This is a genomic window from Aeromonas sp. FDAARGOS 1417, from assembly GCF_019046985.1.
Lineage (GTDB): Bacteria > Pseudomonadota > Gammaproteobacteria > Enterobacterales > Aeromonadaceae > Aeromonas > Aeromonas veronii.
In genome coordinates, this window is sequence record NZ_CP077221.1 from 3,291,118 (window position 1) to 3,346,887 (window position 55,770).

At 59.7% G+C, this 55,770-nt stretch carries 52 protein-coding genes and 3 tRNA genes (2 of these 55 cut by a window edge); 43 read left to right on the forward strand and 12 right to left on the reverse strand.

The features are described 5' to 3' along the window. From pntB to I6L47_RS15185, 6 genes are all read left to right on the forward strand, one after another. A protein-coding gene (gene pntB, locus I6L47_RS15160) for a Re/Si-specific NAD(P)(+) transhydrogenase subunit beta (protein WP_005339759.1) crosses the window boundary here: on the forward strand, positions 1 to 180 show its 3' end. Its footprint begins 1,305 nt before the window's first position; 180 of the gene's 1,485 nt are visible here — the last part of the coding sequence; the start codon falls outside the window, past its left edge; its stop codon occupies positions 178 to 180. 98 nt (positions 181 to 278) lie between these two features. Beyond that, a complete protein-coding gene (locus I6L47_RS15165) occupies positions 279 to 1,058 on the forward strand; it encodes an ABC transporter substrate-binding protein (protein WP_216947742.1) in 780 nt (259 codons plus the stop codon). Between the two features lie 147 nt (positions 1,059 to 1,205). Further along, a complete protein-coding gene (locus I6L47_RS15170; protein WP_005357564.1) occupies positions 1,206 to 1,874 on the forward strand; it encodes a transcriptional regulator in 669 nt (222 codons plus the stop codon). Between the two features lie 21 nt (positions 1,875 to 1,895). After that, positions 1,896 to 3,197, forward strand: coding sequence for a serine dehydratase subunit alpha family protein (locus I6L47_RS15175; protein WP_216947744.1), 1,302 nt, complete (start codon positions 1,896 to 1,898; stop codon positions 3,195 to 3,197). Between the two features lie 133 nt (positions 3,198 to 3,330). After that, positions 3,331 to 4,731: an L-cystine transporter gene (locus I6L47_RS15180; RefSeq protein ID WP_005339766.1), complete on the forward strand. Its 1,401-nt coding sequence runs from the start codon at positions 3,331 to 3,333 to the stop codon at positions 4,729 to 4,731. Between the two features lie 97 nt (positions 4,732 to 4,828). Continuing rightward, entirely contained in the window at positions 4,829 to 6,157 is a 1,329-nt protein-coding gene (locus I6L47_RS15185; RefSeq protein ID WP_216947746.1) for a CoA-disulfide reductase, read from the forward strand. A gap of 150 nt (positions 6,158 to 6,307) precedes the next feature. On the opposite strand, the gene I6L47_RS15190 is transcribed toward I6L47_RS15185, so the two are convergent. Next, positions 6,308 to 7,063, reverse strand: coding sequence for an outer membrane protein assembly factor BamD (locus I6L47_RS15190; RefSeq protein WP_005339769.1), 756 nt, complete (start codon positions 7,061 to 7,063; stop codon positions 6,308 to 6,310). A gap of 117 nt (positions 7,064 to 7,180) precedes the next feature. On the opposite strand from I6L47_RS15190, the gene rluD reads away from it, so the two are divergent. The 3 genes from rluD to clpB all read left to right on the forward strand — a co-directional run bounded on the left by rluD (position 7,181) and on the right by clpB (position 11,787). Continuing rightward, positions 7,181 to 8,161: a 23S rRNA pseudouridine(1911/1915/1917) synthase RluD gene (gene rluD / locus I6L47_RS15195; RefSeq protein WP_216947749.1), complete on the forward strand. Its 981-nt coding sequence runs from the start codon at positions 7,181 to 7,183 to the stop codon at positions 8,159 to 8,161. Positions 8,162 to 8,273: 112 nt separating this feature from the next. Next, positions 8,274 to 9,011: a peptidoglycan editing factor PgeF gene (pgeF, locus tag I6L47_RS15200; RefSeq protein ID WP_216947756.1), complete on the forward strand. Its 738-nt coding sequence runs from the start codon at positions 8,274 to 8,276 to the stop codon at positions 9,009 to 9,011. Between the two features lie 202 nt (positions 9,012 to 9,213). Continuing rightward, positions 9,214 to 11,787, forward strand: a complete 2,574-nt coding sequence (gene clpB / locus I6L47_RS15205) for an ATP-dependent chaperone ClpB (protein WP_216947758.1) — start codon at positions 9,214 to 9,216, stop codon at positions 11,785 to 11,787. 288 nt (positions 11,788 to 12,075) lie between these two features. On the opposite strand, the gene asnA is transcribed toward clpB, so the two are convergent. Beyond that, positions 12,076 to 13,068, reverse strand: coding sequence for an aspartate--ammonia ligase (gene asnA, locus I6L47_RS15210; protein WP_058056217.1), 993 nt, complete (start codon positions 13,066 to 13,068; stop codon positions 12,076 to 12,078). Between the two features lie 154 nt (positions 13,069 to 13,222). Between asnA and asnC the strand changes: the two genes are divergently transcribed. Then, complete coding sequence (gene asnC, locus I6L47_RS15215; RefSeq protein ID WP_005339783.1) at positions 13,223 to 13,684, forward strand: transcriptional regulator AsnC; 462 nt, start codon at positions 13,223 to 13,225, stop codon at positions 13,682 to 13,684. A 63-nt stretch (positions 13,685 to 13,747) separates the two neighbouring features. Here the strand turns inward: asnC and I6L47_RS15220 are convergent, their stop codons facing one another. Further along, a complete protein-coding gene (locus tag I6L47_RS15220; protein ID WP_216947760.1) occupies positions 13,748 to 14,512 on the reverse strand; it encodes an ABC transporter substrate-binding protein in 765 nt (254 codons plus the stop codon). An 87-nt stretch (positions 14,513 to 14,599) separates the two neighbouring features. Here I6L47_RS15220 and I6L47_RS15225 point away from each other — a divergent pair, with 87 nt between their 5' ends. Further along, the gene (locus I6L47_RS15225) at positions 14,600 to 15,136 is read left to right on the forward strand and encodes a DUF2301 domain-containing membrane protein (protein WP_005357578.1); all 537 of its coding nucleotides are present in this window, start codon (positions 14,600 to 14,602) and stop codon (positions 15,134 to 15,136) included. On the opposite strand, the gene I6L47_RS15230 is transcribed toward I6L47_RS15225, so the two are convergent. Beyond that, positions 15,133 to 15,537, reverse strand: coding sequence for a CBS domain-containing protein (locus I6L47_RS15230; protein WP_005356342.1), 405 nt, complete (start codon positions 15,535 to 15,537; stop codon positions 15,133 to 15,135). The genes I6L47_RS15225 and I6L47_RS15230 overlap by 4 nt on opposite strands. Before the next feature lie 161 nt (positions 15,538 to 15,698). Between I6L47_RS15230 and I6L47_RS15235 the strand changes: the two genes are divergently transcribed. Next, entirely contained in the window at positions 15,699 to 16,403 is a 705-nt protein-coding gene (locus I6L47_RS15235) for an SDR family oxidoreductase (RefSeq protein WP_216947762.1), read from the forward strand. On the opposite strand, the gene I6L47_RS15240 is transcribed toward I6L47_RS15235, so the two are convergent. Continuing rightward, positions 16,329 to 16,904 carry a 2-amino-4-hydroxy-6-hydroxymethyldihydropteridine diphosphokinase gene (locus I6L47_RS15240; protein WP_216947764.1) on the reverse strand — a complete coding sequence of 192 codons (576 nt, stop codon included), beginning with the start codon at positions 16,902 to 16,904 and terminating at the stop codon, positions 16,329 to 16,331. The two genes, I6L47_RS15235 and I6L47_RS15240, sit on opposite strands and share 75 nt — an antisense overlap. A gap of 124 nt (positions 16,905 to 17,028) precedes the next feature. Here I6L47_RS15240 and I6L47_RS15245 point away from each other — a divergent pair, with 124 nt between their 5' ends. From I6L47_RS15245 to I6L47_RS15260, 4 genes are all read left to right on the forward strand, one after another. Next, positions 17,029 to 17,121 carry a YnhF family membrane protein gene (locus I6L47_RS15245; protein ID WP_005339800.1) on the forward strand — a complete coding sequence of 31 codons (93 nt, stop codon included), beginning with the start codon at positions 17,029 to 17,031 and terminating at the stop codon, positions 17,119 to 17,121. A 103-nt stretch (positions 17,122 to 17,224) separates the two neighbouring features. Beyond that, positions 17,225 to 18,625 (forward strand): HAMP domain-containing sensor histidine kinase, encoded by a 1,401-nt coding sequence (locus I6L47_RS15250; protein ID WP_047440386.1) that lies wholly within the window; start codon positions 17,225 to 17,227, stop codon positions 18,623 to 18,625. 5 nt (positions 18,626 to 18,630) lie between these two features. Continuing rightward, positions 18,631 to 19,149 (forward strand): hypothetical protein, encoded by a 519-nt coding sequence (locus tag I6L47_RS15255; RefSeq protein ID WP_040070048.1) that lies wholly within the window; start codon positions 18,631 to 18,633, stop codon positions 19,147 to 19,149. Continuing rightward, positions 19,146 to 20,426: a sigma 54-interacting transcriptional regulator gene (locus I6L47_RS15260; RefSeq protein ID WP_005339807.1), complete on the forward strand. Its 1,281-nt coding sequence runs from the start codon at positions 19,146 to 19,148 to the stop codon at positions 20,424 to 20,426. Before I6L47_RS15255 ends, I6L47_RS15260 begins: the two co-directional genes overlap by 4 nt. A 1-nt stretch (position 20,427) precedes the next feature. On the opposite strand, the gene I6L47_RS15265 is transcribed toward I6L47_RS15260, so the two are convergent. After that, positions 20,428 to 20,910 (reverse strand): DUF1097 domain-containing protein, encoded by a 483-nt coding sequence (locus I6L47_RS15265; protein ID WP_216947766.1) that lies wholly within the window; start codon positions 20,908 to 20,910, stop codon positions 20,428 to 20,430. 368 nt (positions 20,911 to 21,278) lie between these two features. Between I6L47_RS15265 and msrP the strand changes: the two genes are divergently transcribed. Together msrP and msrQ are read left to right on the forward strand one after the other, a co-directional pair. Beyond that, positions 21,279 to 22,280, forward strand: coding sequence for a protein-methionine-sulfoxide reductase catalytic subunit MsrP (gene msrP, locus I6L47_RS15270; protein WP_139733394.1), 1,002 nt, complete (start codon positions 21,279 to 21,281; stop codon positions 22,278 to 22,280). Continuing rightward, positions 22,271 to 22,897 carry a protein-methionine-sulfoxide reductase heme-binding subunit MsrQ gene (msrQ, locus tag I6L47_RS15275; RefSeq protein ID WP_113740344.1) on the forward strand — a complete coding sequence of 209 codons (627 nt, stop codon included), beginning with the start codon at positions 22,271 to 22,273 and terminating at the stop codon, positions 22,895 to 22,897. Before msrP ends, msrQ begins: the two co-directional genes overlap by 10 nt. Here the strand turns inward: msrQ and I6L47_RS15280 are convergent. Next, complete coding sequence (locus I6L47_RS15280; protein WP_041202391.1) at positions 22,894 to 23,142, reverse strand: PepSY domain-containing protein; 249 nt, start codon at positions 23,140 to 23,142, stop codon at positions 22,894 to 22,896. The genes msrQ and I6L47_RS15280 overlap by 4 nt on opposite strands. A gap of 63 nt (positions 23,143 to 23,205) precedes the next feature. Here I6L47_RS15280 and I6L47_RS15285 point away from each other — a divergent pair, with 63 nt between their 5' ends. From I6L47_RS15285 to I6L47_RS15300, 4 genes are read left to right on the forward strand one after another with little or no spacing between them, the layout of a single operon-like run. Beyond that, positions 23,206 to 23,544, forward strand: coding sequence for a PepSY domain-containing protein (locus I6L47_RS15285; RefSeq protein WP_005339825.1), 339 nt, complete (start codon positions 23,206 to 23,208; stop codon positions 23,542 to 23,544). 21 nt (positions 23,545 to 23,565) lie between these two features. Next, positions 23,566 to 24,222 carry a response regulator transcription factor gene (locus I6L47_RS15290; RefSeq protein WP_005339826.1) on the forward strand — a complete coding sequence of 219 codons (657 nt, stop codon included), beginning with the start codon at positions 23,566 to 23,568 and terminating at the stop codon, positions 24,220 to 24,222. Continuing rightward, a complete protein-coding gene (locus tag I6L47_RS15295; protein ID WP_216947768.1) occupies positions 24,219 to 25,568 on the forward strand; it encodes a sensor histidine kinase in 1,350 nt (449 codons plus the stop codon). The genes I6L47_RS15290 and I6L47_RS15295 overlap by 4 nt, the downstream gene beginning before the upstream one ends. A gap of 41 nt (positions 25,569 to 25,609) precedes the next feature. Continuing rightward, positions 25,610 to 26,071, forward strand: coding sequence for a hypothetical protein (locus tag I6L47_RS15300; protein ID WP_005339830.1), 462 nt, complete (start codon positions 25,610 to 25,612; stop codon positions 26,069 to 26,071). A gap of 82 nt (positions 26,072 to 26,153) precedes the next feature. On the opposite strand, the gene torA is transcribed toward I6L47_RS15300, so the two are convergent. Both torA and I6L47_RS15310 read right to left on the reverse strand, forming a co-directional pair. After that, entirely contained in the window at positions 26,154 to 28,634 is a 2,481-nt protein-coding gene (torA, locus tag I6L47_RS15305; protein ID WP_216947771.1) for a trimethylamine-N-oxide reductase TorA, read from the reverse strand. Positions 28,635 to 28,657: 23 nt separating this feature from the next. Next, positions 28,658 to 29,788 carry a NapC/NirT family cytochrome c gene (locus I6L47_RS15310; protein ID WP_216947782.1) on the reverse strand — a complete coding sequence of 377 codons (1,131 nt, stop codon included), beginning with the start codon at positions 29,786 to 29,788 and terminating at the stop codon, positions 28,658 to 28,660. 276 nt (positions 29,789 to 30,064) lie between these two features. On the opposite strand from I6L47_RS15310, the gene I6L47_RS15315 reads away from it, so the two are divergent. The 3 genes from I6L47_RS15315 to I6L47_RS15325 all read left to right on the forward strand — a co-directional run bounded on the left by I6L47_RS15315 (position 30,065) and on the right by I6L47_RS15325 (position 34,623). Then, complete coding sequence (locus I6L47_RS15315; RefSeq protein WP_216947784.1) at positions 30,065 to 32,032, forward strand: ATP-binding protein; 1,968 nt, start codon at positions 30,065 to 30,067, stop codon at positions 32,030 to 32,032. Between the two features lie 55 nt (positions 32,033 to 32,087). Beyond that, a complete protein-coding gene (locus I6L47_RS15320; protein WP_013724182.1) occupies positions 32,088 to 32,585 on the forward strand; it encodes a response regulator in 498 nt (165 codons plus the stop codon). Between the two features lie 67 nt (positions 32,586 to 32,652). Beyond that, positions 32,653 to 34,623: a DNA topoisomerase III gene (locus tag I6L47_RS15325; RefSeq protein ID WP_216947786.1), complete on the forward strand. Its 1,971-nt coding sequence runs from the start codon at positions 32,653 to 32,655 to the stop codon at positions 34,621 to 34,623. A 107-nt stretch (positions 34,624 to 34,730) separates the two neighbouring features. Here the strand turns inward: I6L47_RS15325 and I6L47_RS15330 are convergent, their stop codons facing one another. Together I6L47_RS15330 and I6L47_RS15335 are read right to left on the reverse strand one after the other, a co-directional pair. Beyond that, positions 34,731 to 36,086: a TrkH family potassium uptake protein gene (locus I6L47_RS15330; RefSeq protein ID WP_216947788.1), complete on the reverse strand. Its 1,356-nt coding sequence runs from the start codon at positions 36,084 to 36,086 to the stop codon at positions 34,731 to 34,733. Further along, complete coding sequence (locus I6L47_RS15335; RefSeq protein ID WP_005339863.1) at positions 36,083 to 36,736, reverse strand: TrkA family potassium uptake protein; 654 nt, start codon at positions 36,734 to 36,736, stop codon at positions 36,083 to 36,085. Before I6L47_RS15335 ends, I6L47_RS15330 begins: the two co-directional genes overlap by 4 nt. Positions 36,737 to 36,863: 127 nt before the next feature. On the opposite strand from I6L47_RS15335, the gene murB reads away from it, so the two are divergent. Next, positions 36,864 to 37,901, forward strand: coding sequence for a UDP-N-acetylmuramate dehydrogenase (murB, locus tag I6L47_RS15340; RefSeq protein ID WP_216947790.1), 1,038 nt, complete (start codon positions 36,864 to 36,866; stop codon positions 37,899 to 37,901). Further along, complete coding sequence (birA, locus tag I6L47_RS15345) at positions 37,898 to 38,863, forward strand: bifunctional biotin--[acetyl-CoA-carboxylase] ligase/biotin operon repressor BirA (RefSeq protein WP_021231448.1); 966 nt, start codon at positions 37,898 to 37,900, stop codon at positions 38,861 to 38,863. The genes murB and birA overlap by 4 nt, the downstream gene beginning before the upstream one ends. A gap of 81 nt (positions 38,864 to 38,944) precedes the next feature. Here the strand turns inward: birA and coaA are convergent, their stop codons facing one another. Beyond that, positions 38,945 to 39,883, reverse strand: a complete 939-nt coding sequence (coaA, locus tag I6L47_RS15350; RefSeq protein WP_005339877.1) for a type I pantothenate kinase — start codon at positions 39,881 to 39,883, stop codon at positions 38,945 to 38,947. A gap of 263 nt (positions 39,884 to 40,146) precedes the next feature. On the opposite strand from coaA, the gene I6L47_RS15355 reads away from it, so the two are divergent. The 16 genes from I6L47_RS15355 to tusC form a co-directional block, all read left to right on the forward strand. Then, positions 40,147 to 40,231 (forward strand) — tRNA-Tyr (locus I6L47_RS15355). A gap of 38 nt (positions 40,232 to 40,269) precedes the next feature. After that, a tRNA-Gly gene (locus tag I6L47_RS15360) sits at positions 40,270 to 40,344 on the forward strand. A 168-nt stretch (positions 40,345 to 40,512) separates the two neighbouring features. Next, positions 40,513 to 41,697 carry an elongation factor Tu gene (tuf, locus tag I6L47_RS15365; protein WP_005339879.1) on the forward strand — a complete coding sequence of 395 codons (1,185 nt, stop codon included), beginning with the start codon at positions 40,513 to 40,515 and terminating at the stop codon, positions 41,695 to 41,697. 53 nt (positions 41,698 to 41,750) lie between these two features. Further along, positions 41,751 to 41,827, forward strand: a tRNA-Trp gene (locus I6L47_RS15370). 60 nt (positions 41,828 to 41,887) lie between these two features. Beyond that, complete coding sequence (secE, locus tag I6L47_RS15375) at positions 41,888 to 42,259, forward strand: preprotein translocase subunit SecE (RefSeq protein ID WP_005306322.1); 372 nt, start codon at positions 41,888 to 41,890, stop codon at positions 42,257 to 42,259. A 9-nt stretch (positions 42,260 to 42,268) separates the two neighbouring features. Continuing rightward, positions 42,269 to 42,820, forward strand: coding sequence for a transcription termination/antitermination protein NusG (gene nusG, locus I6L47_RS15380; RefSeq protein WP_005306318.1), 552 nt, complete (start codon positions 42,269 to 42,271; stop codon positions 42,818 to 42,820). Positions 42,821 to 42,954: 134 nt separating this feature from the next. Then, positions 42,955 to 43,383, forward strand: coding sequence for a 50S ribosomal protein L11 (gene rplK / locus I6L47_RS15385; RefSeq protein WP_005339887.1), 429 nt, complete (start codon positions 42,955 to 42,957; stop codon positions 43,381 to 43,383). Between the two features lie 4 nt (positions 43,384 to 43,387). Next, entirely contained in the window at positions 43,388 to 44,089 is a 702-nt protein-coding gene (gene rplA, locus I6L47_RS15390) for a 50S ribosomal protein L1 (RefSeq protein ID WP_005339888.1), read from the forward strand. 256 nt (positions 44,090 to 44,345) lie between these two features. Next, entirely contained in the window at positions 44,346 to 44,846 is a 501-nt protein-coding gene (rplJ, locus tag I6L47_RS15395) for a 50S ribosomal protein L10 (protein ID WP_005339895.1), read from the forward strand. A 51-nt stretch (positions 44,847 to 44,897) separates the two neighbouring features. Next, positions 44,898 to 45,263, forward strand: a complete 366-nt coding sequence (rplL, locus tag I6L47_RS15400; protein ID WP_005306304.1) for a 50S ribosomal protein L7/L12 — start codon at positions 44,898 to 44,900, stop codon at positions 45,261 to 45,263. 224 nt (positions 45,264 to 45,487) lie between these two features. Then, complete coding sequence (gene rpoB, locus I6L47_RS15405; RefSeq protein WP_005339897.1) at positions 45,488 to 49,516, forward strand: DNA-directed RNA polymerase subunit beta; 4,029 nt, start codon at positions 45,488 to 45,490, stop codon at positions 49,514 to 49,516. Between the two features lie 91 nt (positions 49,517 to 49,607). Next, entirely contained in the window at positions 49,608 to 53,912 is a 4,305-nt protein-coding gene (gene rpoC / locus I6L47_RS15410) for a DNA-directed RNA polymerase subunit beta' (protein ID WP_216947792.1), read from the forward strand. 194 nt (positions 53,913 to 54,106) lie between these two features. Next, on the forward strand, positions 54,107 to 54,823 hold the full coding sequence (locus tag I6L47_RS15415; protein ID WP_005339902.1) for a transcriptional regulator: 717 nt from the start codon (positions 54,107 to 54,109) through the stop codon (positions 54,821 to 54,823). A 24-nt stretch (positions 54,824 to 54,847) separates the two neighbouring features. After that, positions 54,848 to 55,228 (forward strand): RidA family protein, encoded by a 381-nt coding sequence (locus I6L47_RS15420; RefSeq protein ID WP_005339904.1) that lies wholly within the window; start codon positions 54,848 to 54,850, stop codon positions 55,226 to 55,228. A gap of 84 nt (positions 55,229 to 55,312) precedes the next feature. Beyond that, entirely contained in the window at positions 55,313 to 55,705 is a 393-nt protein-coding gene (tusD, locus tag I6L47_RS15425; RefSeq protein ID WP_216947794.1) for a sulfurtransferase complex subunit TusD, read from the forward strand. Positions 55,706 to 55,713: 8 nt separating this feature from the next. Next, positions 55,714 to 55,770 carry the 5' portion of a sulfurtransferase complex subunit TusC gene (gene tusC / locus I6L47_RS15430; RefSeq protein WP_005341830.1) on the forward strand. It continues 303 nt past the right edge of the window, so the window shows 57 of its 360 coding nt (coding positions 1-57); it begins with the start codon at positions 55,714 to 55,716; its stop codon lies off the right edge, out of view.

A 55,770-nucleotide genomic window follows, 5' to 3' on the forward strand; every position in this document is an offset into this window, starting at 1 on the left:
AGCCCGATCGCCGGTATGCCGGTGCTGGAAGTGTGGAAAGCGCAGAATGTCATCGGCTTCAAACGCTCCATGAACACTGGTTATGCCGGTGTCCAGAACCCGCTGTTCTTCAAAGAGAATACCCAGATGCTGTTTGGCGATGCCAAGGCCAGCGTCGAGGCAATCCTGAAAGCACTGTAAGTGCAACTCAGAGAGTGGATATCAAGGAGGCTTCGGCCTCCTTTTTTATTGCTCATCCCTTGTATATCCTCAATCCATACGGACCATGAGGGATCTCCATGATGTGGTGTCAGGGTTGGCGAAGGATCGGGTTATACGGCTGGCTGCTGGCCTCCCTGTTTGGTGCTGGTTCGGCCGTAGCGGCGGACGAGCCGCCGACTCTGACGCTGCTGACCGAGCTGTGGCCCCCATATGTGATGCGTGGTGACAATGGCGAGCTGGCCGGCGCCGATCTCGATCTGGCCTGTACCGTGTTGCGCCAGATGGGTTATCGCACCGAAATCAGGGTGCTGCCCTGGAAGCGGGTTCTGCAGCAAGCCCGTCTCAAGCAGGGGGATGCGGTAGTCGACGTCTTCTTTGAACCTTCCCGCCAGCATTGGCTCCACTACCCCGAAGAGCCGCTCTCTTACAGCGGCGAAGTGCTCTTCTATCCGACGGTTCGTCCGGTGGATTTCAGGCAGCTCTCCGACCTCAAGGGTCTGCGGATAGGTATTCAGGAAGATTATGCCTACAGCCCCGATTTTCTGACCGATCCCGGCGTTATCCGGATGCCGATGACGGGGGAGGGGAATGCCATCAAACAGCTGCATCTGATGATGGCCGGTCGGCTGGACGGGGTGGTGCTCAACGAGCGGGTCGGTCGCTATTTGCTGCATACCCAGGGGTTGCAGGATCAGGTGAGCCACGGCTCGCGTCTGCTGACCGACGACAACCGCAACTTCCTCGCGTTTACCCACAAGCCCGGCCACGACCAGCTGGCTATCCGCTTCTCCTCTGCCCTCAAGGCGTTCAAACAGACCCCCGCCTACAAGCAGTTGCTGGCTCGCTATCACCTCTGAGTTGCCGCCCTGCTGTGCGCCGCTTCACAATTTGTCGCACTTTGTTAAAAGGTGGGCATAATGGCGAGCAAAAAGGGGATACCGCTCAACATTAGTTGATCTTGTTGATAGTAGAATCAACTGCGGTTTACTCAAAGTTACTCATATATGTCCACTGCAGCCACCACTGACCAGATCAATTCGTTAACGGATGAAGAACGTCATCTGATCGCCAGTTTCGAGCCCGCGGTCGAGGCGCTGGCCGCGCTGTTTGGCGCAGGGTGCGAGGTGGTGCTGCATGCGTTCGATACGCTGGATGCATCGGTCATCAAGATTGCCAACGGCCATGTCACCGGTCGTCGGGAGGGGGCGCCGGTCACCGACTTTGCCCTCAACCGCTTGCAGGGGGAGGCGGGCAGCCAGTGGAGCAGCTACTTCAGCCGTACCCGCGACGGGACGCTGATGAAGTCCTCCTCCATCACCATCAGCAACCGGCAGGGCAAGCCCATCGGCATGCTCTGCGTGAACTTCAGTCTGGATACCTCCCTTGGCAGTCTGCTCGATACCTTTGCGCTGCCAGCGGCACCGGCGCCGCTCAACAACGAGACCTTTGCCAGCTCGGTGGACGATCTGGTGACTCAGGTGATTGAGAAGGTGGATCGGGACGATTCGCTCTCCTGCACGGTGCGCAACAAGGAGATAGTGACCCGGCTCTTCGACATGGGGATCTTCGAGATCAAGGAGGCGGCCCAGCTGGTTGCCCGGATGCTCGGCATCTCCCGTCATACTGTTTATCTGCATATCCGCAACCACAAGGCGGATCTGAACAAGCAATAACTGCCTGCGGGCACCCTGAACATGAGAAACACTGCGATGAAAGCACAATGGACCGACTTTATTACCCTGCTCAAGCGTGAAGTGGTGCCGGCCCTGGGCTGTACCGAGCCGATGTCGGTGGCGCTGGCGGCGGCCAACTGCCGCAAGTTGCTGGGGGAGACCCCGACCCGCATCAGCGTCTGGGTCAGTGGCAATCTGTTCAAGAACGGCATGGGGGTCGGAGTACCGGGCACCGGCATGATCGGTCTGCCGGTGGCCGCTGCGGTCGGTATCACCGGCGGCAACCCCGATGCCGGGCTGGAGGTGCTCAAGACCCTCACACCAGAACAGGTGGAAGCGGCCAAGACGTTGTTGCCGGTGATCAAGGTGGATGTGAAGGATGTGCCGGACGTGCTCTATGCCGAGGTGCTGGCCGAAGTTGAAGGGCACAGCGCCCGGGTGGTGATCTGCACCGACCACACCCGCATCATCCTGATGGAGAAGGATGGCGAGGTGCTGATGGAGCAGGCCAGTGCCCCCGGCGTGCAGATCCAGCCAGCCAAATCCGCCAAACCGGCCATGACCCTGCGGGAGAACGTCGATTTTGCATTGGAAGTGCCGCTGGCGGAGATCGACTTTATCCGCGAGGCCGCCACCATGAATCAGGCGCTGGCGGACGAAGGGTTGCAGGGTTACGGCCTGAAGATCGGCAAGATCCTCACCGAGCAGGTGGAGCGCAAGCTGCTCTCCGATGACCTGATGACCCTGGCGATGCGACTCTCCTCCGCAGCCTCCGATGCGCGGATGGATGGCGCCATGCTGCCCGCCATGTCCAACTCCGGTTCCGGCAATCAGGGCATTGCCGCCACCATGCCTGTGGTCGCGGCGGCCCGCTTCCTCAAGGCGAGCGACGAGCAGCTGACCCGAGCACTGGTGATGAGCCATCTGGTGGCCATCTACATCAAGACCTATCAGAACAAGCTGTCGGCCCTCTGCGCCGCCAGTACCGCCGCCATGGGGGCCGGTGCCGCCATCACCTGGCTGCTGGGCGGCCAGTATCAGCAGATCAGCCACTGCATCAACAACATGATTGGCGATGTCTCCGGCATCATCTGCGACGGCGCGGGCAGCGCCTGCTCCATGAAGGTCTCCACTTCCACCTCGGCGGCGGTTAAGTCTTCGCTGATGGCCATCAACAACCTGCATGTGCCCCAGAGCGAGGGGATCGTCTCCGACGATGTGGACCAGACCATCGCCAATCTGGGCCGCCTCTCCAAAGAGGGGATGCTGGATACCGACATCGAAATCATCAACATCATGCGAGCGAAACAGCAGAAGCAGTGAATCTGTGACAAGGGGGCGATAGACCCCCTTGTTCTTGTCACGACGGCGCAGACCGTCTGACACGGTTGCCAGGGCAAGCATGGCGCTTGCTCTTGTTTCTCGGGCCCAAGCCCGCTTTTTGGGGAGTCATACCATGACATTTAGCGTTATCGGCAATCTGGCCATCGCCGCCATCTTGCTGTTCTTTCTCTACCGGTTACAGGAAAAACATGTGAGCTTCACCCGCCGGGTATTTGCCGGCCTGGGGCTCGGTATTCTGTTCGGTGCCGCGTTGCAACTGCTTTACGGTGCTGGTTCGTCCGTCATTGTTCAGACCATCGACTATCTGGATATTGTGGGTAGCGGCTATGTGAAGCTGCTGCAGATGATCATCATCCCGCTGATCATGGTCTCCATCATCAGCGCCATTCTCAAGCTCAATGGCGGCACCGCGCTGGGCAAGATCAGCGCCATGACCATAGGCGTGCTGATCTTCACCACCGCCATCGCCGCCGGGGCGGGCATCCTGATGTCCAACCTGTTTGGCCTGACTGCTGAAGGGCTCACCTCCGGTGCCGCCGAGAGCGCTCGTGGCGCCGCGCTGCAGACCACCCTCGGCAGCGTCGAGAGCATGTCGTTCGCCAAGATGATGCTGGAGTTCATTCCCGCCAACCCCTTCCTCGACATGACCGGGGCCCGCAAGACCTCCACCATCGCCGTGGTGATCTTTTCCATCTTCATCGGCCTCTCCGCCACCGGCATCGCCCGCAAGAAGCCGGAGATCTTCGCCAGCTTCAGCCACTTCGTGGCCGTGGCTCATGCCATCGTGATGCGAATGGTGACTCTGGTGCTGCGCCTGACCCCGTTCGGCGTGCTGGCGCTGATGACCAAGGTGGTCTCCGGCTCCAACTATGCTGACATCCTCAACCTGCTCAGCTTTGTGATGGCCTCTTACGGCGCCATCGCCATCATGTTTGTCGTGCACCTGCTGCTGGTGAGCATGGTCGGCATCAACCCGCTGCGCTTCCTCAAGAAGATCACTCCGGTGCTGGCGTTTGCCTTCACCTCGCGCACCAGCGCGGGCTCCATCCCGATGAACGTGCAGACTCAGACCAAGTCGCTGGGTATTCCTGAGGGGATCGCCAACTTCGCTGCCTCCTTCGGTTCCACCATCGGCCAGAACGGCTGTGCCGGTATCTATCCGGCCATGCTGGCCGTGATGATTGCCCCGACCGTCGGGGTTAACCCGATGGATCCCGGTTTTATCATGACCCTGATCGCCATCATCACCGTCAGCTCCTTCGGGGTGGCCGGGATTGGCGGTGGCGCCACCTTTGCCGCGCTGATCGTGCTCTCCGCGCTGGACTTCCCGGTGGCGCTGGCCGGTCTGCTCATCTCCATCGAGCCGCTGATCGACATGGGTCGTACCGCGCTGAACGTCTCCGGCTCCATCACCGCAGGGACGGTCACCAGCCGCCTGATGGGCGAGACCGACATGCATGTGTTCAACAGCGATCACGAAGTGAGTCTGGACGGCGAAGAGTCCACCGTCTGATTTGCGTCGGTTGATCTGCTCGTGGAAAGGGGTGACTCTTTCCCGTCAGAGACCGCAGGGAGGGCATGCCCTCCCTGCGCCATTGAGAGGAAAAACAATGAGAATTCTGATCATCGGTGGCGAAGCCGCCGGTATGAGCGCGGCGGCCAAGGCGCGCCGTCTGGCCAAAGATGCCGAAATCGTGGTGTATGAGGCCTCCGAGGTGATCTCTTTCGGTGCCTGCGGCCTGCCTTACTTCGTCGGTGACGAGTTTCAGGAGCCCGGCTACATGGCCGAGTTCACCCCCGAGCAGTTCGCCGCCAAGGGGATCGAGGTCAAGATTGGCCATCGGGTGCTGAGCGTCGATGCAACTGCCCAGACTCTGGAGGTGGAGCACAACGGCGACACCTTCACCGATCGCTACGATCGCCTGATGATTGCCACCGGTGCCCGCGAAGTGATGCCCCCCATCCCCGGTCTGCAGCAGCAAGGGGTATTCGGTCTGCGCCGGATGGCCGACGGACTGGCGCTCAAAGCTGCGGTGCAAGACAAGCATAATCGCCGCGCCGTGGTGATTGGCTCCGGCTTTATCGGGCTGGAAGTGGTCGAGGCGCTGGTCCATCAGGGTAAAGAGGTGCGCCTGATCGAGCTGGCGGAGCGGGTCATCCCCGATGCGTTTGATGGCGAGATCACTCAGCACATCGAAACCGAACTGCGCGAGCAGGGGGTCTCTCTCCATCTGGGTGAGCGAGTTGAAGCGCTGCTGGGGGATGGCCGGGTGACCGGCGTGCGAACCAGCCATGGCGAGTACGAGGCCGATATTGTGGTGGTCTGCACCGGGGTCAAGCCCAACACCGAGTTTCTGGCCGATACCGGCATCGAGCGGCTCGGCAACGGCGCCATCAAGGTGGATCGTCAGGGGCGCAGCTCGCTCGCCAACGTCTGGTCAGCCGGTGACTGTGCCAGCGTCTGGCACAGCGTGAAGCAGCAGCAGGTCTATGTGCCGCTCGCCACCATCGCCAACAAGCTGGGGCGCATGGTGGGCGAGAACCTGGCCGGGGCCGAGCAGGAGTTCCCGGGTACCCTCGGTTCTGCGGCGCTCAAGGTGCTGGGGCTGGAGGCGGGCCGTACCGGCCTCTCCGAGCAGGAAGCCAAGGCGATGGGTATCGACTATCGCACCGTGGTGATCAAGGACAAGTGCCACACCAACTACTGCCCGGGTCAGTCCGACATTCACGTCAAACTGGTCTATGAGGCGGGCAGCAAGCGGCTGCTGGGTGGTCAGATCCTCGGTCGCAAGGGGGCGGTCCACCGCATCGACGCGCTGGCAGTGGCCATCACCATGGGAGTGACCACCGAGCAGCTCGGCATGCTGGACTTTGCCTACGCGCCGCCCTTCTCCCGCACCTGGGATGCCCTGAACGTGGCGGGTAATGTCGCGAAGTAAGCGTTGCGATGACGGACGGCGCTGGGAAGGCGCCGTTACGTTGCCCCAGCTCTGCAGAGCAATCTGCGGGTAACAGCTGAGGGTAAATTGCAGCGATAAAAAAACCGATGCCAAGGCATCGGTTTTTTGTTACCGGTTTATCCGTATCACTCAGCCACGGCCGAGGCGGTTCTCCGGGTAGTTCTTGGCCAGCACTTCGCGGGCATGCTTGGCCAACTGCGGCATCTTCAGAGCGTCGTAAGACTCGACCATGATCTCCAGCGCCTTCTCGGTTTCGGCTGTGTCGGGGTAGGTTTCGACAATCAGCTTGGCCCGGTTGGCGGCAGCGACCAGTGCATCACGCTTCACGTAATACTCGGCCACGCTCAGGTCATATCGGGCCAGACGATTCTTCAGGCCAATCATGCGGGCGCGGGCATCGGCGGCATAGACGCTGTTGGGGTAGTTCTGCAACAGGGTCTTGAAATCCTGGAATGCCTGACGGGCATAAGCCGGGTCTTTGTCGTCACGACCGATGCCGAACAGGCTCTGGAAGAAGTTGTAATCCGCCGCCATGTTGGTCAGGCCGCGCATATAGAAGACGTAATCGATATTTTTATGCGCCGGATTGAGGCGGATAAAACGGTCGATATTGGCGATCGCCTGAGCGGTGTCATCCTGCTTGTAGTAGGCATAGATGAGGTCAAGCTGCACCTGGTTGGAGTAGGCGCCGAACGGGTAGCGAGAGTCCAAAGCCTCCAGCAATTCAGTGGCTTGCACGTAATTGCCAACGTCCAGTTTGAGGCGTGCTTTCTGGTACAGGGTCTCCGGCGGTTCGTCGGGTACCTTGGGTTTGGTGCTGGAACAGCCTGTGATCAAGGTAGCGACCAAGGCGAGCGACATCAGCAGGTGAGACTTCTTTCCCATCAACAACATCCGGTCCATTTCCACGAAATTGGCAAAGTATCCGTTATGCTTGGCTAAAAGAAAAGCTAGAATACCCGGATTATTTCGAATTGATACCCCCCGCTCAAGAGACCATACATGAGCCAGCATATTGAACTGACAGGCGAATTCCAGGATCACCAATTCGGGCAGCGACTCGACCAGGCCCTGGCCGAATTGTTTCCAGACTACTCCCGCACCCGCATCAAGGAGTGGATTTTACAGGACAGAGTGACCCTGGACGGTCAGGTTGCCAACACCCCGCGCGAGAAAATTCTGGCCGGGCAACAGGTGCATGTGAATGTCGAGCTGGAAGCCGATACCCGCTGGGATGCCCAGGAGATCGAGCTCAACATCGTTTATGAAGATGAACACATTCTGGTGATCGACAAACCGGCCGGACTGGTGGTTCACCCGGGCGCAGGCACGCCCGATGGCACCATCCTCAACGCCCTGCTGCACCGCTACCCCGGCATTGCCGAGGTGCCCCGTGCCGGTATCGTGCACCGTCTGGATAAAGACACCACAGGTCTGATGGTGGTTGCCAAGACCGTTCCTGCCCAGACCCATCTGGTGGAAGCGTTGCAGGCGCGCCAGATCACCCGTGAGTACGAAGCGATCGCCATCGGTCACATGACCGCAGGTGGCACCGTCGATGCGCCCATCGGCCGTCACCCGACCCAGCGTACCCACATGGCCGTGGTGCCCAATGGCCGCCCCTCTGTGACCCACTACCGGGTTCACGAGAAGTTCCGTGGCCACACCCGTCTGCGTCTGCGTCTGGAGACCGGCCGTACCCACCAGATCCGTGTCCACATGGCGCACATCAAACACCCGCTGGTGGGTGATCCCGCTTACGGTGGCCGTCTGCGCCCGCTGCGCAACGCGACCCCCGAGCTGACCCAGGCACTGCGCAACTTCAACCGTCAGGCGCTGCATGCCACCATGCTGCAACTGGCTCACCCCATCACGGGGGAAGTGATGCAGTGGCACTCAGCTACACCGCAAGACATGGTGGAGCTGATGGAAGTGCTGCGCGCGGATACTCTCGCCAATCCGGATGATTTAGTCTGGAACTGATGCGATAGGGCCTGCAGCGTCGGTTTCTGGCGTCATCCGGCCCGAACAGATGCCAAACGGGGTTCCCTTGCAGGAGCCCCGTTTTTATATCGGTGAATTGAAGGAGTCACAGATGAAATGGATCGAACCCGACTGGCCAGCCCCGGCGTGTGTCAGGGCGTTGTCGACCACCCGGGATGGCGGCGTCAGTGAAGGGGTCTTTACCGGTCTCAATCTGGGCGCCCATGTGGGTGACGAACCGGCGCGAGTCGAGGCTAACCGGGCCCGGCTGCAGCAGGTGGCCGCCATCCCGGGGCCCCTCAACTGGCTCAATCAGGTGCATGGCACCGTGGTCCATCCGGTCAGCAGCCATTATCTGCAAGCACCGGATGCCGATGCCGCCTGCGCCCATGAGGCGGATCAGGCCTGCATCGTGATGACCGCCGACTGTCTGCCAGTGTTGTTTTGCGATCGGGCAGGTACCGTGGTCGCAGCGGCCCACGCAGGCTGGCGTGGACTGAAAGAGGGCGTGCTGGAGGCGAGCATCGCCGCCATGGGCTGCGAGCCGGGCGAGGTCCTGGCCTGGATGGGCCCGGCCATTGGCCCCACTGCATTTGAAGTGGGGGGAGAGGTGCGCGAGGCCTTTATGGCTGAGCAGGCTGAAGCGGTCGCGGCTTTCGTGCCTTCCGCCAACGACGGCAAATGGTTGGCGGATATCTACCAGCTGGCGCGGTTGCGCCTCGCCCGTGCCGGCGTTACCGCCGTCTATGGCGGCGACTACTGCACCTTCGGCGATAGCGAGCAGTTCTACTCTTATCGTCGCGACGGCCAGACCGGCCGTATGGCCTCTCTCATCTGGTTGGCCCGCTAAGCAATCACCCGCCAAGTAATAGCCCGTCTCTCTCAAGAACCGATCTGTATGAGAGAGGCGGGGATCCTGTTCTTGTCCCGTCTTGCAGAAAAAATAACCAGCCCATGCCCTTGAAATAGCCCGTACGGGCCTCATCTTTCATCTCAGAAAGTTATGTTGTTTGCCGCGCAAGCGGCGTCTGCCTGTTTGAAGGGGGAGTGCAATGCGCCTCGATCGCCTTACCAGCAAATTCCAGATTGCTATTTCCGATGCCCAGTCTCTTGCGCTGGGTCGTGACCACCAATTCATCGAACCCGTTCACCTGATGACCGCGTTGGTCAATCAGGATGGCGGCTCTATCCGTCCGTTGCTCACCCTGACCGGGATGGATATCAACGCCCTGCGCTCCCGTCTCGGTGAGGAGCTGGATCGCCTGCCGCGCGTGAGCGGTGTGGAAGGGGACGTGCAGCTCTCCAACGGCCTCGGCCGCCTGCTCAACGTCTGCGACAAACTGGCCCAGCAGCGCAAGGATCAGTTCATCTCCTCCGAACTGTTCGTGCTGGCTGCCCTCGACGACAAGGGAACGCTGGGTGAGCTGCTGCGCGCCCAGGGGCTGACCAAGGAGAAACTCGAAGCGGCCATCGACAAGGTGCGTGGCGGCAAGAAGGTGGAGGATGCCAACGCCGAGGAGAACCGTCAGGCGCTGGAGAAGTACACCATCGATCTGACCGAGCGGGCCGAAATCGGCAAGCTCGACCCGGTGATCGGCCGCGATGACGAGATCCGCCGTACCATTCAGGTGCTGCAACGCCGTACCAAGAACAACCCTGTGCTGATCGGTGCTCCCGGTGTCGGTAAAACCGCCATCGTCGAGGGGCTGGCCCAGCGCATCATCAACGGCGAAGTGCCGGAGGGGCTCAAGAACAAGCGGGTGCTGTCGCTGGACATGGGGGCGCTGGTGGCCGGTGCCAAGTATCGCGGCGAGTTTGAAGAGCGGCTCAAGGCTGTACTGACCGATCTCGCCAAGGAGGAGGGCAATGTCATCCTCTTTATCGACGAGTTGCACACCATGGTCGGCGCCGGCAAGGGCGAAGGGGCCATGGACGCGGGCAACATGCTGAAACCTGCGCTGGCCCGTGGCGACCTGCACTGCGTCGGCGCCACCACCCTGGATGAGTACCGTCAGTACATCGAGAAAGATGCCGCGCTGGAGCGCCGTTTCCAGAAGGTGCTGGTGGAAGAGCCGAGCGTGGAGGACACCATCGCCATTCTGCGCGGCCTGAAAGAGCGTTACGAGCTGCACCACCATGTGCAGATCACCGATCCTGCCATCGTGGCGGCGGCCCAGCTGTCCCACCGCTACATTGCGGATCGCCAGCTGCCGGACAAGGCCATCGATCTCATCGACGAGGCGGCGGCCAGCATCCGGTTGCAGATCGACTCCAAGCCGGAGGCGCTCGATCGCCTCGAGCGGCGCATCATCCAGCTCAAGCTGGAGCAGCAGGCGCTGATGAAGGAGGACGATGACGCCAGCCGCAAGCGTCTGGAGCTGATCAATCAGGAGATTGGCGAAAAAGATCGGGAATACAACGAGCTGGACGAAGTGTGGAAGGCCGAGAAAGCCGCCCTTGCCGGCACCCAGCATATCAAGGCGGCCCTGGAGCAGGCCCGTCAGGATCTCGATGTGGCGCGCCGCGCAGGTGACCTGGGCCGGATGTCCGAGCTGCAGTACGGCCGCATTCCGGAGCTGGAGAAACAGCTGGATCTCGCCACTCAAGCCGAGATGCAGGAGACCAGTCTGCTGCGCAACCGGGTCACCGACGTGGAGATTGCAGACGTGCTGGCCCGCTGGACCGGTATTCCGGTCGCCCGCATGCTGGAAGGGGAACGCGACAAGCTGCTGCGGATGGAAGAGCAGCTGCACAGCCGGGTGATTGGTCAGGAAGAGGCGGTTGATGCGGTCTCCAACGCCATTCGTCGCTCCCGTGCCGGTCTCTCCGACCCTAACCGCCCCATCGGCTCCTTCCTGTTCCTGGGGCCCACCGGGGTGGGCAAGACCGAGCTGTGCAAGGCGCTGGCCGAGTTCCTGTTCGATACCCAGGATGCCATGGTGCGGATCGATATGTCCGAGTTCATGGAGAAACACAGCGTGGCCCGTCTGGTGGGGGCGCCTCCCGGATACGTGGGTTATGAAGAGGGTGGTTATCTGACCGAGGCGGTGCGCCGTCGTCCCTACTCGGTGATCCTGCTGGACGAGGTGGAGAAGGCGCATCCCGATGTGTTCAACATCCTGTTGCAGGTGCTTGATGATGGCCGCCTGACCGATGGTCAGGGTCGGACCGTCGATTTCCGCAACTCGGTGGTGATCATGACCTCCAACCTCGGGTCGGATCTGATTCAGGAGCACCACTCCGAGAAGGATTACGACGAGATGAAGGCCATGCTGATGGATGTGCTGACCCGCAGTTTCCGGCCGGAGTTTATCAACCGGATCGACGAGACGGTGGTGTTCCATCCCCTCGGCGAGGATCACATCAAGTCCATCGCCCGCATCCAGCTCAAGAGCCTGATGGGGCGACTGGAGGCTCAGGGCTACGAGGTGGAGGTGAGCGAAGCGCTGCTCGAGAAGCTGGTGCATGCCGGGTTCGACCCCGTCTATGGGGCGCGTCCCCTCAAGCGGGCGATCCAGCAGAAGGTGGAGAACCCGCTGGCGCAGGCGCTGCTCTCCGGCCGCATCATGCCGGGCAAAAAACTGCTGCTGGGGGCCGACAGCAACGGCCTGACCATGACCCAGTAACCAGTCTCGTATCGATGTTTGCAACGCCAGCCCTCGGGCTGGCGTTGTCATATCTGGTGGCAGGGACTCGGGCGCAAAAAAAAACGGCAATCCGAAGATTGCCGGGAGGAATGTAGTGACGCGACCTGACGTGGGTTGAGCGGGTCGCAGGGGCAAGCCCCCGATTGCGAAGCGCGGCCACTGCTGGCCTCGCTTCTTACAGCCTGCCGAGGATGCGCTCGCTCAACCCCGACGGCCACCTGCCTGTTGCCATGCCAGCTGCGATGGCGCCGGCATGGCCTTCATTCGTTACAGCATGCCTTGCACGGCAGCTTTCATCTCGGCTGGCCAGACGCCGACCTGCACCTGACCGATGTGCTCTTTTTGCAGCAGCAACATGGCCAGACGGGATTGGCCGATGCCGCCGCCGATGGTCTGCGGCATCCGTGCGGCCAGCAGGTCCTGATGCCAGTCGTACTGCAGGCGATCCTCGTCGCCTGTGATGGCCAGCTGGCGGCGCAGCGCCTCGGCATCGACCCGGATCCCCATGGAGGAGATCTCGAAGCTGTCTTGCAGCACAGGGTTCCACACCAGAATGTCACCGTTCAGACCTGCCAGACCCAGCTCGTTGTGGCTGCTCCAGTCGTCATAGTCCGGGGCGCGCACATCGTGACGCTCACCGTGGGAGAGGGCACCGCCGATGCCGATCAGGAACACGGCCCCCAGCTCTTTGGCGATGGCACGCTCGCGCCCCTTGGCATCGAGGTCCGGGTAACGGGCCAGCAGCTCTTCGCTGTGCAGGAACTGGATCTCGGCTGGCAGGAAGGGGGTCAGCTCATGTTCGGCGCAGACTGCGCGCTCGGTGGCCTTGATGGCGGCCCAGATGCCGCGCACGGTTTCCTGCAGATAGGCCAGATCGCGGCGCTCGCTCGGCATCACCTTCTCCCAGTCCCACTGATCCACGTAGACGGAGTGGATGGGGGTGAGCTTGTCTTCATCCGGACGCAACGCCTTCATGTGGGTGTAGATCCCTTCACCCGGGCCGAAGCCGAAGCGACCGAGAGTCTGGCGCTTCCATTTGGCCAGTGAGTGCACCACTTCGTAGCTGTGCTCCGGCAGGGTCTTCACCTTGACCTGCACTGCATTCTCGTGGCCAGAGAGGTTGTCCTGAGTGCCATCACCGACCCGGCTCAGGATGGGGGCTTGTACCTCCATCAGACCCAGTTGCTGGGCGAGTTGGCGGGAGAACATCTCTTTGACGAAGCTGATCTGCTGTTGGCTGCGAATGTAGTGCTGTTTCATGCTGAATTCCTGTTTCAAACCCCGTTGGATGTGGTGATTCTTCAACGGATTGCTAACTAAATTCAATATTCGATAATAGAAATAGGCTTTGTGTATTTTTTTCTTCAAAATAAGGGTGTTTTTAATGATGTATCGCTAACGGGAGGGCAAAAAAATGCCGGAAAATTACCGGATCGATAATCTCGATCAGGCCATCCTCACCGCTCTGATGGAGAATGCGCGGATCCCTTACGCCGAACTTGCGAAACAACTGGCGGTCAGCCCGGGCACCATCCATGTGCGGGTGGAGAAGATGAAACAGGCGGGGATCATCGAGGGGACGCGGGTGCAGGTTAACCCCAAGAAGCTGGGTTACGACGTCTGCTGCTTTATCGGGATCAATCTGAAGAGTGCCAAGGATTACCCCTCGGCGCTGGCCAAGCTGCAGGCGCTGGACGAGGTGGTGGAGGCTTACTACACCACCGGCCACTACAGCATCTTCATGAAGGTGATGACCCGCTCCATCGACGAGCTGCAAATAGTGCTGATCAACAAGATCCAGACCATCGACGAGATCCAGTCCACTGAAACCCTGATCTCGTTGCAGAATCCGATCCTGCGGGACGTGAAGCCTTGAGGTGGGTTGTATAAGGGGTAGGGTGTAGAGATCCATCTCCCGTGCGAAACCCTGACCCCCTGATCAGGGTTCGATATAGGGGATGGCGTACTTGTCGTAGAGGGCCTTGAGGCTGCCGTTGCGCTTCATGCGCAGCAGTTCGGCATCGTAGGCCGCCATCAGGGCGGGGGTCTGTGCATCCGCTCGTGCGCGGGCCCAGGTGTTGAAGTAGGGGCTGCTCTTGAGCGGTTTGGGCAGGTAATCGATCTTTCCCGTCAGCCCCTCCTCCTTGATTTGGGTGAAGGCGGTGACCAGCGGCATGGGCACGGCATCGATCCGTCCGGCCAGCAGTTTGCGCAGTTGCAGCTGGTTCATGGTGATCTCCTGAAACTGATAGGCCGGGTCGGCCATGGCCGCTGCCAGTTCAGGGGTATAGGAGAAATCCTTGGTCACGCCGATGCGCCAGGGTTTGAGATCGGCCAGCGTTTCGTAGCGGATCTTCGTCAGGTCCGCCTTGCGCACGAAGAAGTGCCAGCTGTGGCGAAGATGAGCCTGTTGGGGATAGATGAGATAACTCTCCCGCTCTGCCTTGTAGGAGTGGGTCATCACCAGATCGCAGGCGCCTGTTTCGGCGTTGCGGGTGAGGCGGGCACCGGAGTCGGCCAGCTCGATCCGAAAGGGCGTCTCCAGCTTGTCGAAGATGGCGGTGACGATGTCTATATCGAGCCCGCGGGGTTTCTGATCGGCATCGAGATACTTGAGCGGGGGCTCCATGGTGCCGCAGATCACCAGCTCTTTGGCGGGCAATCCGAGTGGAAACAGCAACCAAAACAGGGGGATCACACGCAAACTACGTCTCCTGAGCCCGTTTGAAGATATTCCAAGACCTGATTCCAGTATATTGGATGGCACCTGATCCGTTAGAAGCGACTGTTTATGGCAAATCCTGAAATCGAGAGCCCGCTGGACGGGATCGACAAGTTGACCGTCTCGCTCTACCGCCTTGGCTTGAGTGCGGCAGCCTTGTTGCTGCTTTGCCGCGGTGCGGCGCTGCTGAGCGGGATGGCATTGCTCCCGTCGGCACAATGGTTGATGTCGCTGGCAGTGGCAAGCGCAATCTGCGGCTTCTCGCTGCATATCTACGACAAGCGGATTCGCCTGATTCTTCAGGGTTTTGGTTGGGGTGCACTGGCCCTGGCAGCGGTGGGGGCACCAGATGCGCTGGTGCTGGGCGCGGCCTTGGCGACCCTCTCCGGGCTGGCGTTCAAGGAGCAGTTTTGCTTCGCTATTCCCGGCATCAAGCTGGTGCCCGTATTGCTGCCGGCATTATGGCTGCTGGAGTGGTTGCGGGTGGAGTGGGCCGCCGCACTGGTGGCGCTGGTCTGCGGCGCCCTGTTGACCTTGCTGGCGCTGGCCAAGTGGCGGATGCCCCTGCACTTCGATATCGGTGACAAGGGGCGTTACCAGATCTAGGTCTGCTGGCACACCTTCATCTGCTGGTTGAGGGCCTGCATCACCTGACGGCGGCTGATGATGCCGATCACCTTGCCCTGTTGCAGCACCGGGTAGATCTTGGGCTTGGCATCGGCCATCTGGCGAGCCAGATCCAGAATGCTCTCATCCGGCCCGACCGAGAGGGGCGAACGGTTCATCAGATCCTCCACCCGGGTGCGGGTATCGCAGTGGTAGCTGCCGGTGAGCAGGCTGGGGATGCAATCTTGTTCGGAAAGAAAGCCGATCAGCCGTTTCTGCTCATCCAGCACCGGCAGGCCGCCAAGACCCGATTGATGCAGGCGATCCAGCGCTTCTGCCAGGCCGAGTCCAGCAGTGAGGGAGTGGGTCAGGCGACCCATGTGGTGGTGTACTTTCAGCATGGTGGTGACTCCGCAAGAGGGGATGTCGCCACTATGACGCGGGCGAGTGGCCCGTGACCAATGGCTTGTGCCGCAGGGATTGATAGGCACAAGCCATCGGCGGTGATCCGCTGGCAGGCGGGCTTCGTTCATGCAAGACCATGAAAGGGAAAGGAGATCGTATGCGTGCATTGGTTACGGGCTGCGGCCGTCGACTCGGATTTTATCTCTGTGAACAGCTGGTGGCGGCGGGTTGGCTGGTGACGGGCAGCTATCGCAGCGAGCGGCCGGAGCTGGCCACGCTGGCGGCACTGGGGGTCGAGCTGGTGCAGGCGGATTTTGGTCGGGAAGAGGACGTTGGCAAGCTGATCGATGTGCTGGCGACCCATCAGGATCTGACGCTGGTGATCCACAACGCCTCGGCCTTCGAGCCGCAGGCAACTGATCCGGCGGCGCAACTGGCCCAGTTCGAACTGTTCTACCGGGTACACATGGCGGCCCCCTTCCAGCTAAATCGGGCGCTGGCCCCCCAGCTTGCCAGCAATCCCAACGCCAGCATCATTCATATCACCGATATCTATATCCATGCCCCGGCCCCCCGTTTTGCCAGCTATGTGGCGACCAAGGCAGGGGCCCATTCGCTGGCCATGAGCTTTGCCCGGGAGCTGGCGCCTGCGGTGCGAGTCAACACCATAGAGCCGGGGCCGATCCTGTTTCTCGACGAGCATGACGAGGCATGGCGCCAGCAGGTGTTGGCGAATACACCGCTGGCGCGGGAGGGAGGGCTTGAGCCCATCTGGCAGGCGGTGCAGTTACTGATGGGGAACAGTTATATGACGGGGGCCAGCATCAAGGTGGATGGCGGGCGCGCGCTGGCCACCCTCTGAGGGGTTGCCGAGCATCTGCGGCCCCAGCCCGACCTGCCGGGTCAGCAAGCCCTTGCCGGGTTTGAGCTTGCCCGACGGGGCGGGGAGCGTCACTTGCAGCGCCACCTTGGGGTCATGCACCTCGCCATGGCCATAGAGCTCGGCCAGCAGCTCCGCCAGATAGGAATCGACCTCTGCCGAGGCAAAGTCACCGCTCCTGTTGCTGGCCAGAATATCGATGTCGAGCGGCCGGTCGTGCACCTTGCAGAGCGGATCGCTGCGATCCCGGCCGTGAGCTACCTCGAGGGCGACAAAGTGCTGCTTGAGGCGGGCGGCATCGAGCGGGCTCTCCACCACCAGCAGGCAGTTGAGAAAGTCGTGGCTGGAGCGCATTCCCACCGGCTTGGTGCGGATCACCGAACTCAGCCGCAGGGGGCCGACGTTCGCAAGCAGCTCGGCCAGCACCCGGCTGACATGGATGTGCGGGTCAAGATTGGAACCAATGCTACACAGATAGAACATGCTCACCTTCCCGGGGTTGGGCTCATCTGAAATGTATACGCAGCTCACGGTTATCGGATTAACTATGGCTTAACATTGTCTTATCTATTGTGATCCGGCACTGATTGGCAGAAAGGAGGTTTGCATGAGTGTGGAGCTGAAATGGGCGCTGTTGACCGCCTCGGGCGCGCTGGCGATGATCATGATTATCTGTCTGGCCTCTGTCGCGTTGGCGTGAATCACCACAATCCAGATAATACAAACCGGCCTGTTGGCCGGTTTTGTTTTTTGGGGCGGTGCGGCTATGCTGGCGCACCGGTGAGAATGCAAGAGAAGAGATGATGACCAAGGTTCGCCCACGCTCCCTGCTGCAGGTGGTATTGATGGGGTTTGTGCTGGTATTGATGCCGCTGGGCGGCATGATCTGGCACAACAGCACCTCTCTTGCCCACCTCAGTCAGCTCACCAGCGACGAGATGGAACGGGCGGTCAAGGATACCCGCCGCGCCACCCTGCTGACGGCGCAAGCCATCGATATCGAACGCACCTTGCGCCGCTTCGCGGTGCTGGGGGATCGCCGCAGTCTCACCAGCTACCAGCAGCAACTCGATGGTTATCGGGTGTTGCTGGCGGAACACCGCAACTCCATCACCGACGGCCAGCTCTACAGCGGGCTCGATCAGGGGCTGGCCTGGCTCGACAGCCTGCAGGATGCCGCGTTGGCCCGGGCGGCGGTAGCGGGGGACAAGCTGGAGCAGTTCAACGATGCCAACAAGCAGCTCGAAATAGTCACCCGCAGCCGGGTTGACGAACACATGGATCGGGTGCAGCTCACCATCGCCGGACTGACCAGCGAGCTCTGGTGGGTGAGCGGAGCTGTGGCGGCGCTCAGCCTGCTGATGGTCTTTATCTTCACCTACCTCATCATCCACCCGGTACGACAGATTGAGTCGCGCATCTTGAGTCTGGGTGCCGGGGTCGAACCCGATCCCAAGCCGGTTGACGGCCCTGCCGAGCTGGTATTACTGGGGGAGCGGATCGTCTGGCTGCACGACAAACTCAAGGAGCTGGAGTTGCAGAAATACCAGTTCCTGCGCCATGTATCCCATGAACTGAAGACCCCGCTGGCGGTGCTGCGGGAGGGGACGGATCTGCTCTGCGAGCAGCTGGTCGGGCCTTTGACGCCGGATCAGCTGGAGATCTGCCAGATGCTCGACGAGAACAGTCGGCGCCTGCAGACCCTGATCGAGCGGCTGCTCGACTTCAACCGGCTCAGTCAGCAGGAGGCCTTCGAACTGGAGCCCGTCCCCCTGCTGCCGATGTTGTCGGAACTTTCTGCCGAGTACCGGCTTGCATTGGAGTCCAAGCAGATCCGTGTACACTTGCCGACCGTGCCGGTTACCCTGTGGGCGGAGCCCTACCGGCTACGACTGATCCTCGATAACCTCTTCTCCAACGCCGTCAGTTACGGCGCCAGCGGGGGCAATATCTGGATCAGGGCAGGGCAGGATGAACAGATAAGCTGGCTGGAAGTGGCCAACGAGGGGCCCAAGATCCCCGTGGCCGATCAGCAACGCATTTTTGAACCCTTCGAGCAGGGCAGCACTGTGCGGCAAGGTCTCTTGAAAGGCTCGGGCATGGGCCTCTCCATCGCCCGCGAGTCTGCCAACAGCCTGGGGGGGGAACTGGTTCTGGTAGAGGATGAACAGGCTGATGTCTGTTTCAGGTTGACGTTGAAATGAGGACTATGAAGATACAACGCGTATTTCCAGCTCTGATGGCAGGGCTGCTCGCGGGTTGCTCCTTGCTGCCGCAACAGGCACAGCGGGAGTCCTCCGATATCGCTTTTGCCAAGCGGATGGAGTTTGCCAACAAGGAGATGCAGGTGCGTCTGCAATACTCCGACTGGCTGCTGGCCAGTCACCCCCAGCAACGGGTGCAGGAGCGTCAGCGTCTGAAAGGGGCCGACGATCTGGAGAGCCGGGTCAGTCTGGCCATGGTGGACTCCCACCCCGCCGAATCTGTGGCCAATCGCACCGCCGGTCTGGCGCGCCTGAAGCAGATGCTGCCCGAACTGGGTCTCGATGCGCAGGCCTTTTTACGTAGCTGGATCGCCCTCGGCGAGCAGCTGCTGGCTCGCGACAGCCGTCGCGATGACCAGAGTCAGGAGATCCAGCGGCTGCGCCGCCAGATCGAGCAGCTGACCGCTATCGACGACCAGCTCAACCAGCGCAAGCTGAACGAGAATCGTGAGGTAATACCATGAGCCGGATCCTGTTGGTGGATGACGACGTCAGCCTGCTCAAACTGATGAGCATGCGGCTGCGCAGTCAGGGTTATGAAGTGGATACCGCCGACAGTGCGGAAGGGGCTCTCGACCGGTTGCGTCAGCAACGGGCCGATCTGGTGCTGAGCGATCTGCGGATGGCCGGCATGGACGGTCTGGCGCTGTTCGAGCGGATCCAGGCCCAGTGGCTGGGTTTGCCGGTGATCATCATGACCGCCCACGGCACCATCCCGGACGCCATTCAGGCGACCCGCTCCGGGGTCTTCAGCTTTCTGACCAAACCCATCAACAAGGATGAGCTGTTCGCAACCATCGAACATGCGCTGAGTCTGACGCGGCCGAAACAGCAGCAGGAGTGGCAGTCGCTGATCCTGACCCGCAATCCCCAGCTGGAACAGCTGCTGATCCAGGCCCATAGCATTGCCACCATGGAGGTGCCGGTGCTGATCATGGGGCCGTCAGGCTCCGGCAAGGGGGCGATGGCGCAGGCGCTGCATCAGGCCAGCCAGCGGCGCGACAAGCCGCTTCATACCATCAACTGCGCCGCCATTCCGTGGGCGTCACTCGACTTGCAGCTGTTTGGTGAAGATGGCCAGTCCGGTCTGTTCGAGCAGGCCAAGGGGGCGACCCTGTTTCTCGACGAGATTGGCAGCCTCTCCGAATCCCTGCAGGCCAAGCTGCTGCAGGTGATGGAGGAGTATGGTCAGGGCACGCCGGAGGTGCGGGTGCTCAGCTCCAGCCATCAGGATCTGGTCAAGGCGATGGAGGAGGGGCGCTTTCGGGAAGATCTCTTCTACCGTCTCAACGTCGCCAATATCACCTTGCCGTCTCTCAGTGCCCGCAGCGAGGATATCCCCCTGCTGGCCCGTCAGGCGCTCGATGACTACCGCAGCCGCCACAGCGACTGCGCCGCCATGGGTTTTTCGCCCGAGTCGCTGGCGATGCTGGCGGCCGCTGCCTGGCCCGGCAACGTGCGCCAGCTCTGCAATGTGGTGGAGCAGCTCGCCAGCCTCTGTTGCAGCCCGGTGATCGGGGTCTCCATGGTGGAGTCCGCCCTGAGTGGCGGCGGTGGTGGCATCCCCTCGTTCAACGAGGCGCGGGCCGAATTCGAGAAGGAGTATCTGATCCGTTTGCTGCGCACCACCGAGGGCAATGTGACCCTGGCGGCCAACATGGCGGGCAGAAACCGTACCGATTTCTACAAGTTATTGAATCGGCACGGTATTGAAGCAGCAAACTTCAAATCGAAGGGATAAATCAGGCGGGATCAACCACCGCCGGAGCGGCATCGGCTTTTTGAGTTTTATGGGAGAGCCAGAGGCCGCTCGCCTTCATCAGGTAACCGAACAAGGCGCCAATGATGAGAGAGGGCAGGATCAGCCGCCATTCGCCAGCCGCCCCGAAGGTGGCACAGCAACCGGCAAAGGTGCCGGGAATGTAGCCGAGCCACTGCTGCTTGGCCTGTACGCACATCAGGGTTGCGACCACCCCCGTCATCACATAACCCGCCACACCCGCTCCCCACAGACTGTCGCCATGGATCAGCAGCAGTGCCCACAGCATGCCGCTGGTGTTGCAGAAGATGGTCTGCAACAGCGCCTTGTAGCCACCGCTTGACGCGAAATAGCTGGTGCAGCCGAGAAAGCCGACCCAGGAGATAAGGCCGAACGCGACGGCAGTCCAGCCCCAGACGGCGGATAGAATTCCAGTGGTGATGGCGATGGCGATCAGTGGGCTCATGGGGCGACTCTTCAGTTGGCTTCGCAAAATGGGCAGCCTACCCCCGGCAATCGGGGCGGCAAGCGGGGGCCGAATTGTGTGTGATCTTCATCACCCTTTTCAACTCAGGAATACGCTTGCGCTCGCGAAAAAAATTCATTGGTGACCGGCCTGACAGTCGGCCATAGTTAGAGGCCCTGTCCTGCTCATGGAGTGAGTCTGATGGCGCCAAATGTGATCGTTCCCCTGCTGGTGTTCGTAGTCCTGTTTCTGGTCGGCACCATGGCCAAGGCACTGCCCCTGCACCACATGATGTAAATCTGTGTGAAATAAAAATCTGCCGGGGCGGGTCTTATCCATACTGCCTCACTCAGCCCCGGGAGTTTTTCATGTTGATCAAGCGTCGTACCGCCCACCCTCTCACCGAACAGGATGTCACCCCGGAAGCCGTCTATCAGGACCGCCGCCTTATTCTCAAGGGGCTGGGTCTGGGCGCGGCCACCCTGGCGTTTCCCACTCAGGCCGGAGTGCTCGACCTGCTGCGCGGCAAAGAGGATGCTCCCCAGTTAGCCACCAAACCGCTCAACAGCAAGCCTGCCGATCGCCCGGCCAATCTGGTGCTGACACCGGAAGAGAAGGCCACCAGTTACAACAACTTCTATGAGCTGGGCACCGACAAGTCCGACCCGGCTCGCAACGGCCATTACCTCAAGCCCGAACCCTGGACCCTCAAGGTGGAGGGGGAGGTGGCCAAGCCTTTTACCCTCGATGTGTGGGACCTCATCAACAAGAGCGAGCTGGAGGAGCGGATCTACCGGCTGCGCTGCGTTGAAGCCTGGTCCATGGTACTGCCCTGGAACGGCATCTCGCTGGCAGAGATCATCCGCCGGGCCGAGCCCACCAGTCGTGCCAAGTTTGTCGCCTTCGAGACCCTGTTTGATCCGAAACAGCTGCCGGGTCAGGCTTCCAGTCTGGGGGGCGGCATCGAGTATCCCTATGTGGAGGGGTTGCGTATCGACGAGGCGATGCACCCTCTCTCTTTCCTTGCGATGGGGCTCTATGGCAAGACCCTGCCCGCCCAGAATGGCGCGCCGATCCGCTTGGTAGTGCCGTGGAAGTACGGTTTCAAGAGCATCAAGAGTATCGTCTCGATCCGGCTGGTAGAGGAGATGCCGCCGACCACCTGGAACCTGCTGGCTCCCAACGAATATGGCTTCTACGCCAACGTCAATCCGCAGGTGGATCATCCGCGCTGGAGTCAGGCAAGCGAGCGTTTCATCGGTGAGGGCGGAGTGTTTGGCGCCAAGCGTCAGCCGACCCTGATGTTCAACGGCTATGGTGACGAAGTCGCCTCGCTCTATCAGGGGATGGATCTGCGCCAATGGTACTGAGATTGAAACCAGCCCATATCAGCGGTTTGCGGGCGCTGGTGCATCTGGGCTCCCTCGGCTTCCTGCTTTGGCTGGTTTTTGCCATTCCGGCAGGTCTGCTGGGGGGGGATCCGGTGCCAGAGCTTATCCACTACCTCGGCAAGGGGGCGCTCAACCTGCTGCTGATCACCCTGCTGGTGTCGCCGCTGGCCAAGCGCTGGCGGCAGGGGCAGCTTATCAAGCTGCGCCGCCCCCTCGGGCTCTGGTGTTTTGCCTGGGCGCTGCTCCACTTCATGGCGTGGCTGGGGCTGGATCTGCAGTTTGACTGGGGGCTGATTGGCGGCGAGCTGGTCAAGCGCAGTTATATCGTGGTGGGGATGGTGGCCCTGTTGCTGCTGGCCGCCCTCAGCATCACCTCGCTGCCCGCATTGCAGCGACGCATGGGCGCCGCATGGCAGAAGCTGCACAACTGGGTCTATGCCATCGCCCTGCTGGTGCCGGTGCATTACTGGTGGTCGCTCAAGAGCGGTTGGGGGGAGCCCCTCATCTACCTGCTGCTGGCCTGCGCCCTGCTCTGGCCGAGACGGGAGAAACTGCTGCGCCCCATGCGGGGGCGCTGGAATGCAAAAGAGGCCTAATCGGCCTCTCGTTGTTTGATCTCGCCGGTGTAGGCATCGACGATGAGATGCACCTTCTGATCCTGGCGATTGAGGGTTTTGACCTCGAATTTGTCCCCTTCCAGCTCCACTTCCCGAATGTCGTGATACCCTTGCGCCAGCAGGAGTTTGACCAGCCCGGCCATGTCGAGACGGCTCTGGGCCGCCCAGCTTGTGGCACTCAACAGGCAAAGGATCAGCAGGAAACTGCGTGGGATCATATTCATTCCGGATTCATGGCTGGCAGACTATAAACGCCATTATGTTAGGTTTTTGGAGATGAATCATCCATGAATAGAGCGCTCCCTCTGCTTGGGTTATTGCTGCCGTTGCTGGCACAGGCGGTCACGCCTGATGAAGCCATGCTGCAGCAAGCTGTCCATGAGGGACGGGTTCGGCCCTTCCATGAAATGATGGAGGTGGCGGCCAGATTGCCGGTGCGGGTGTTGCGGGTGGATCTGGGGGAAGAGGATGGTATCTGGCTCTATGAACTGCGAGTCATCGATCGGGAAAACAGCGTGATCAAGGTAGCCTATCGGGCCGACAACCTTGAGCTGGTGTGGGCCAAGGGCCACCATCTGGAGCGGCTGTTCGAACCGCCAAAGCCCCCGGTCGAGGATGATGAATAACCCCTGTGTGGAAGCCTGTTCATGCGAATTCTGATTGTTGAAGACGAAAAAATTCTGGCTGGCCAGCTGGCCGAACAGCTGCGCCTCTCCGGCTTTGTCACCGACCTCTGCCACGATGGCAACGAGGCCGGTTTTCTCGGCGAGACCGAACCTTACGATGCCATCATTCTCGACCTCGGCCTGCCGGGGCGCGATGGCCTGAGCGTGCTGAAAGAGTGGCGCAGCAAGGGGATCGATACCCCGGTGCTGGTGCTGACCGCCCGTGGCCAGCTGCACGAGAAGATCGAGGGGCTCAACGCCGGTGCCGATGACTACCTCACCAAGCCGTTCCAGGTGGCCGAGCTGGTGGCGCGGGTCCATGCGCTGGTGCGCCGGGCGGCAGGCAACGCCAGCTCCATTCTGGAGATTGGCGGAGTGCGGCTCGACATGGCCGCGTCGCAGGTGTGGTACGAAGGGACCCCGATCAAGCTGACTGCCCACGAGTTCCGGGTGCTGGGTTACCTGATGCAGCACCGGGGCAAGGTGGTGTCGCGCAGCGAGCTGATCGACCACATCTACGCTCAGGATTTTGACCGCGACTCCAATACCGTGGAGGTGTTCATCGGCCGGATCCGCAAGAAAACCAACCCCGATCTGATTGAGACAGTGCGCGGCCTCGGGTACCGGATCAACGAATGAGGCTGGTCAGAACCCTGCGGGGGCGACTGGTCGCCATCGCGCTGGTGTGGTGCGGGCTGTTTCTGTTCGCCACCGGTTTCAGCCTGCAGACCATGATGCGCAACTACTGGCAGGAGGCGGAGGCCGACGGTCTGCGCCTGCAGCTCTATGATCTGCTCTCCCGGCTGGAAGTGGCCAAAACCGGCCTGCCGGTGGTCACCGGCTCCCTCTCCGATCCCCGTTTCAATCAACCCTACTCCGGCTACTATTGGCAGCTGGAGTTGGGCCGCGATGTGGTGGGGCGCTCCCGTTCCCTGTGGGATACCAATCTGAAGAGCGATGGCCTCAAGTCGGCGTTTGGCGATCCCGACCTCTTTGTCGGCAAGGGGCCCAACAAGGAGCCCCTGCTGATCATGACCCGCACCGTGCTGCTTCCCGGTTCGGATCGGGTCTTCACTCTGGTGATGGCCAAGGACAGCAGCGCCCTGACCCAGACCCTCAACAAGACCCGCATCAGCCTGTTCCTCGGTCTCGGCTTTGCTGCCGCCGGCCTGGTGCTCGGCTTCATGTTCCAGATCGTCTACGGCTTGCGGCCGCTGCACCTGCTGCGGCGCGAACTGGGGCGGGTTCACGAGGGTCATCAGGAGGGATTCCGGCTGCGCTATCCGCTGGAGATCCAGCCGCTGGTGGAGGATATCAACCGGCTGCTGCATCACTACGGCGAGCTGCTTCAGCGGGCGCGATCCCACACCGGCAATCTGGCCCACGCCCTCAAGACGCCGCTCAGCATCATGCGCAATCAGGTGGCCCAGTTGCCGCCGGAGGATCAGGCTGCCATCGGCGAGCAGCTCGACCAGATCCAGCGCCATATCGATTACCACCTCGGCAAGGCGCGGGTGACCGGCGCCGCCAAGATCCTCGGGGTCTCGACCCCGGTGCGGGCGCGGGTGGAGTATATCTGCCGCGCCTTCTCCCGCCTCTATCCGGGCAAGACGGTGGATCTGCAAGTGCCCGCCAATCTGGCGGTCGGGGTGGAGGAGCAGGACTTCGACGAGATGGCGGGCAATTTGCTGGAGAACGCCTTCAAATGGTCTGCCAGCGAGCTGCGCATCTCCAGCGCCGAGCTGGGGGGCTGGATCACCCTGCGTATCGAGGATGACGGCCCCGGCATGAGCGAGGATCAGATCGCCAAGGCGGTGCTGCGCGGGGTGCGGCTCGACGAGAAGGTACCGGGCTCGGGCCTGGGCCTCAATATCGTCTCCGATCTGGCGGAAGCCTATCGGGGCAGTTTCATCATGGGCCGCGCCGAACTGGGCGGTCTGGCCGCCTCCCTCTCGTTGCCCAAGGTGGCAAGAGTCGAGAGCTAGGCATAACATATGGCATTTGTTTTAGCCTGAGGAAGAGAAGCATGACCGACGATCCGTGGGCACTGTGTCACCTTGACGATTCGTTTGATGCCTCTGTGCTGGGGGTCAAGGGCGCCCAGATCCAGTGGTTTGAAGACAGGGATGGCCTGATCGCGTTCCTTCTGGAAGATTTTGTCGACCTGCTGGCCGATGTGGGCGAGCTGGACGAGGAGCAGACCGAGCAGGCGCGCGAGCGCTTCACCCTGCTGGTGGAGCAGAGCTTCGACGATCGCACCCTGATGGATGCCATCAACGATCTCGCCTCCGGCCTGCGTCGCATCGCCTGGTTGGGGCCGCTCTCGGAGCTGGCCGAGATCAGCGACGAGTTTGCCTCCGGCCTGCGCCGCTATTTCTGGAGCCAGTACGACGGGGACGAAGATGACCCGGACGCTTGGGTGCCGGAAGAGCTGTGGCCGCAGCTGGTTGAGTGCGCGCAGGAGTATATGGAGGAGGGGGAGTTCTAAACCCATCCCCATGCCTGCGCTTTGGCAGACAGATAAAGAAACGGCGCCTTGATGGCGCCGTTTTTATTGGGTGGCAATCGCCTTAGCCGTTGGCCGGTACCGCGTGGGCGGTGTTGGCCAGCACCGGGCCTGTGTACTTCTCGATCTGCAGCTGGGCCATGTGGCCGCAGTTGCCCTGTGCCAGACTGGACGAGCCTTCGTCGAAGGTGAGGCAGTTGACGTTGCCGTTTTTGCAGATGCTGCCCGCTTCGCCCGGCTTGGCCGGGTCGTACCAGGCCCCTTCGCAGATCCGTACCACGCCTTGGCGCACATCTTCGGAGAGCAGGGCGCCCACCAGGATCTGGCCGCGCTCGTTGAAGGCACGCACCAGATCCCCTTGGGCGATACCACGAGCCTTGGCATCCAGCGGATGGATCATGATCGCCTCGCGGTCTGCGATGGCGAACTTGTCCCGCAGCGGAGTGTTGTCGAGCTGGGAATGCAGCCGCTGGGTCGGGTGGGAGGTGTTGAGCGACAGCGGATAGCGCGCCGCCACCTCGCTCTTCACCCACTCCTTGGGCTCATACCACTTGGGATGGCCGGCGCAGTCGGCGTAACCCATCCCGGCTACCGTGTTGGAGAAGATCTCGATCTTGCCGGACGGGGTACCGAGCGGGTTGAGCAGCGGGTTCTCGCGAAAATCGGCGTGACGGATCCACTGGCGGTTGGCCTCGGGGATCGGGAAGCGGATGTAGTTGTTGGACTCCCAGAACATGTTGAACGGCGGCAGCGCGACGCGGGCGCCGCGGGCCTGCGCCGCCATGCCGTCGTACATCTGCTTGAGCCACAGCATCTCGTCCTTCCCTTCTGTGTACTGCTCCTGCACCCCCAGTTTGGCGGCGATGGCGCTGAAGATATCGAAGTCGTTGCGGGACTCGTGCTGGGGCGGCACGCACTGGTGCATCGGGAACACATAGCGCTGGGAGTAGTCGCCACCCATCTCCAGATCGTTGCGCTCGTAGCTGGTGGTGACCGGCAGCACGATGTCGGCGTGCTTGGCAGTCGCCGTCCAGTAAGGCTCGTGAACGATCACGGTCTGCGGCTTACGCCACGCCTGCAGCAGGTTGTTGGTGTCCTGATGGTGGTGGAAGGGGTTGCCGCCCGCCACGTAGACCAGCTTGATGTCCGGATAGGTCACCTTGCGGCCGTTGAAGTCGATGGTCTTGCCCGGGTTGGCGAGACAGTCGGCGATGCGGGCCACCGGGATCGGTGCCGGGCTGTTCTTCGGCGCGTTGCCGGCGGAGATACCGGCCAGAATGCCACCCTTGGCGGTGGGGCTGCCACCGGAGGAGTAGTGGTAGCTGAAGCCGTAGCCGCCGCCCGGCAGGCCGATCTGGCCCAGCATGGAGGCCAGAGTGACCAGCATCCAGTTCGGCTGTTCGCCGTGCTGCTGACGCTGCATCCCCCAACCGGCCATGATCATGGTGCGCGTGGTGGCCATGTCGAGGGCCAGCTGGCGGATCACCTTGGCATCGACGCCGCAGACGCTGCTCGCCCACTCGGCGCTCTTCGGCTGACCGTCATCCTTGCCGAGCAGATAGGCGAGGAACTTGTCGAAGCCGACGGTGTAGCGATCGAGGAAGGCCTGATCGTGCTTCTTCTCGGTGTAGAGGGTGTGAGCCACACCCAGCATCATGGCCACGTCGGTGTAGGCGTTCGGGGCAATCCACTCGGCGCCGACCAGCTTGGCGGTCTCGTTGTAGATGGGGTCGATACTGATGACGCGGGTGCCTTTCTCCTTGAGGGCCATGAAGCCGGCCTGACCCTCGTGATCCGGCATGTTCCAGCTGTTCTTCAGGGTGACCTGGGCGTTGACCCCCCACAGCACCACCAGTTCGGCGTTCTCGACCACGTTGGGCCAGGCGGTCTGCTGCTCGTACACCTCGATGGAACCCATCACGTGGGACATGATCACCTGAGCCGCGCCGGTGGAGTAGTCACCGGCATAACCGGTGAAGCCGCCGGAGAGGTTCATCAGGCGGTGCAGCAGGGTGCGGCTGTTGTGGAACATGCCGACGCTCTTCCAGCCGTAGGAACCGGCGTGGATCGCCTGCGGGCCGAAGTCACTCTGCACCCGCTGGATTTCACCGGCCACCAGTTCGATCGCCTTGTCCCAGCTCACTCGTACCCATTCGTCGGCACCGCGCAGCTCCGGCTTGGCGCCCGGGCCATGCTCCAGCCAGCTCTTGCGCACCATGGGGTATTTGATGCGGTTCTTGGCGTGCACCTGGAACGGCGCCATATCGATGAGATCGTTCGGCGCCGGATCATCGGCCACCGGCTGGACGCGCACCATGCGGCCATCCTCGACGATCGCCTCGAAAGCACCCCAGTGGGCGCCGGTCAGAATGCCCTTCTGGGCGGGCACCAGGGTCGGGAACTGACTCAATGCGGTGCTGATGGCTTGCGCCAGCGCACTCTTGGGAAAAATGCCGCCGAGCAGGGGCAGGGCTGCGCAGGCGCCGAGCCCCTTGAGCAGGTTGCGGCGGGACAGATTAGTCTTCTTGTCATTGAAAAAAGTCATAACGGTTTTCCTCTGTGCCAGCCTTAGTGGGCCGCGCTCATGTCACTGGCGTGTTTCTGGACATACTGGGTCAACATGCGAGCCTGTTCCGGGGTCAGGGAGGTACGAGATTCCATCCCCTTGATGACGCCGATCCACTGGTTGGCATTGAAGTGATCCAGCGCGGTGAGGCCGTGGCAGCCGGTACAGTTGTTGGACATCAGGGTGGAGGCGTATTGCCACAGCTTGCCCTGATCGCCGATAAGCTGGCTCTGGTCGACCCAGGCGGTCAGCTTGACCTGATGCCAGGTGAGGTTGGTGGCGCTGTCGGTTTCGCTCTGGCCGGTGACCAGCGCTTTCTTGGCGGCATCGCCGATCAGTACGCTGAGGATCCGTTTGCCCGGTGCGGCGTAGAATACTTCGCTCACACCATCCTGTTGCCAGCCTTCGATCTGCACCTTGGCGCGGCCGTTTTCGTTGGCCAGCACTTCCACCTTGGTGGAGGGCATCAGGGTGCCTTCGTCGGTCTTGGCGGCAGCATCGAGGAACAGCGGGGTGGTGGCGATGGCGTAACGGGTGGTGACGTTGGCCGGGGTCTGGGCCGCAGCCTGCGCCAGCTCGCTGGCACCGGCGGCAGCCAGGCCGCTCATGTCAGGCATGATGTGGGCGACACCACGGTGGCAGTCGATACAGGTCTGGCCTTCCTTGATGGCGACCGGGTGCTCTGCACGGGCATTGGGGCGCTGGGCCAGAATGTCCATCGCCTCGTAGCTGTGGCAGCTGCGGCAGGTGGCGGAGTCGTTGGCTTTCAGCTCGTCCCAGACGGATTGGGCCATCCGCAGCTTGTGGGCTTCATACTTTTCCGGGGTATCCAGGGTGCCGATCGCCTCGTGATAGATATCCTTCACGGCGCGGATCTTGGTCCACAGGTAGGAGGTGGGGTCGCCCGGGATGTGGCAGTCGGCACACTCGGCGCGGATCCCCTTGGTGTTCTGGAAGTGGACGCTGCCCTGATACTCGGCGAGCGGAGTCTGCATGGAGTGGCAGGAGACGCAGAATTCGGTGGAGCTGGTCTTGTGCAGCACGGTCACGGTGACACCCAGTGCCGCGACACCCAGCAGGGCCCCGAGCAGCAGGAGCCAGAACCAGGTTTTTCTTATCAGTTTTCCAATCATGGCGGCGTTTTCCTACGGTCAATAATTACCTACATAGTACTAGTCCAATAGTAGTAGTAATGATAGGGATAAGGCGTTGACCTCCATCATGGTTTATATTTTTGATTGTTGTCACATTTTGTCTTTTGTTTTGTTATTGACATAATTGTCGAATTAAATTCAATTGTTTTCTGTTTTATCTATTTGTGCACTTTCCGCGACAGCTGTTAGCCCCCTCGCAAAACCCCACAAGATTCGCTGATATAGTGAGCAGTGAGCCTCAACGGAGTGTCGCTGATGAGCCCTTTCTCACTGCTGTGTGTCGCCGCCAACGTGCAACTGCTGGCCGAATTCGAACAGGAGTTGGCTCCGCTGCTCGGCCATTTCGCGTTGGTGGTGGTGGTCGGTCAGGGGTCGGCTGAGCTGGCCTTGGACGAGCTGGATCGCAAGGGGCAGCCACCCGCCGTGGTGGTGTGTGACAGCGAGCTGGGGGATGGGCGAGGGGCCGATTTTCTGATCCGCCTCGGCAGCCGTCACGAGGCGTGCCGCAAGATCCTGCTCGGCAGCCAGCCGGAGATGAAATCGATCATCGAGGCGGTCAATCTCGGTCGTCTCGACTACTACCTGCAACGCCCCTGGCGTGATGGCAGCCTGCGCCGGGCGGTGATCGAGCAGGCGAGCCACTTTGTATTGCAGCGCCCCGAGGCGGATCTGCTGAGCTATGCCGCCGTGCTCGACAACCAGAAGCTGCTGCGAGCCCACGTCGATCGCCAGTTGGCTGCCTATCGGCAGGGCTTTATGGATTACACCCACTGCAGCGATGAAGAACTCTCCCGGGTGGTGATCGACGGCCTCTACCAGTTTTTCGAGGGCAATGACGAGGAGCGGGTCTGCCGCCACTACAGCTCGGGCCATGTGCTGACCCGTGAGGGGGAGCCCAACAGCTTTCTCTGGTTTATCGCCAAGGGGGAGGTGGTGCTGCGCAAGCGGGACGAGCAGGGGATCGATCAGGAGGTGGTGCACTACCGCACCGGCTCGCTGGTGGGGGGCATGTCCTTCGTCACCGGCGAACCCGCCTTCACCACCGGCGTGACCCTGACCGGTGCCGAGGTGATCAAGCTCGACAAGCTGCAATTCTCCCGGGTGATGCAGGCGCGCAGCGAACTGCTCCCCTCCTTTACCAACCTGCTGCTGCGCCACTTCAACCGCCGTCTGCAAAACAGCATCCGCACCGAGATGCGGCTGCAACAGACCCTCAACTCACTCGATGCCGCTCACGCCCAACTGGTGGAGAGCGAAAAAATGGCGATGCTGGGTCAGCTGGTGGCCGGTGTCGCCCACGAGCTCAACAACCCGGTGGCGGCCATTATCCGTGGCAGCGAGACCCTGCGGGCCGCCATCCCCGATCTGGTCAATCTCGAGCTGCCAGCACCCATCAAAGGGCTGGGCAACCAGACCCTCTGTCAGGCGCTCTCCTCACAGCCGGTCTCGACCAGCGAGATCCGTGACAAGACCCGGCAGGCTGAGGGGCGCTTTGGTGATCGCCAGCAGGCGCGGCTGGCGGTACAGATGAATCTGGATGACGAGCTGAACTGGCAACGCTGGTTTGCCAGCCGCACTGCCGACGAGCGGGAGGCGCTGCTCTCCCGGCTGGAGCTGTTCCAGCAGACCGGCAGCTTCCTGCGCAATATCGAGGTGTGCGCCCGTCGCATCGGCGATCTGGTCAAGAGCCTCAAGCAGTATGCGCGGCAGGATCGGGCCGAGCCCTCGCTGGTAGACCTGCACGAGGGGCTGGAAGATACCCTGATGATTTTCGAAAACCGCCTCAAGCATCATGAGCTCTGCAAGGAGTACCAGCCGTTGCCGCTGGTGCGCTGTCACCCCATCGCCCTGCAACAGGTGTGGACCAACCTGATCGCCAACAGTCTGGATGCCATGAGCGGCCCGGGGCGACTCACCATTCGCACCGGGTTGCTGGAGCCCGAGTGGGTCATGGTAGAGATCGAGGATAGCGGTTGCGGCATCGAGCCCGAGCTGTGGCAGCGGATCTTCGATCTCAACTTCACCACCAAGCGGGAGGGACATTTCGGTCTCGGGATTGGTCTGAGCGTTTCGCTGCAGATAGTTCAGCAGCACCACGGCCGGATTGAGGTGGCCTCCGAACCGGGCCGTTACACCCGGATGCGGGTCTGTCTGCCGCTGGACGGCATGGGGCAGGCCGGTTACGGGGGCGAACCTCATCACAACAAGGAGCATGCGGCCTGAGCCGTCGCCAGCATCAATCGCGCGGCGTGCCAAACCATGTCGCCAAGGAGGAGCAATGAACAAACACTATCTGATCCTGTGTGTGGACGATGAGCGTGAGGTGCTGGATGCGGTGATCCACGATCTCGCCCCGTTCCGTTCCCACTTCGAACTGGAAGCCGCCGAGAGCGTCGATGAGGCGCGAGCGGTGGTGGAGGAGTGGGAGAGCGACGGCAACAAGCTGGCGCTGATCCTCTGTGACCACATCATGCCGGGAACCCTGGGGGTCGATTTTCTGGTGGAGCTGAACCGGCGTGCCACCACCCGCGCCAGCCGCAAATTGCTGCTGACCGGACAAGCGGGGCTGGAGGCCACCGTCGAAGCGGTCAATCGCGGGGGGTTGCACTACTACCTTGCCAAGCCGTGGAAGCTGGAGACCCTGCAAGAGGCGGTGCGCGAACAGCTGACCGACTACCTGCTGGCGGAAGATGGCGAAAATGCCTTCCACTATGCGCCGCTGCTCAATCAGGCGCGGCTGTTTGCCGCCATCCACGATCACCCGTTCGACGAATAGGGGCTGTTGGGCTTTCGCGGTGGCAGTTGTATACTGTCTGCATATACAGTATTGCAGGTAGCCACCGATGCGACTCTTTATCGCCGAGAAGCCCACGCTGGGCCGCGCCATTGCCGATGCCCTGCCCAAGCCCCATAAGAAGGGCGACGGTTTTATCGAAACAGCCCAGGGGGATGTGGTCACCTGGTGCATCGGCCATCTGCTGGAGCAGGCCGAGCCCGATGCCTATGACGCTGCCTTCAAGCAGTGGCGGATGGAGCATCTCCCCATCGTCCCCGCTCAGTGGCAGCTGGTGGCCAAGCCCAAGACCAAAACCCAGCTCACCGTCATCAAGCGACTGATCAAACAGGCCGACTGTGTGGTCAATGCCGGTGACCCGGACCGGGAAGGGCAGTTGCTGGTGGATGAGGTGATCGACTTTCTCGGCTACCCGAAAACCAAGCCGGTGCAGCGCTGCCTCATCAGCGATCTCAACCCGCCCGCGGTGCGCCGTGCCCTCGACAAGCTCAGGGACAACAAGGAGTTCGTGCCGCTGGCGGTTTCCGCACTGGCCCGCAGTCGGGCCGACTGGCTCTACGGCATCAACATGACCCGCGCCTATACCCTGCTCGGGCGCAAGGCGGGTTGCAGCGAGCTGCTCTCGGTTGGCCGGGTGCAGACCCCGCTGCTGGGGCTGGTGGTGCGGCGGGATCTCGAGATCGAGGCCTTCGTGCCCAAACCCTTCTACGAGGTGCTGGCCCATCTGCTGACCGAGGGCAACGAGCGCTTCACCGCCAAGTGGCTGCCATCGGAAGCCTGTCTGCCGTGGCAGGACGAGGAGGGGCGGGTGCTCAACCGGGCGCTGGCCGACAAGGTGGTGAGCCGGATCAACGGCCAGCCTGCGCAAGTCGAATCGGTGGAGGAGCAGGCCCGCAAGCAGGCGGCGCCGCTGCCTTACAACCTCTCCAGCCTGCAGATCGATGCCGCCAAGCGCTTCGGCATGGATGCCAAGCGGGTGCTCGACATTTGCCAAAGCCTCTACGAGCGTCACAAGCTCATCACCTATCCGCGCTCCGACAGCCGCTATCTGCCGACCGACCATTTCAAGCGGGCCGAGCAGGTGCGCGGTGCCATCGCCGCCACAGCGCCTGTGCTGGCCAAGGCAGTTGCCGAGGCGGACGGCAAGATCCGCAGCAAGGCGTGGAACGACAGCAAGGTGGATGCCCACCACGCCATCATCCCCACCGAGAAGCAGGGCAACCCCGCCACGCTGGGGGCCGACGAGGCGAAGCTCTATGGCCTGATTGCCCGCCAGTATCTGCTGCAGTTCTATCCCCCGTTCGAATACAACGACAGCAAGGTGCTGCTGCGCATCGCCGGTGGCCTGTTTCAGGCCAAGGCGCGGCGCATCCTCAAGGCGGGCTGGAAGGCGCTGCTCGGAGTGGAGGAGGATGACGACGAAGAGAAAGTAGGCACGCTGCCGGCTTTGAAGGAGGGCGAACAGCTGCTCTGCGAGCGGGGCGAGCTGCAGGAGAAGATGACCCAGCCGCCCAAGTCATTCACCGATGCCACTCTGCTGGCGGCCATGACCGGCATCGCCCGCTATGTGCAGGATCCCGAGATCCGCAAGACCCTGCGCGACACCGATGGTCTCGGCACAGAAGCGACCCGGGCGGGCATTATCGACCTGCTGTTCAAGCGCCGCTTTCTGGTGCGTCAGGGCAAGAGCATCAAGGCGACCCCGACCGGGCGGGCGCTGGTGCAGGCGCTGCCTGCTACTGCCACCACGCCGGATATGACGGCGCTGTGGGAGCAGAGCCTCGGCCAGATCGCCGAGCGCCACGGCAGCTACCAGCAGTTTATGGGGCCGCTCACCGAGCAGCTCAACGGTCTGATTGAAGGGGCGCGGCAGGACTCCGGCGCCAGCTTCAGCGCCCTGCCCAAGGAGGCGCCGGGTGCCGGCAAGCGACGTTTTACCAGGCGCAAGAGTCCAGCGGCCAGCGGTGCAGCGCCTCGCAAGAGTACGGGCAAGCGCACAGCCAGAAGCAAGGCGGCCTGACCGCATGAGGGGGCGGATAGGCTGATACACAAAAGCGGTCAGCTGAAAAAGAAAAAGGAGTCATGTGCTCCTCTCTCTTTTTTATCGCTGTAATGGCCTAGCTCCGCTTAGCCGGTATAGACGTTCTCTTCCGGATAACGGATGCGGGTCTCGACCGGGCGGGCCAGCATAAAGGCCAGGGTGAGGGGGCCGAGACGGCCGCAGATCATCACAAGCACCAGGATCAGCTTGCCCGGCTCGCTCAGGGAGGCGGTGATGCCGGTGGAGAGGCCGACGGTGGCAAATGCCGAGATGGTCTCGAACATGATTTTGTCGAACGGCAGATCCTCGGTCACCATCAGCAGGAACATCGCCAGCATCAGCACCATGGTGCTGACGATAATGATGGCCAGCGAGCGGGTCACGATCTGGGGCGACAGGGTGCGGCCAAAAGCGGTGACATGGGGCCGTTTGGTCAGAAACGCCTTGGTCGCCAGTAGCACCACGGCGAAGGTGGTGACTTTGATACCGCCACCGGTGGAGGTGGCACCGGCACCGATAAACATCAGCATCATCAGAAACAGCAGCGCTGCCGGGGTCATCAGCCCGATATCTATGGTATTGAAACCGGCGGTACGGGCGCTGGCAGACTGGAAGAAGGCCGCCAGCAGCTGGCCACCGATACCGGCCTTGCCGAGGGTGCCCGGGTTGTTGTGTTCCAGCAGCCAGAACATCAGGGTACCGGCCAGCAGCAGCGCCGGGGTCATCAGCAGCATCAGCTTGCTGTGCAGCTTCAGCTTGCGCCAGCGGCGGTTGCGCACCAGATCGACGATGACGGTAAAGCCGATCCCCCCCAGGATCAGCAGGCCGGCGATGGTCAGGCTGATGATGGGGTCGTCTCTATAGTCGATGAGGTTGTTGGCAAACAGCGAAAACCCGGCGTTGTTGAAGGCCGAGACCGCGTGGAAGAAGCTGACATAGAGGCCGTGCACCCACCCCATCTCGGGCACCCAGCGGATCGCCATGATGCCGGTACCGATCATCTGGGCGATAAAGGCGAACAGCACGATCCGTTTGACCAGCTGAATGATGTTGACCGAGCCTTCCTGTCCCAGCGCCTCCTTGGCCAGTACCTGCTGGCGCAGACCGACCCGCTTGCTGAAGATGGCGATCAGCAGCAGGGTCATGGTCATCTGGCCCAGACCGCCGATCTCCATCAGCATCAGCAGGAAAATCTGCCCCTGCAGGGTGAAGGCGGTGCCGGTATCCACCACGCCAAGACCTGTCACGCTGATGGCCGAGGTGGCGGTAAACAGGGCGTTGACGAAGGTAACCTCGCCATTGTGGCTGGAGGGTTGCACCAGAAAGATGGTGCCAATCAGCAGAATGATCAGAAAGCTGCCGAGGATCAGCCGGGCTTCGCTCCAGCGAGAGTCCTGCTCCCGATGGAGGGCGAAGGCGTAGCTGCTGCGCCAGTTGATCATAGAGTTTCGAGCCAGTGGTCGATAGCGTGCTTGTTGCCCGCCAGGATCAGGATGTCGCCCAGTTGCAGCTCCATCTTGCCGGTCAGCACGTTGTGCAGCACATCACCACGCTTGATGGCGAGCAGCTGGAAATCGCTCTGTTGCAGCAGATGGAAGTCGCCTAGTTCCCGGCCGTTCTGTTGCAGGCCGATCACGAACTCGGTCAGCACCATGTCGTGGCCCAGCTCCAGATAGTCGAACAGCCGGTTGTCCAGCATGCTCTGGGCGACCCGGCGGCCCATGTCCCACTCCGGGTTGATCACCTTGTCGGCGCCCACTTTCTGCAGGATCTTGGCGTGGAACTTGTCGCGCGCCTTGACCCACACCTTCTTCACGCCCGCCTCTTTCAAGACGAGGGTGGTGAGGATGCTGGTCTCCAGGTTGTCACCGATGGCAACGAAGACGATATCGAAATTGGCCAGTCCCAGCTCGGCCACGGTGGCCTCGTCGGTAGCATCCGCCACGATAACGTGATTGCAGAGGGCGGCGATTTGCCGGGTCTTGCTCTCGTCGATATCGATGGCCAGTACTTCGGCATCTTGCCGTTGCAGCTCTTCGCACAGCGCGCTGCCAAACAGGCCCAGGCCGATGACGGCAAACTGGTTGTTCATGAGTTGTTCCTCAGCAGTTGAAGTCGCCTACTCTAAACCACTGCTATTCCCCCGAAAAGGGCTCGGGTTTTTCGTCATGGGGCAACTTGAGGTAGACTGCGCCCTTGCACCAAGCCGGGATAGACCGATGAAACTGAATGCCAACGCCTCCTTGTTGAAGCTCAACACCCTTGCCCTCGATGCGTACTGCCTCTGGCTGGCCGAGGTGGAGCAGGTTGCCGATCTGGCGACCCTGCGTGCCGACCCGCAGCTCAACCAGCTGCCGCGCCTCAATCTGGGCGGCGGCAGCAATATGCTCTTCACCACCGATTTTCTCGGTCTGGTGGTGCTCAACCGGCTCAAGGGGATTACCGCTGAAGATGGTGGCGATCACTGGTTGCTCCATGTGGCGGCCGGTGAAGATTGGCATCAGCTGGTGCGTCATACCTTGCAACAGGGCTGGTTCGGGCTGGAGAATCTGGCGCTCATTCCCGGTACGGTCGGTGCCGCGCCGGTGCAGAACATCGGTGCGTATGGCGTTGAGCTGGCCGACTTCTGCGCCTATGTCGAGGCGTTCAACTGGCAGAGTGGCGAGATTGAACGGATCGCGGCGGCAGAGTGCCGCTTCGGTTATCGTGACAGCATCTTCAAACACGAGTATCAGGATTCCCACCTGATCACCGCCGTCGGGCTCAAACTGCCCAAGGCGTGGCAACCGGTGCAGGGCTATGGCCCACTGGCGGCGCTCGGTGACGCGCCTTCGGCGCAGGCCATCTTCGATACCGTCTGTGCCACCCGCATGGCCAAACTGCCGGATCCTGCGGTGCTCGGCAATGCGGGCAGCTTCTTCAAGAATCCGGTGGTGCCTGCCGCGCTGGCGGAGAATCTCAAGGCGCGCTACCCGCAGATGCCCTGCTATCCGGCCGGAGAAGGGCAGGCCAAGCTGGCGGCGGGCTGGCTCATCGATCAGTGCGGTCTGAAAGGTTTCGCCATCGGTCGCGCCGCCGTTCATCAGGAGCAGGCGCTGGTGCTGGTCAATCTGGGGGGCGCCAGTGCCATGGAGCTGATCGCGCTGGCGGCCCATGTCCGCGATAGCGTGGAACAAAAGTTTGGAGTGGCACTGGAGCATGAGGTGCGCTTTATGGGCGCGCACGGTGAAACCTGGCTCGACGAGGTGCTTTCATGACGTTGACTCCCATCAGACAGACCCTGATCACTCTGCTTAGCGACGGCCAGTTTCACTCCGGCGAACAGCTGGGCGAGCAGCTTGGCATCAGTCGGGCGGCGGTGAGCAAACACATGGCGGCACTCAAGGAGCTGGGGCTGGATCTCTTTAGCCTGACCGGCAAGGGCTACCGGCTGGCGGTACCGATGGCGCTCTATGATCAGGCCACCTTGCAAGCGCTGGCCCCGATGGCGCCGGTGCACTGTTTTCCGGTCATTGGCTCGACCAACCAACACCTGCTGGATCGGGTCAATGAGCTGCGCTCCGGTGAGAGCTGTCTGGCCGAGTGTCAGACTGCCGGGCGCGGTCGTCGTGGCAAACCCTGGATTTCGCCGTTTGGTTGCCAGCTGATCCTCAGCATGTACTGGCGGCTGGAACAAGGCATGGCGGCGGCCATGGGGCTGAGTCTGGCGGTCGGCGTGGCAGTGGTTGAAGCGCTGGAGTCCCTTGGTTATCAGGGGGTCGAGCTCAAGTGGCCGAACGACCTCTACTATCAGGGCCGCAAGCTGGCGGGCATTCTGGTTGAGATGAGCGGTAGTGCCGGTGCCAGTTGCCATCTGGTGATCGGCATCGGCCTCAATCTGGCGATGCCTGCCCGCGAAGGTGAGAAGATTGATCAGGCCTGGGCTGAGCTGCGCCACATCAATCCCGAGCTGGTGGATCGCAATCAGCTGGCAGCCCGGATGATCGTCCATCTGCAGCGGGCGCTGCACACCTTTGAGCAGCAGGGGCTGGCAAGCTTTGTCGATGAGTGGAACCGGCTCGATCACTTTGCCGGTCGCCCGGTGCGCCTGCTGATGGGGGATCAGGAGATCCGTGGCATCGCTCGCGGCATCGACGATCGCGGCGCCCTGCGACTGGAGACAGGCGAAGGGATCAAATTCTATCTGGGGGGCGAGCTCTCCCTGCGCCGGGGCGACTGAGGGTCAGTAAGGCCGCTCATGATGCCAAACAAGAAGAGGGGGCCCGTGGGCCCCCTCTTCGTTATCCGGCAACCGCTGTCATCATTTGCGCAGTTTGATCTGCTCGATGGCGTGCTCATGGCCCTTGGTCATGATCAGGTTGGCTCGCTCACGCGTTGGTAGGATATTTTCTTGCAAATTCAGATAGTTGATATCTTGCCAGATGTTGCTGGCGATCTGGGTCGCCTCACTCTCCGCCAACTTGGCGTAGTTATGGAAGTAGGAGTCGGGATCCGAGAAGGCGCCGCTTCTGAACTTGAGGAACCGTTCGATATACCAGGTACGCAGCAGTTCGGCATCGGCATCCACATAGATGGAGAAGTCGACAAAGTCTGACACGAAGACCCGATGGGGCTCCTGAGGGTAATCCATGCCGCTTTGCAGCACATTGAGCCCTTCCAGGATCAGGATGTCCGGCTGCTCCACCACCTTCTTCTCATCGGGAATGATGTCGTAGATAAGGTGGGAGTAAACCGGCGCTTCGACCTTCTCGTGACCGGCGCGGATATTGGCGACAAATTCCACCAGATGGCGGATATCGTAGGATTCCGGGAATCCCTTGCGGCGCATCAGGCCGCGCTCTTCCAGTACCTTGTTGGGGTAGAGGAAGCCGTCGGTGGTGACCAGCTCCACCCGCGGGTGTTCCGGCCAGCGCTCCAGCAGGGCCTGCAGAATACGGGCCGTGGTGCTTTTGCCCCCGGCCACACTGCCGGCAATGCTGATGATATAGGTGCCCTTGCCGCGGGACTGGCCGAGAAACTGCTCCAGCACCCGGCTGCGACGCTGTTTGGCTTTGACATAGAGATTGAGCAGGCGGGAGAGAGGCAGATAGATCTCTTCCACTTCCCGCAATGACACCTTCTCGTTGATCCCGCGCAGGGTCTGCAGATCGTGTTCGGTCAGGGTCAGGGGGACCGAATCGCGCAATAACGCCCATTGTTCGCGGGTGAATTGCAGATAGGGGTTATGCTCTGTCGTCATGGTGTCATCACTGTTTCTTGGGCACGGCGACCATACACCAAGGGTGGGGGAGCGACAAGGGACGCAGCAGGATTGGCTTGTTTGCCCCCGCTTTTTTGCAAACTTCCCGGCAATAAAGCATATTTTGCCGGGTTCAATGGTTGCATCCCCCAAAACCTTACAATAAAATGCGCGACGCTTGACTGTCTGTCGTCTATTTGCCGTGCAAAAGCGATAAACACAACGGGTGCAAGCAGAATTACCGTTGTGACAATCTGGCGTCTGGAGGGGTTCCCGAGCGGCCAAAGGGATCAGACTGTAAATCTGACGGCTCTGCCTTCGAAGGTTCGAATCCTTCTCCCTCCACCATATTTCTCTGCGGTTTGAGTTCTTTGGGTTAGAGAAATGCGGGCATCGTATAATGGCTATTACCTCAGCCTTCCAAGCTGATGATGCGGGTTCGATTCCCGCTGCCCGCTCCAAGATGCTGATATGGCTCAGGCGTTAGCAGAGCCGCACCCTAGGGTGAGTTCGGCAAGCGAACCAGCCATCAGCACCTCTCTCTTTCCCACCAGATTCAAATCCATCATATAAACTGTTCTGTGGTTAGCTTGCCACCGCGTACTCAGCGTTAGTTTAGAGGGACGATCATGTCTAAAGAAAAATTTGAGCGTAATAAACCGCACGTTAACGTGGGTACCATCGGCCACGTTGACCACGGTAAAACCACCCTGACCGCAGCTATCACCAACGTGCTGGCCAAGCACTTCGGTGGTAAAGCTTTCGCCTTCGACCAGATCGACAAGGCACCGGAAGAGCGTGAGCGTGGTATCACCATCAACACCTCCCACGTAGAATACGACACCGCTACCCGTCACTACGCCCACGTAGATTGCCCGGGTCACGCCGACTACGTTAAAAACATGATCACCGGTGCTGCCCAGATGGACGGCGCGATCCTGGTAGTAGCAGCGACTGACGGCCCGATGCCGCAGACTCGTGAGCACATCCTGCTGGGTCGTCAGGTTGGTATCCCGTACATGATCGTGTTCATGAACAAGTGTGACATGGTTGATGACGAAGAGCTGCTCGAACTGGTTGAGATGGAAGTTCGTGAACTGCTGACCGAGTACGACTTCCCGGGTGATGACCTGCCGGTAGTTCGCGGTTCCGCACTGAAAGCGCTGGAAGGCGACGCTCAGTGGGAAGAGAAGATCATCGAGCTGGCTGGCCACCTGGATACCTACATCCCGGAGCCGGAGCGCGCGATTGACCAGCCGTTCCTGATGCCTATCGAAGACGTATTCTCTATCGCTGGCCGTGGTACTGTAGTTACCGGTCGTGTAGAGCGCGGTATCGTTAAAGTAGGTGAGACTGTAGAAATCGTTGGTATCAAAGATACCGTTTCTACCACCTGTACCGGTGTTGAAATGTTCCGTAAGCTGCTGGACGAAGGTCGTGCAGGCGAGAACATCGGCGCGCTGCTGCGTGGTGTTAAGCGTGAAGACGTAGAGCGTGGTCAGGTACTGGCCAAGCCGGGTTCTATCAAGCCGCACACCAAGTTCGAATCTGAAGTGTACGTACTGTCCAAAGAAGAAGGTGGTCGTCATACCCCGTTCTTCAAAGGCTACCGTCCGCAGTTCTACTTCCGTACTACCGACGTGACCGGTACCATCGAACTGCCGGAAGGCGTAGAGATGGTAATGCCGGGCGACAACATCAAAATGGTTGTTACCCTGATTGCTCCGATCGCGATGGACGACGGCCTGCGTTTCGCTATCCGTGAAGGTGGCCGTACCGTAGGTGCCGGTGTTGTAGCCAGCGTAATCGCTTAATCTTTGGCTTACATAAATAAAGCAAAGCCCCTATAATAGGGGCTTTCTTGTGTAGGGGCGTAGTTCGAATTGGTAGAACAGCGGTCTCCAAAACCGATGGTTGCGGGTTCGAGTCCTGCCGCCCCTGCCATATACCTCGTCTCGTACGGGGCTTTTGTGTCTTTGGTTACGTCAGATACAGGTGGGTTGTATGAGTGTTAGTTCTGAGAGCCAGGGCGGAAGCAAGGATACCCTGCTTTGGGGCCTGGTTTTCATTATCCTGGCGGCCGCTGTAGTGGGTAATTACCTGCTCAACGATGTTGTCGCTGCCGTCCGCGCCCTGGGTGTGGTCGTTGTCATTGCTGCTGCCGGTGCAGTAGCCCTGCAAACCACCAAGGGAAAGGCAACACTGGCATTCGCCCGTGAGTCTCGCCTGGAAGTCCGCAAGGTCGTATGGCCGACCCGTCAGGAAGCCATTCAGACAACCCTGATTGTGCTGGCGGTGACCGCCGTGATGGGGCTGCTGCTGTTCGTTCTGGACGGTGCCTTGGTCTGGTTGGTCAACCTGATTACCGGTGTGTAAGGATAAGCCATGACTGAACAACGTGAACAACGTATGAGATGGTATGTCGTGCAGGCTTTTTCCGGCTATGAAGGCCGTGTAGCCAAGTCCCTGCGTGAACATATCAAGATGCATGGCATGGAAGACATGTTCGGTGAAGTACTGGTCCCGACCGAAGAAGTGGTCGAGATGCGTGCTGGCCAGAAGCGCAAGAGTGAGCGCAAGTTTTTCCCGGGTTATGTCCTGGTCCAGATGATCATGGATGAAACCACATGGCACCTGGTGCGTAACGTACCGCGTGTAATGGGTTTCATCGGCGGTACTTCCGACCGTCCGGCACCGATCTCCGACAAAGAGGCCGATGCTATCCTGAACCGTCTGCAGGATGCCCACGACAAGCCGCGTCCGAAAACCCTGTTTGAACCGGGTGAAATGGTGCGGGTTGCTGATGGTCCGTTTGCCGACTTCAACGGTACCGTTGAAGAGGTCGATTATGAGAAGAGCCGCGTGAAGGTCTCTGTACTGATCTTCGGTCGTTCTACTCCTGTTGAACTGGATTTTGGTCAGGTCGAAAAAGGCTGATTGAATTCTGTACGTTTAACGGTTGTCAGGGGCAGCGAATATCTCTATAATTCGCTGCCCCTTTATTAGTTGGGGAGCCGTTTGCAGGAGCAAGTCTCCGAGGCGCTAGAACCCATTTTTGAGGTATTTTCCTAATGGCTAAGAAAGTCACAGCTTATATCAAGCTGCAGGTTGCTGCTGGTGCAGCCAACCCGTCTCCTCCCGTTGGTCCTGCACTGGGTCAACACGGTGTTAACATCATGGAATTCTGTAAGGCGTTCAACGCTCGTACAGAGAAGCTGGAAAAAGGTTCACCGACTCCGGTCGTGATCACCGTTTACAGCGACCGTTCCTTCACCTTCGAAACCAAGACTCCGCCTGCTTCCTTCCTGCTGAAGAAAGCTGCTGGCATCAAGTCTGGTTCTTCCAAGCCGAACAAAGACAAGGTTGGTAAGGTGACCGTTGCCCAGCTGCAAGAAATCGCCAAGACCAAAGAGCCGGATATGACTGGTGCCGATCTGGATGCAAAAGTACGTTGCATCGCAGGCTCCGCTCGTTCCATGGGTCTGGTAGTGGAGGATTAAGACAATGGCTAAACTTTCCAAGCGTATGCGCGTTATTCGCGAAAAAGTTGACGGTACCAAAGAGTACTCCATCAACGAAGCCATTGCCCTGTTGAAAGAACTGGCTACCGCCAAGTTCGTTGAAAGCGTTGACGTTGCTGTCAACCTGGGTATCGACGCTCGTAAATCTGACCAGAACGTACGTGGTGCTACTGTACTGCCGCACGGTACCGGTCGTGATGTACGCGTTGCCGTATTTACCCAAGGTGCCAACGCCGAAGCAGCTAAAGCTGCCGGTGCTGACCTGGTAGGTATGGATGACCTGGCCGATCTGGTTAAGAAAGGCGAGATGAACTTCGACGTAGTTATCGCATCCCCGGATGCCATGCGCGTTGTTGGTCAACTGGGTCAAATCCTGGGCCCGCGCGGCCTGATGCCGAACCCGAAAGTTGGTACTGTAACTCCTAACGTTGCCGAAGCTGTCAAGAACGCCAAGGCTGGTCAGGTTCGTTACCGTAACGACAAGAATGGTATCATCCATACCACTCTGGGTAAGGTTTCTTTCAACGAAGTTCAGCTGAAAGAAAACTTGGAAGCTCTGCTGGTTGCCCTGAAAAAAGGCAAGCCCTCTTCCGCCAAAGGTCAATTCATCAAGAAAGTCAGCATCTCCACCACCATGGGTGCCGGTGTTGCCGTAGACCAAGCTTCTCTGGAAGCTCAGGCCTAATTGATGGGTTTTACAAGGCGCAAAATTTAATCTATAATTTTGCGCCTTGATTGGTTGGGGGTTTCGACCTCCGTCCAAGACCGCAGGAGGCTGCAAAGCCTTAATGTTTCCTGCGTAGACGGTGCCGGAAACCCAGCGAGAAAGATTCTTTCTCTTCTGGAATCCTGCTACCGCATCGTTCCCCTCTGTTGTAAAGGTAGGGGGGATGTGTCAGTACTGGGTCAATAGACCCGGATTCAATCCAGGAGTTAAGCCAATGGCATTGGGACTCGAAGACAAAAAGGCAATTGTTGCTGAAGTCAACGAAGCTGCCAAAGGCGCTCTTTCTGCAGTTGTTGCCGATTCTCGCGGTGTAACTGTAGACAAGATGACCGTCCTGCGTAAAACCGCTCGTGAAGCCGGTGTGTACATGCGCGTTGTGCGTAACACCCTGCTGCGTCGCGCGGTAGAAGGTACCGAATACGAGTGCCTGAACGACGCATTTACCGGTCCTACCTTGATTGCTTTCTCTAACGAACACCCGGGCGCTGCTGCTCGTCTGTTCAAAGAGTTTGCCAAAGCGAACCAAAAGTTCGAAATCAAGGCTGGCGCTTTTAACGGTGAGTTTATCGCCGCAGCACAAATTGATCGTCTGGCCACGCTGCCGACTTACGAAGAAGCAATTGCGAAGTTGATGGCGACTATGAAAGAAGCCTCTGCTGGCAAGCTGGTTCGTACTATCGCTGCTGTTCGCGACCAGAAACAAGCTGCTGCTTGATTCTCGCCTATTTAGGCTGTTTGAGTTTATTCAACATCAGGAATTTTTGTCATGTCTATCACTAAAGACCAAATCATCGAAGCCGTTGCTTCCATGTCCGTAATGGAAGTTGTTGAGCTGATCGAAGCTATGGAAGAGAAGTTCGGTGTTTCTGCCGCTGCTGCCGTAATGGCTGGCCCGGCTGCTGCTGAAGCAGTAGAAGAGAAGACCGAGTTCGACGTAGTTCTGACTGCTGCTGGCGCCAACAAAGTTGCCGTTATCAAAGCCGTTCGTGGCGCTACCGGTCTGGGCCTGAAAGAAGCCAAAGATCTGGTAGAAGCTGCTCCGGCTAACCTGAAGGAAGGCGTGTCCAAGGACGAAGCTGAAGCTCTGAAGAAAGAGCTGGAAGCTGCCGGTGCTTCTGTTGAGATCAAATAATCTGCATTTATGTAGATTAGCCTGATAAAACAGGCTAGGGCTGGTGAATTTTTGTTCACCAGCCTTTTTGCGCTGTAGACTGAGAGCATTTCACACCGTTTACGACTCTCGGTGCACTAGCAATCCGGACTGTCTTCTTTCGTCCGGGCCAACACAAAACGGTGTTGAGACAGAGCTGTCCCGCGGGACAGAGTGGGTCACTTATCAGCGAGCTGAGGAACCCTATGGTTTACTCTTATACCGAAAAAAAACGCATTCGTAAGGACTTCGGTAAGCGAGACCAGGTACTGGACACGCCTTATCTGTTGTCCATTCAGCTGGACTCCTTCAAGCAGTTCATCGAGGCTGACCCGGAAGGTGAATATGGCCTAGAGGCCGCTTTCCGTAGCGTTTTCCCGATCACCAGTTACTCCGGTAGTGCTGAGCTTCAGTATGTCAGCTATCGCCTGGGTGAGCCGGTATTTGACGTAAAAGAATGCCAGATCCGTGGAGTGACCTACTCCGCGCCGCTGCGTGTCAAGCTTCGTATGGTTCTGTACGACCGTGAAGCAGCTGCCGGCACCGTCAAAGACATCAAGGAACAAGAAGTATACATGGGCGAAATTCCGCTCATGACCGAGAACGGCACCTTTGTTATCAATGGTACCGAGCGGGTTATCGTCTCCCAGCTGCACCGCAGCCCGGGCGTCTTCTTCGACCACGATAAAGGCAAAACTCATTCATCCGGTAAGGTACTGTATAACGCTCGCGTTATCCCCTACCGTGGCTCCTGGCTGGACTTCGAGTTCGATGCGAAAGACAACCTGTTTGTCCGTATCGACCGTCGTCGCAAACTGCCAGCATCCATTATTCTGCGCGCCCTGGACTTCACCTCCGAACAAATCCTGGCCACCTTCTTCGAGACCATCGGTTTTGAAGTAAAAGATGGCAAGTTGATGATGGATCTGGTGCCGGAGCGTCTGCGTGGTGAAACTGCGACCTTTGACATCGTGGCCAATGGCGCCGTGGTGGTTGAGACCGGTCGTCGTGTGACTGCGCGTCACATCCGTCAGTTGGAAAAAGACGCCGTTACCCAAATTGAGGTGCCGGTTGAGTATGTTGTTGGCAAAGTTGCTGCCAAGGACTACGCACATCCGCAAACTGGCGAGATGGTCGTGACCGCCAACCAGGCGCTGAGCCTGGAAGCGATCGCCAACCTGTCCCAAGCCGGCTTCAAGCATTTCGAGGTTCTGTTCACCAACGAACTGGATCACGGTGCTTACATGTCCGAGACCCTGCGTGTCGACTCCAGCTCCAACCGTTTGGAAGCGCTGGTCGAGATCTATCGCATGATGCGTCCGGGCGAACCGCCTACTCGCGAAGCTGCAGAACAGCTGTTCGAAAACCTGTTCTTCTCCGCCGAGCGTTACGACCTGTCTACCGTAGGTCGGATGAAGTTCAACCGCCGTCTGGGTCGTGAAGACGAGACTGGCGCGGGCGTACTGACCAAAGACGACATCGTCGATGTGATGAAGCGCCTGATCGACATCCGTAACGGTAACGACGAAGTGGACGATATCGACCACCTGGGTAACCGTCGTATCCGTTCTGTCGGTGAAATGGCTGAAAACCAGTTCCGCGTTGGTCTGGTGCGTGTCGAGCGTGCGGTCAAGGAGCGTCTCTCCCTGGGCGACCTGGACACCCTGATGCCGCAGGATCTGATCAACGCCAAGCCGATCTCCGCCGCAGTCAAAGAGTTCTTTGGTTCCAGCCAGCTGTCCCAGTTTATGGACCAGAACAACCCGCTCTCCGAAGTGACCCACAAGCGTCGTATCTCCGCGCTGGGCCCGGGCGGTTTGACTCGTGAGCGTGCCGGCTTTGAAGTCCGAGACGTACACCCGACTCACTACGGTCGTCTGTGCCCTATCGAGACTCCTGAAGGTCCGAACATCGGTCTGATCAACTCTCTGTCCGTGTACTCTCGTACCAACGAGTACGGTTTCCTCGAGACCCCGTACCGTAAGGTCATTGACGGTGTGATCACCGACGAAGTGGACTACCTGTCTGCTATTGAAGAAGGCAAGTACGTGATCGCACAGGCTAACGCCGCGACCACCGAAGATGGCCGTCTGAAAGATGAATTGATCCCGTGCCGTCACAAAGGTGAATCCACCTTTATGAACGCCGACCAGATCCAGTATATGGACGTGAGCCCGCAGCAGATCGTATCTGTGGCAGCGGCTCTGATCCCGTTCCTGGAACACGATGACGCGAACCGCGCATTGATGGGTTCAAACATGCAACGTCAGGCTGTACCGACTCTGCGTGCTGACAAGCCGCTGGTAGGTACCGGTATGGAACGCGCTGTGGCCGTTGACTCCGGTGTAACCGTAGTAGCCAAGCGTGGCGGCGTAATCGACTATGTCGATGCCTCCCGTATCGTCCTGAAGGTCAATGAAGATGAGCTGATGCCAGGCGAAGCCGGTATCGACATCTACAACCTGACCAAATACACCCGTTCCAACCAGAACACCTGTATCAACCAGCGTCCTTGCGTGATGTTGGGTGAGCCGGTTATGGCTGGCGACGTACTGGCTGACGGCCCGTCCACCGATCTGGGTGAACTGGCGCTGGGTCAGAACATGCGCGTCGCGTTCATGCCGTGGAACGGTTACAACTTCGAAGACTCGATCCTGGTGAACGAGCGTGTTGTTCAGGAAGATCGCCTGACCACCATCCATATCCAGGAACTGGCCTGTATCTCCCGTGACACCAAGCTGGGTCCGGAAGAGATCACTGCTGACATCCCGAACGTGGGTGAAGCCGCTCTGTCCAAGCTGGACGAGTCCGGTATCGTCTACGTGGGTGCCGAAGTGAAGGGCGGCGACATTCTGGTCGGTAAGGTAACCCCGAAAGGTGAAACCCAGCTGACGCCGGAAGAGAAGCTGCTGCGCGCCATCTTCGGTGAGAAGGCGTCCGATGTGAAGGACTCCTCCCTGCGTGTACCGAACGGTGTGTACGGTACCGTGGTTGACGTGCAAGTCTTTACCCGCGATGGCGTGGAAAAAGACAAGCGCGCCAAAGAAATCGAAGAGATGCAGCTGAAGGAAGCGAAGAAGGACTTGACCGAAGAGTTCAAGATCCTGGAAGACGGCATTTTCGGCCGCTCCCGCAACCTGCTGCTGGCCGCCGGTTACAGCGAAGATCGTCTGAACAAGCTCGATCGCTCCAAGTGGTTTGAACTGGCCATCGAAGACGAAGGCAAGCAGACCGAACTGGAACAGATCGCTGAACAGCACGTTGAGCTGAAAGCCGAGTTCGACAAGAAATTCGAGAACAAGCGTCGCAAGATTATCCAGGGTGATGATCTGGCGCCGGGCGTACTGAAAATCGTCAAGGTTTATCTGGCAGTCAAGCGTCGCATCCAGCCGGGTGACAAGATGGCGGGCCGTCACGGTAACAAGGGTGTTATCTCCAAGATCTGTCCGGTCGAGGATATGCCTCATGACGAGTTCGGCCGTCCGGTCGACATCGTACTGAACCCGTTGGGCGTACCATCCCGTATGAACATCGGTCAGATCCTCGAAGTGCACCTGGGCCTTGCGGCCAAGGGTATCGGCGAGAAGATCGATCGCATGGTCAAAGAGCAGCGCGAGCTGCACGAGATGCGCAACTTCCTGCAACAGGTCTATGACCTGGGCGAGAAGGACACCCAGCAAGTGAACATCGCCGAACTGTCTGATGACGACGTACGTACCCTGGTGGGTAACCTGCGTAAGGGTCTGCCGGTTGCTACTCCAGTGTTTGATGGTGCCAAAGAGCGCGAAATCAAAGCCCTGCTGAAGCTGGCTGATCTGCCGGAATCCGGTCAGATTGATCTGTTCGATGGCCGTACCGGTAACCGCTTCGAGCGTAAAGTAACCGTTGGTTACATGTACATGCTCAAGCTGAACCACTTGGTCGACGACAAGATGCACGCGCGTTCTACCGGTTCTTACAGCCTGGTTACCCAGCAGCCGCTGGGTGGTAAGGCTCAGTTCGGTGGTCAGCGTTTCGGTGAGATGGAAGTGTGGGCCCTGGAGGCTTACGGTGCGGCATATACCCTGCAGGAAATGCTGACCGTCAAGTCTGACGATGTGAATGGCCGTACCAAGATGTATAAGAACATCGTGGATGGCGACCACCGTATGGAGCCGGGCATGCCCGAATCCTTCAACGTATTGCTGAAGGAAATCCGCTCTCTGGGTATCAACATCGAGCTGGACGAAGAGTAAGAGCTCGCTCTTATTGTTCGAGAATTGACGTGGGCGCCCCGCTGTTTTGGCAGCTGGGGCGCCGAGGTTAGACTCCTGACAGGGGAAACACGTGAAAGACTTACTCAAGTTTTTGAAGGCTCAGACCAAGACCGAAGAGTTTGACAGTATCAAGATCGGTCTGGCCTCTCCTGACATGATCCGCTCCTGGTCATTCGGTGAGGTCAAAAAGCCTGAGACCATCAACTACCGGACTTTCAAGCCGGAGCGTGATGGTCTGTTCTGCGCCCGTATCTTCGGACCGGTGAAGGACTACGAGTGTCTGTGCGGCAAGTACAAGCGCCTGAAACACCGTGGTGTGATCTGTGAGAAGTGCGGCGTTGAAGTGACCCAGACCAAGGTCCGTCGTGAGCGTATGGGCCACATCGAGCTGGCCAGCCCGACTGCCCACATCTGGTTCCTGAAGTCCCTGCCGTCCCGTATCGGTCTGCTGCTGGACATGACCCTGCGCGACATCGAGCGCGTGCTCTACTTCGAATCTTTCGTCGTAATCGAGCCGGGTATGACCAACCTCGAACGCAGCCAGATGCTCTCTGAAGAGCAGTACCTGGATGCGCTGGAAGAGTGGGGCGACGAATTTGACGCCAAGATGGGTGCCGAAGCAATCCTGGCATTGCTGCGCGCTATCGATCTGGAAGGTGAAGTCAAAACCATGCGTGAGGAGCTGGATCAAACCAACTCCGAGACCAAGCGCAAGAAGACCACCAAGCGTCTGAAGCTGATGGAAGCTTTCCTGCAGTCCGGCAACAAGCCGGAGTGGATGATCATGACAGTGCTGCCTGTGCTGCCGCCGGACCTGCGTCCGCTGGTACCGCTGGACGGCGGCCGTTTCGCGACTTCCGATCTGAACGATTTGTACCGTCGCGTGATCAACCGTAACAACCGCTTGAAGCGTCTGCTGGATCTGGCTGCTCCGGACATCATCGTGCGCAACGAAAAGCGTATGCTGCAAGAGTCCGTCGATGCCCTGCTGGATAACGGCCGTCGCGGTCGTGCCATCACCGGTTCCAACAAGCGCCCGCTGAAATCCCTGGCCGACATGATCAAGGGTAAGCAGGGTCGTTTCCGTCAGAACCTGCTCGGTAAGCGTGTCGACTACTCCGGTCGTTCCGTTATCACCGTAGGCCCGACTCTGCGTCTGCATCAGTGCGGTCTGCCGAAGAAGATGGCGCTGGAACTGTTCAAGCCGTTCATCTATGGCAAGCTGGAAACCCGCGGTCTGGCGACCACTATCAAGGCCGCCAAGAAGATGGTGGAGCGCGAGGAAGCTGTCGTTTGGGATATCCTGGACGAAGTGATCCGCGAACACCCGGTTCTGCTGAACCGAGCACCGACTCTGCACCGTCTGGGTATCCAGGCATTCGAACCGACTCTGGTCGAAGGCAAGGCAATCCAGCTGCACCCGCTGGTTTGTGCTGCGTATAACGCGGACTTCGATGGTGACCAGATGGCGGTCCACGTACCGCTGACCCTGGAAGCCCAGCTGGAAGCGCGTGCGCTGATGATGTCTACCAACAACATCCTGTCGCCTGCCTCCGGTGAGCCGATCATCGTTCCTTCTCAGGACGTGGTCTTGGGTCTGTACTACATGACCCGTGCCCGTATCAACGCCAAAGGCGAAGGTATGGTGCTGGCCGGCCCGAAAGAAGCCGAGAAAGTATATCGCGCCGGTCTGGCCGATCTGCATGCTCGTGTGAAAGTACGCATTACCGAATACCTGCGTCATGAAGACGGTTCTCTGCGTGAACACACCGAGATGAAGAACACCACCGTTGGTCGTGCGATCCTGAGCCTGATCCTGCCGAAAGGTATGGAATACGCCCTGATCGACGAGCCGAAGGTGCTGACTGCTGCAGAACAGGCTGATCTGGATGCCAATCCGCAGAACTGGATCAAGTGCGTATCCAACAAGGCGCTGGGCAAAAAGCTCATCTCCCGTCTGCTGAACACCTGCTATCGCAAGCAGGGCCTGAAGGACACCGTTATCTTCGCTGACCAGCTGATGTATACCGGTTTCCACTACGCGGCCCTGTCCGGTGCTTCCGTTGGTATCGATGACATGGTCATCCCGGATGCCAAGAAAGACATCATCGCGGCAGCCGAAGCCGAAGTTGCCGAGATCCAGGACCAGTTCCTGTCAGGTTTGGTAACTGCGGGCGAGCGTTACAACAAGGTTATCGATATCTGGGCCAGCGCCAACGAGCGCGTCTCCAAGGCCATGATGGAGAACTTGTCCAAAGAGCGTAACGTCAACTCGCTGGGTGAAGAAGAAGAGCAGGCCTCGTTCAACAGCATCTTTATGATGGCCGACTCTGGTGCGCGTGGTTCCGCCGCCCAGATCCGTCAGCTGGCCGGTATGCGTGGCCTGATGGCCAAGCCGGATGGCTCCATCATCGAGACCCCGATCATCGCGAACTTCCGCGAAGGTCTGAACGTACTGCAGTACTTTATCTCTACCCACGGTGCTCGTAAGGGTCTGGCGGATACTGCACTGAAGACTGCGAACTCCGGTTACCTGACTCGTCGTCTGGTAGACGTGGCGCAGGACATGGTGATCACCGAGGACGATTGCGGCACTACCGACGGTCTGTGGATGACTCCGCTGATCGAGGGTGGCGACGTGGTCGAGCCGCTGCGTGAGCGCGTGCTGGGTCGTGTGGTGGCAGAAGATGTCATCAAGCCGGGTACCGAGGACGAGATCCTGGTTGCTCGCAACACCCTGCTCGACGAGCAGCTGTGTGACCTGCTGGAGCGTAACTCCGTTGACCGTGTGAAGGTACGTTCTGCCATCACCTGTGAAACCGACTTCGGTAACTGTGCTCACTGCTACGGCCGTGATCTGGCCCGTGGTCACCTGGTTAACAAGGGTGAGGCTGTCGGTGTTATCGCCGCCCAGTCCATCGGTGAACCGGGTACCCAGCTGACGATGCGTACTTTCCACATCGGTGGTGCTGCATCTCGTGCCGCTGCTGAAAGCAGCATCCAGGTCAAGAACACCGGTACCATCAAGCTGCAGAACGCCAAGTTCGTTCACAACAGCGATGACAAACTGGTTATCACCTCACGTTCTACCGAACTGACCATCATGGATGACATGGGCCGTACCAAGGAAAGCCACAAGCTGCCTTACGGTTCCGTGCTGGAAGTGAAGGACGGCCAGGCCGTGAGTGCTGGCGAGACCGTTGCTAACTGGGATCCGCACACCCACCCGATCATCACCGAAGTGGCAGGTCGCCTGCAGTTCGAACACATGATCGATGGTGTGACCATCACTCGTCAGACCGACGAGCTGACCGGTCTCTCTTCTATCGTTGTTCTGGACGTCAACGAGCGTCCGAGCGCCGGTAAAGAGATGCGTCCGACCGTTAAACTGGTCGACCTGAACGGCAAAGACGTGATGATCCCGGGTACCGATGTAGCCGCCCAGTACTTCCTGCCGGGCAAGGCGATCGTGAACCTGGAAGATGGTGCCAACGTGGGCGTGGGTGACGCGGTAGCGCGTATCCCGCAAGAGTCCGGCGGTACCAAGGACATCACCGGTGGTCTGCCGCGCGTTGCGGATCTGTTCGAAGCACGTCAACCGAAGGAACCGGCAATTCTGGCCGAGATCTCCGGTACCATCTCCTTCGGGAAAGAGACCAAGGGCAAACGCCGTCTGGTCATCACCCCGACCGATGGTGGCAACGTCTACGAAGAGATGATTCCGAAGTGGCGTAACCTGAACGTGTTCGAAGGTGAAAAAGTTGAGAAGGGTGAAGTGCTGGCGGACGGTCCTGAGTCTGCTCACGACATCCTGCGTCTGCGCGGTATCAGCCCGGTCGCCAACTACATCGCCAACGAAGTGCAGGACGTTTACCGTCTGCAAGGCGTTAAGATCAACGACAAGCACATCGAAGTCATCGTTCGTCAGATGCTGCGCAAGTGCGAGATCCTGAGCGCTGGCGATACCGATCTGATCGAAGGCGAACAGGTTGAAGTGGCTCGTGTGAAGATTGCCAACCGTAAGCTGGTTGCCGAGGGCAAGACCCCTGCGACCTACCGTCATGTACTGATGGGTATTACCAAGGCATCTCTGAGCACCGAGTCCTTCATCTCCGCGGCTTCCTTCCAGGAAACCACTCGCGTTCTGACCGAAGCCGCCGTTGGTGGCAAGCGTGACGAACTGCGTGGCCTGAAAGAGAACGTCATCGTGGGTCGTCTGATCCCGGCTGGTACCGGCTTTGCCTACCACCATAGCCGGATCAACCAGCGTGCTGCCGCAGCTCGTGCTGTTGGTACCCCGCAGGTGACCGCTGATGAAGCGGAGCAGAACCTGGCGGATCTGCTGAACGCAGCCGGTAGCTTCGACGAAGAGTAACTCGTCATCCGTGATTGAAAAGGGCTCCTTCAAGGAGCCCTTTTTGTTGGCCAATTCCTCGGCAAAGGTAGACGCAGCGCGGGTTTCAGGATGATCCAGAGCAAAGTTGTAGAGTAAAAAATCAAAAAAAGTTGACTTTACTCCCCTGCAATTTAAAACTCGGGAAAGTTGAATGGTTATTACAGGGGTAGAACATGACTGTCGGTATCGAGGAAGCCATGCTTCCCGAAGAACAGCTGATCAGCCGCACTTTTACAGATGAAGACAGGGAATTGTTGCGCTCATACGATGGGCTCATCGATGGCTTGGCCGAGCTGTTCGGCAAGCATTGTGAAGTGGTACTCCACTCCCTGGAAAATCTGCACGAGTCGGTGATCAAGATCGCCAACGGCTTCAATACCGGACGCACCCTCGGGGCGCCCATCACCGATCTCGCCCTGCGCATGCTCAAGGACATCGAGAGCACCGGCCAGGATTACACCCAGAGCTATTTCGCTCGCAGCCGTACCGGCGCGCTGATGAAGTCGAGCACCATCGCCATTCGCAACAGCGAGCGCCAAGTGGTGGGGCTTATCTGCATCAATCTGCACATCAATGCGCCTTTCCACGAGTTCGTGGCCGAATTTTTCCCGACGCCCCAGCAGGCGGCACGCCAGTCACCAGAGACTTTTGCCAACAGCGTGGAAGAACTGGTTGCCCAGACGGTGGATAACACCATCGACGAGATCAATCGCGATCCCACCGTGGCCAACAATGCCAAGAACCGCTTCATCGTGACCCAGCTGTTCGAGAAGGGCATTTTCGACATCAAGGATTCGATCAATCTGGTGGCGGACAAACTCAATATTTCAAAACATACCGTTTATCTTTACATCCGACAGCGCAAGCAGGGTGAAGACGAGAACGAGTAACTCATTCCAGAAGGGGATAGATGAATGGCTAAAGAAGTGATTGCAACCGACAAGGCGCCTGCCGCGATTGGTCCGTATGTTCAGGCTACCAAGGTTGGCGAGATGATCTTCACCTCCGGGCAGATCCCGCTCGATCCTGCCACCATGGAAATCGTGGCTGGCGGCATTGAAGAGCAGGCCGAGCGGGTGATGAAGAATCTGGTTGCCGTGTTGCACGCTGCGGGTGCCGATGCCAGCAAAGTGGTCAAAACCACCTGCTTCCTGAGCGACATGAACAACTTCGTTGCCTTCAATCAGGTCTATGCCCGCTACTTTGGCGATGCGGCGCCAGCTCGCTCCTGCGTAGAGGTGGCCCGTCTGCCGAAAGATGTGCTGGTCGAAGTTGAGGCGATTGCCCATCTCTGATCAACAGATCGAATCAAGCCCCTCCTGGCAGGGGCTTTTTTGTTTTTGGCGTAAAATGGACCGGGTCAGCACAGGAGTCCTGCTATGAGTCTGAGTTTTGCCATCCTGGTCACGGGGCCCGCCTATGGCACCCAATCGGCCAGCACAGCCTATCGTTTTGCCCGCACACTGTTGGCACAGGGGCATACCTTGTCCCACCTGTTCTTCTATCAGGATGGGGTCTGCAACGGCAACGGTCTGCATCTGCCAGCATCCGATGAGACCGACCTGGTTCGTCTGTGGCTAGAGCTGGCGAAAGAGCAGGGGATCCGTATCGATGTCTGTGTCGCCGCCGCCATGCGGCGCGGTGTGCTCGATGAACAGGAAGCCAAGGGGGCAGGGCTGGAGCACTTCAATCTGCAAGCGCCATTTTGCCTGAGCGGTCTGGGCCAGTTGGCCGAGGCGGCGCTCACCGCCGATCGGCTGGTTCAGTTTTAGGGGGAGTCATGAGCAAGAAAATCGCCTTTATCTGCAGTCGTGGTCCCCATGGCCATGCCGCCGGC

What these genes read in the sequence shown, in the direction of transcription:
- I6L47_RS15165 (WP_216947742.1), top strand. Translation starts at nt 279, where the DNA reads ATGATGTGGTGTCAGGGTTGGCGAAGGATCGGGTTATACGGCTGGCTG.
- I6L47_RS15170 (WP_005357564.1), top strand. Translation starts at nt 1,206, where the DNA reads ATGTCCACTGCAGCCACCACTGACCAGATCAATTCGTTAACGGATGAA.
- I6L47_RS15175 (WP_216947744.1), top strand. Translation starts at nt 1,896, where the DNA reads ATGAGAAACACTGCGATGAAAGCACAATGGACCGACTTTATTACCCTG.
- I6L47_RS15180 (WP_005339766.1), top strand. Translation starts at nt 3,331, where the DNA reads ATGACATTTAGCGTTATCGGCAATCTGGCCATCGCCGCCATCTTGCTG.
- I6L47_RS15185 (WP_216947746.1), top strand. Translation starts at nt 4,829, where the DNA reads ATGAGAATTCTGATCATCGGTGGCGAAGCCGCCGGTATGAGCGCGGCG.
- I6L47_RS15190 (WP_005339769.1), bottom strand. Translation starts at nt 7,063, where the DNA reads ATGGGAAAGAAGTCTCACCTGCTGATGTCGCTCGCCTTGGTCGCTACC.
- rluD (WP_216947749.1), top strand. Translation starts at nt 7,181, where the DNA reads ATGAGCCAGCATATTGAACTGACAGGCGAATTCCAGGATCACCAATTC.
- pgeF (WP_216947756.1), top strand. Translation starts at nt 8,274, where the DNA reads ATGAAATGGATCGAACCCGACTGGCCAGCCCCGGCGTGTGTCAGGGCG.
- clpB (WP_216947758.1), top strand. Translation starts at nt 9,214, where the DNA reads ATGCGCCTCGATCGCCTTACCAGCAAATTCCAGATTGCTATTTCCGAT.
- asnA (WP_058056217.1), bottom strand. Translation starts at nt 13,068, where the DNA reads ATGAAACAGCACTACATTCGCAGCCAACAGCAGATCAGCTTCGTCAAA.
- asnC (WP_005339783.1), top strand. Translation starts at nt 13,223, where the DNA reads ATGCCGGAAAATTACCGGATCGATAATCTCGATCAGGCCATCCTCACC.
- I6L47_RS15225 (WP_005357578.1), top strand. Translation starts at nt 14,600, where the DNA reads ATGGCAAATCCTGAAATCGAGAGCCCGCTGGACGGGATCGACAAGTTG.
- I6L47_RS15230 (WP_005356342.1), bottom strand. Translation starts at nt 15,537, where the DNA reads ATGCTGAAAGTACACCACCACATGGGTCGCCTGACCCACTCCCTCACT.
- I6L47_RS15235 (WP_216947762.1), top strand. Translation starts at nt 15,699, where the DNA reads ATGCGTGCATTGGTTACGGGCTGCGGCCGTCGACTCGGATTTTATCTC.
- I6L47_RS15240 (WP_216947764.1), bottom strand. Translation starts at nt 16,904, where the DNA reads ATGTTCTATCTGTGTAGCATTGGTTCCAATCTTGACCCGCACATCCAT.
- I6L47_RS15245 (WP_005339800.1), top strand. Translation starts at nt 17,029, where the DNA reads ATGAGTGTGGAGCTGAAATGGGCGCTGTTGACCGCCTCGGGCGCGCTG.
- I6L47_RS15250 (WP_047440386.1), top strand. Translation starts at nt 17,225, where the DNA reads ATGACCAAGGTTCGCCCACGCTCCCTGCTGCAGGTGGTATTGATGGGG.
- I6L47_RS15255 (WP_040070048.1), top strand. Translation starts at nt 18,631, where the DNA reads ATGAAGATACAACGCGTATTTCCAGCTCTGATGGCAGGGCTGCTCGCG.
- I6L47_RS15260 (WP_005339807.1), top strand. Translation starts at nt 19,146, where the DNA reads ATGAGCCGGATCCTGTTGGTGGATGACGACGTCAGCCTGCTCAAACTG.
- I6L47_RS15265 (WP_216947766.1), bottom strand. Translation starts at nt 20,910, where the DNA reads ATGAGCCCACTGATCGCCATCGCCATCACCACTGGAATTCTATCCGCC.
- msrP (WP_139733394.1), top strand. Translation starts at nt 21,279, where the DNA reads ATGTTGATCAAGCGTCGTACCGCCCACCCTCTCACCGAACAGGATGTC.
- msrQ (WP_113740344.1), top strand. Translation starts at nt 22,271, where the DNA reads ATGGTACTGAGATTGAAACCAGCCCATATCAGCGGTTTGCGGGCGCTG.
- I6L47_RS15280 (WP_041202391.1), bottom strand. Translation starts at nt 23,142, where the DNA reads ATGAATATGATCCCACGCAGTTTCCTGCTGATCCTTTGCCTGTTGAGT.
- I6L47_RS15285 (WP_005339825.1), top strand. Translation starts at nt 23,206, where the DNA reads ATGAATAGAGCGCTCCCTCTGCTTGGGTTATTGCTGCCGTTGCTGGCA.
- I6L47_RS15290 (WP_005339826.1), top strand. Translation starts at nt 23,566, where the DNA reads ATGCGAATTCTGATTGTTGAAGACGAAAAAATTCTGGCTGGCCAGCTG.
- I6L47_RS15295 (WP_216947768.1), top strand. Translation starts at nt 24,219, where the DNA reads ATGAGGCTGGTCAGAACCCTGCGGGGGCGACTGGTCGCCATCGCGCTG.
- I6L47_RS15300 (WP_005339830.1), top strand. Translation starts at nt 25,610, where the DNA reads ATGACCGACGATCCGTGGGCACTGTGTCACCTTGACGATTCGTTTGAT.
- torA (WP_216947771.1), bottom strand. Translation starts at nt 28,634, where the DNA reads ATGACTTTTTTCAATGACAAGAAGACTAATCTGTCCCGCCGCAACCTG.
- I6L47_RS15310 (WP_216947782.1), bottom strand. Translation starts at nt 29,788, where the DNA reads ATGATTGGAAAACTGATAAGAAAAACCTGGTTCTGGCTCCTGCTGCTC.
- I6L47_RS15315 (WP_216947784.1), top strand. Translation starts at nt 30,065, where the DNA reads ATGAGCCCTTTCTCACTGCTGTGTGTCGCCGCCAACGTGCAACTGCTG.
- I6L47_RS15320 (WP_013724182.1), top strand. Translation starts at nt 32,088, where the DNA reads ATGAACAAACACTATCTGATCCTGTGTGTGGACGATGAGCGTGAGGTG.
- I6L47_RS15325 (WP_216947786.1), top strand. Translation starts at nt 32,653, where the DNA reads ATGCGACTCTTTATCGCCGAGAAGCCCACGCTGGGCCGCGCCATTGCC.
- I6L47_RS15330 (WP_216947788.1), bottom strand. Translation starts at nt 36,086, where the DNA reads ATGATCAACTGGCGCAGCAGCTACGCCTTCGCCCTCCATCGGGAGCAG.
- I6L47_RS15335 (WP_005339863.1), bottom strand. Translation starts at nt 36,736, where the DNA reads ATGAACAACCAGTTTGCCGTCATCGGCCTGGGCCTGTTTGGCAGCGCG.
- murB (WP_216947790.1), top strand. Translation starts at nt 36,864, where the DNA reads ATGAAACTGAATGCCAACGCCTCCTTGTTGAAGCTCAACACCCTTGCC.
- birA (WP_021231448.1), top strand. Translation starts at nt 37,898, where the DNA reads ATGACGTTGACTCCCATCAGACAGACCCTGATCACTCTGCTTAGCGAC.
- coaA (WP_005339877.1), bottom strand. Translation starts at nt 39,883, where the DNA reads ATGACGACAGAGCATAACCCCTATCTGCAATTCACCCGCGAACAATGG.
- tuf (WP_005339879.1), top strand. Translation starts at nt 40,513, where the DNA reads ATGTCTAAAGAAAAATTTGAGCGTAATAAACCGCACGTTAACGTGGGT.
- secE (WP_005306322.1), top strand. Translation starts at nt 41,888, where the DNA reads ATGAGTGTTAGTTCTGAGAGCCAGGGCGGAAGCAAGGATACCCTGCTT.
- nusG (WP_005306318.1), top strand. Translation starts at nt 42,269, where the DNA reads ATGACTGAACAACGTGAACAACGTATGAGATGGTATGTCGTGCAGGCT.
- rplK (WP_005339887.1), top strand. Translation starts at nt 42,955, where the DNA reads ATGGCTAAGAAAGTCACAGCTTATATCAAGCTGCAGGTTGCTGCTGGT.
- rplA (WP_005339888.1), top strand. Translation starts at nt 43,388, where the DNA reads ATGGCTAAACTTTCCAAGCGTATGCGCGTTATTCGCGAAAAAGTTGAC.
- rplJ (WP_005339895.1), top strand. Translation starts at nt 44,346, where the DNA reads ATGGCATTGGGACTCGAAGACAAAAAGGCAATTGTTGCTGAAGTCAAC.
- rplL (WP_005306304.1), top strand. Translation starts at nt 44,898, where the DNA reads ATGTCTATCACTAAAGACCAAATCATCGAAGCCGTTGCTTCCATGTCC.
- rpoB (WP_005339897.1), top strand. Translation starts at nt 45,488, where the DNA reads ATGGTTTACTCTTATACCGAAAAAAAACGCATTCGTAAGGACTTCGGT.
- I6L47_RS15415 (WP_005339902.1), top strand. Translation starts at nt 54,107, where the DNA reads ATGACTGTCGGTATCGAGGAAGCCATGCTTCCCGAAGAACAGCTGATC.
- I6L47_RS15420 (WP_005339904.1), top strand. Translation starts at nt 54,848, where the DNA reads ATGGCTAAAGAAGTGATTGCAACCGACAAGGCGCCTGCCGCGATTGGT.
- tusD (WP_216947794.1), top strand. Translation starts at nt 55,313, where the DNA reads ATGAGTCTGAGTTTTGCCATCCTGGTCACGGGGCCCGCCTATGGCACC.